Annotated in this window: 54 protein-coding genes (1 of these 54 running past the window's edge); 34 read left to right on the top strand and 20 right to left on the bottom strand. The window is 72.4% G+C overall.

The features are described 5' to 3' along the window. Positions 1-137 precede the first annotated feature (137 nt). Positions 138-593: a hypothetical protein gene (locus ABD671_RS01650; RefSeq protein WP_344731460.1), complete on the bottom strand. Its 456-nt coding sequence runs from the start codon at positions 591-593 to the stop codon at positions 138-140. A 274-nt stretch (positions 594-867) separates the two neighbouring features. Between ABD671_RS01650 and ABD671_RS01655 the strand changes: the two genes are divergently transcribed. The 5 genes from ABD671_RS01655 to ABD671_RS01675 all read left to right on the top strand — a co-directional run bounded on the left by ABD671_RS01655 (position 868) and on the right by ABD671_RS01675 (position 4357). Beyond that, positions 868-1407 carry a hypothetical protein gene (locus tag ABD671_RS01655; RefSeq protein ID WP_344731461.1) on the top strand — a complete coding sequence of 180 codons (540 nt, stop codon included), beginning with the start codon at positions 868-870 and terminating at the stop codon, positions 1405-1407. Between the two features lie 169 nt (positions 1408-1576). After that, on the top strand, positions 1577-2008 hold the full coding sequence (locus ABD671_RS01660; RefSeq protein ID WP_344731462.1) for a hypothetical protein: 432 nt from the start codon (positions 1577-1579) through the stop codon (positions 2006-2008). Positions 2009-2064: 56 nt separating this feature from the next. After that, a complete protein-coding gene (locus tag ABD671_RS01665) occupies positions 2065-3321 on the top strand; it encodes a TetR/AcrR family transcriptional regulator (RefSeq protein ID WP_344731463.1) in 1257 nt (418 codons plus the stop codon). Positions 3322-3377: 56 nt separating this feature from the next. After that, on the top strand, positions 3378-3557 hold the full coding sequence (locus ABD671_RS01670) for a hypothetical protein (RefSeq protein ID WP_344731464.1): 180 nt from the start codon (positions 3378-3380) through the stop codon (positions 3555-3557). Between the two features lie 20 nt (positions 3558-3577). After that, positions 3578-4357, top strand: coding sequence for a GNAT family N-acetyltransferase (locus tag ABD671_RS01675; RefSeq protein ID WP_344731465.1), 780 nt, complete (start codon positions 3578-3580; stop codon positions 4355-4357). A gap of 21 nt (positions 4358-4378) precedes the next feature. Here the strand turns inward: ABD671_RS01675 and ABD671_RS01680 are convergent, their stop codons facing one another. Continuing rightward, complete coding sequence (locus ABD671_RS01680; RefSeq protein ID WP_344731466.1) at positions 4379-6154, bottom strand: TIGR03767 family metallophosphoesterase; 1776 nt, start codon at positions 6152-6154, stop codon at positions 4379-4381. A 118-nt stretch (positions 6155-6272) separates the two neighbouring features. Here ABD671_RS01680 and ABD671_RS01685 point away from each other — a divergent pair, with 118 nt between their 5' ends. Together ABD671_RS01685 and ABD671_RS01690 are read left to right on the top strand one after the other, a co-directional pair. Next, on the top strand, positions 6273-7454 hold the full coding sequence (locus ABD671_RS01685) for a glycosyltransferase family 4 protein (RefSeq protein ID WP_344731467.1): 1182 nt from the start codon (positions 6273-6275) through the stop codon (positions 7452-7454). A 35-nt stretch (positions 7455-7489) separates the two neighbouring features. Then, positions 7490-8776 (top strand): hypothetical protein, encoded by a 1287-nt coding sequence (locus ABD671_RS01690; RefSeq protein WP_344731468.1) that lies wholly within the window; start codon positions 7490-7492, stop codon positions 8774-8776. Here ABD671_RS01690 and ABD671_RS01695 read toward each other — a convergent pair. From ABD671_RS01695 to ABD671_RS01705, 3 genes are all read right to left on the bottom strand, one after another. Next, positions 8773-9717, bottom strand: coding sequence for an LOG family protein (locus ABD671_RS01695; protein ID WP_344731469.1), 945 nt, complete (start codon positions 9715-9717; stop codon positions 8773-8775). The two genes, ABD671_RS01690 and ABD671_RS01695, sit on opposite strands and share 4 nt — an antisense overlap. A gap of 49 nt (positions 9718-9766) precedes the next feature. After that, positions 9767-10672 (bottom strand): serine protein kinase RIO, encoded by a 906-nt coding sequence (locus ABD671_RS01700; protein ID WP_344731470.1) that lies wholly within the window; start codon positions 10670-10672, stop codon positions 9767-9769. 175 nt (positions 10673-10847) lie between these two features. Then, positions 10848-12254, bottom strand: coding sequence for a rhodanese-like domain-containing protein (locus ABD671_RS01705; RefSeq protein WP_344731471.1), 1407 nt, complete (start codon positions 12252-12254; stop codon positions 10848-10850). Between the two features lie 80 nt (positions 12255-12334). On the opposite strand from ABD671_RS01705, the gene ABD671_RS01710 reads away from it, so the two are divergent. After that, positions 12335-13771, top strand: a complete 1437-nt coding sequence (locus tag ABD671_RS01710) for a M1 family metallopeptidase (RefSeq protein ID WP_344731472.1) — start codon at positions 12335-12337, stop codon at positions 13769-13771. Here the strand turns inward: ABD671_RS01710 and ABD671_RS01715 are convergent. Together ABD671_RS01715 and ABD671_RS01720 are read right to left on the bottom strand one after the other, a co-directional pair. Then, positions 13733-15115 (bottom strand): NAD(P)/FAD-dependent oxidoreductase, encoded by a 1383-nt coding sequence (locus ABD671_RS01715; protein ID WP_344731473.1) that lies wholly within the window; start codon positions 15113-15115, stop codon positions 13733-13735. The genes ABD671_RS01710 and ABD671_RS01715 overlap by 39 nt on opposite strands. A gap of 1 nt (position 15116) precedes the next feature. After that, positions 15117-15593, bottom strand: a complete 477-nt coding sequence (locus ABD671_RS01720) for an Lrp/AsnC family transcriptional regulator (protein ID WP_344731474.1) — start codon at positions 15591-15593, stop codon at positions 15117-15119. Between the two features lie 159 nt (positions 15594-15752). Here ABD671_RS01720 and ABD671_RS01725 point away from each other — a divergent pair, with 159 nt between their 5' ends. The 10 genes from ABD671_RS01725 (at position 15753) to ABD671_RS01770 (ending at position 25151) form a co-directional block, all read left to right on the top strand. Beyond that, positions 15753-16946, top strand: a complete 1194-nt coding sequence (locus tag ABD671_RS01725) for a polyamine ABC transporter substrate-binding protein (protein ID WP_344731475.1) — start codon at positions 15753-15755, stop codon at positions 16944-16946. After that, positions 16930-18066: an ABC transporter ATP-binding protein gene (locus ABD671_RS01730; protein WP_344731476.1), complete on the top strand. Its 1137-nt coding sequence runs from the start codon at positions 16930-16932 to the stop codon at positions 18064-18066. The genes ABD671_RS01725 and ABD671_RS01730 overlap by 17 nt, the downstream gene beginning before the upstream one ends. A 12-nt stretch (positions 18067-18078) precedes the next feature. After that, positions 18079-18939, top strand: a complete 861-nt coding sequence (locus ABD671_RS01735) for an ABC transporter permease (RefSeq protein WP_344731477.1) — start codon at positions 18079-18081, stop codon at positions 18937-18939. Next, positions 18936-19739 carry an ABC transporter permease gene (locus ABD671_RS01740; protein ID WP_344731478.1) on the top strand — a complete coding sequence of 268 codons (804 nt, stop codon included), beginning with the start codon at positions 18936-18938 and terminating at the stop codon, positions 19737-19739. Before ABD671_RS01735 ends, ABD671_RS01740 begins: the two co-directional genes overlap by 4 nt. A 49-nt stretch (positions 19740-19788) precedes the next feature. Further along, positions 19789-21123, top strand: coding sequence for a serpin family protein (locus ABD671_RS01745; RefSeq protein WP_344731479.1), 1335 nt, complete (start codon positions 19789-19791; stop codon positions 21121-21123). A gap of 10 nt (positions 21124-21133) precedes the next feature. Further along, positions 21134-21781 (top strand): tRNA (adenosine(37)-N6)-threonylcarbamoyltransferase complex dimerization subunit type 1 TsaB, encoded by a 648-nt coding sequence (gene tsaB, locus ABD671_RS01750; RefSeq protein ID WP_344731480.1) that lies wholly within the window; start codon positions 21134-21136, stop codon positions 21779-21781. Beyond that, a complete protein-coding gene (gene rimI / locus ABD671_RS01755; RefSeq protein ID WP_344731481.1) occupies positions 21778-22239 on the top strand; it encodes a ribosomal protein S18-alanine N-acetyltransferase in 462 nt (153 codons plus the stop codon). The genes tsaB and rimI overlap by 4 nt, the downstream gene beginning before the upstream one ends. A 17-nt stretch (positions 22240-22256) precedes the next feature. Beyond that, the gene (tsaD, locus tag ABD671_RS01760) at positions 22257-23312 is read left to right on the top strand and encodes a tRNA (adenosine(37)-N6)-threonylcarbamoyltransferase complex transferase subunit TsaD (RefSeq protein WP_344731482.1); all 1056 of its coding nucleotides are present in this window, start codon (positions 22257-22259) and stop codon (positions 23310-23312) included. A 97-nt stretch (positions 23313-23409) separates the two neighbouring features. After that, complete coding sequence (locus ABD671_RS01765) at positions 23410-24507, top strand: S-(hydroxymethyl)mycothiol dehydrogenase (RefSeq protein ID WP_344731483.1); 1098 nt, start codon at positions 23410-23412, stop codon at positions 24505-24507. Beyond that, the gene (locus tag ABD671_RS01770) at positions 24507-25151 is read left to right on the top strand and encodes an MBL fold metallo-hydrolase (RefSeq protein ID WP_344731484.1); all 645 of its coding nucleotides are present in this window, start codon (positions 24507-24509) and stop codon (positions 25149-25151) included. Before ABD671_RS01765 ends, ABD671_RS01770 begins: the two co-directional genes overlap by 1 nt. A gap of 134 nt (positions 25152-25285) precedes the next feature. Here ABD671_RS01770 and ABD671_RS01775 read toward each other — a convergent pair whose 3' ends face one another. Further along, entirely contained in the window at positions 25286-25615 is a 330-nt protein-coding gene (locus tag ABD671_RS01775; RefSeq protein ID WP_344731485.1) for a hypothetical protein, read from the bottom strand. A 118-nt stretch (positions 25616-25733) separates the two neighbouring features. After that, a complete protein-coding gene (locus ABD671_RS01780) occupies positions 25734-26894 on the bottom strand; it encodes a class I SAM-dependent methyltransferase (protein WP_344731486.1) in 1161 nt (386 codons plus the stop codon). A gap of 189 nt (positions 26895-27083) precedes the next feature. Here ABD671_RS01780 and groES point away from each other — a divergent pair, with 189 nt between their 5' ends. From groES to guaB, 5 genes are all read left to right on the top strand, one after another. Continuing rightward, on the top strand, positions 27084-27377 hold the full coding sequence (groES, locus tag ABD671_RS01785; protein ID WP_344731487.1) for a co-chaperone GroES: 294 nt from the start codon (positions 27084-27086) through the stop codon (positions 27375-27377). Between the two features lie 83 nt (positions 27378-27460). Continuing rightward, complete coding sequence (gene groL / locus ABD671_RS01790) at positions 27461-29080, top strand: chaperonin GroEL (RefSeq protein WP_344731488.1); 1620 nt, start codon at positions 27461-27463, stop codon at positions 29078-29080. A gap of 100 nt (positions 29081-29180) precedes the next feature. Further along, a complete protein-coding gene (locus ABD671_RS01795; protein ID WP_344731489.1) occupies positions 29181-30587 on the top strand; it encodes an FAD-dependent oxidoreductase in 1407 nt (468 codons plus the stop codon). Between the two features lie 82 nt (positions 30588-30669). Continuing rightward, positions 30670-31578, top strand: a complete 909-nt coding sequence (locus tag ABD671_RS01800) for a GNAT family N-acetyltransferase (protein WP_344731490.1) — start codon at positions 30670-30672, stop codon at positions 31576-31578. 25 nt (positions 31579-31603) lie between these two features. Further along, the gene (gene guaB / locus ABD671_RS01805) at positions 31604-33106 is read left to right on the top strand and encodes an IMP dehydrogenase (RefSeq protein WP_344731491.1); all 1503 of its coding nucleotides are present in this window, start codon (positions 31604-31606) and stop codon (positions 33104-33106) included. Positions 33107-33121: 15 nt separating this feature from the next. Here the strand turns inward: guaB and ABD671_RS01810 are convergent, their stop codons facing one another. The 3 genes from ABD671_RS01810 to ABD671_RS01820 all read right to left on the bottom strand — a co-directional run bounded on the left by ABD671_RS01810 (position 33122) and on the right by ABD671_RS01820 (position 35757). Beyond that, positions 33122-33808: a hypothetical protein gene (locus tag ABD671_RS01810; RefSeq protein WP_344731492.1), complete on the bottom strand. Its 687-nt coding sequence runs from the start codon at positions 33806-33808 to the stop codon at positions 33122-33124. 93 nt (positions 33809-33901) lie between these two features. Next, the gene (locus ABD671_RS01815) at positions 33902-35191 is read right to left on the bottom strand and encodes a hypothetical protein (protein ID WP_344731493.1); all 1290 of its coding nucleotides are present in this window, start codon (positions 35189-35191) and stop codon (positions 33902-33904) included. After that, the gene (locus tag ABD671_RS01820) at positions 35188-35757 is read right to left on the bottom strand and encodes a SigE family RNA polymerase sigma factor (RefSeq protein WP_344731495.1); all 570 of its coding nucleotides are present in this window, start codon (positions 35755-35757) and stop codon (positions 35188-35190) included. The genes ABD671_RS01815 and ABD671_RS01820 overlap by 4 nt, the downstream gene beginning before the upstream one ends. A gap of 70 nt (positions 35758-35827) precedes the next feature. Between ABD671_RS01820 and ABD671_RS01825 the strand changes: the two genes are divergently transcribed. Together ABD671_RS01825 and rnhA are read left to right on the top strand one after the other, a co-directional pair. After that, positions 35828-36934 carry a GuaB3 family IMP dehydrogenase-related protein gene (locus ABD671_RS01825; protein ID WP_344731496.1) on the top strand — a complete coding sequence of 369 codons (1107 nt, stop codon included), beginning with the start codon at positions 35828-35830 and terminating at the stop codon, positions 36932-36934. Then, positions 36931-37431: a ribonuclease HI gene (rnhA, locus tag ABD671_RS01830; protein ID WP_344731497.1), complete on the top strand. Its 501-nt coding sequence runs from the start codon at positions 36931-36933 to the stop codon at positions 37429-37431. Before ABD671_RS01825 ends, rnhA begins: the two co-directional genes overlap by 4 nt. A 48-nt stretch (positions 37432-37479) precedes the next feature. Here rnhA and ABD671_RS01835 read toward each other — a convergent pair whose 3' ends face one another. From ABD671_RS01835 to ABD671_RS01850, 4 genes are all read right to left on the bottom strand, one after another. Continuing rightward, positions 37480-38808, bottom strand: a complete 1329-nt coding sequence (locus ABD671_RS01835; protein WP_344731498.1) for an HNH endonuclease signature motif containing protein — start codon at positions 38806-38808, stop codon at positions 37480-37482. Positions 38809-39552: 744 nt separating this feature from the next. After that, entirely contained in the window at positions 39553-41061 is a 1509-nt protein-coding gene (locus ABD671_RS01840) for a calcium-binding protein (RefSeq protein WP_344731499.1), read from the bottom strand. An 86-nt stretch (positions 41062-41147) separates the two neighbouring features. Beyond that, a complete protein-coding gene (locus ABD671_RS01845) occupies positions 41148-42410 on the bottom strand; it encodes an RNA polymerase sigma factor (protein ID WP_344731500.1) in 1263 nt (420 codons plus the stop codon). After that, a complete protein-coding gene (locus ABD671_RS01850; protein WP_344731501.1) occupies positions 42407-42760 on the bottom strand; it encodes a YciI family protein in 354 nt (117 codons plus the stop codon). Before ABD671_RS01850 ends, ABD671_RS01845 begins: the two co-directional genes overlap by 4 nt. 249 nt (positions 42761-43009) lie before the next feature. On the opposite strand from ABD671_RS01850, the gene ABD671_RS01855 reads away from it, so the two are divergent. The 9 genes from ABD671_RS01855 (at position 43010) to ABD671_RS01895 (ending at position 54677) form a co-directional block, all read left to right on the top strand. Next, a complete protein-coding gene (locus ABD671_RS01855) occupies positions 43010-44152 on the top strand; it encodes a phosphotransferase family protein (protein WP_344731502.1) in 1143 nt (380 codons plus the stop codon). Continuing rightward, positions 44149-45261: an Rv3169 family protein gene (locus ABD671_RS01860; RefSeq protein WP_344731503.1), complete on the top strand. Its 1113-nt coding sequence runs from the start codon at positions 44149-44151 to the stop codon at positions 45259-45261. Before ABD671_RS01855 ends, ABD671_RS01860 begins: the two co-directional genes overlap by 4 nt. A gap of 86 nt (positions 45262-45347) precedes the next feature. Further along, positions 45348-46802 (top strand): aldehyde dehydrogenase, encoded by a 1455-nt coding sequence (locus ABD671_RS01865; protein ID WP_344731504.1) that lies wholly within the window; start codon positions 45348-45350, stop codon positions 46800-46802. Positions 46803-47093: 291 nt separating this feature from the next. Next, on the top strand, positions 47094-48716 hold the full coding sequence (locus ABD671_RS01870) for a succinic semialdehyde dehydrogenase (RefSeq protein ID WP_344731505.1): 1623 nt from the start codon (positions 47094-47096) through the stop codon (positions 48714-48716). Positions 48717-48720: 4 nt separating this feature from the next. Beyond that, the gene (locus tag ABD671_RS01875; protein WP_344731506.1) at positions 48721-50442 is read left to right on the top strand and encodes a GMC family oxidoreductase N-terminal domain-containing protein; all 1722 of its coding nucleotides are present in this window, start codon (positions 48721-48723) and stop codon (positions 50440-50442) included. A gap of 324 nt (positions 50443-50766) precedes the next feature. Beyond that, positions 50767-52389 (top strand): glutamine-hydrolyzing GMP synthase, encoded by a 1623-nt coding sequence (gene guaA / locus ABD671_RS01880; protein ID WP_344731507.1) that lies wholly within the window; start codon positions 50767-50769, stop codon positions 52387-52389. Continuing rightward, a complete protein-coding gene (locus ABD671_RS01885; RefSeq protein WP_344731508.1) occupies positions 52386-52958 on the top strand; it encodes a lysophospholipid acyltransferase family protein in 573 nt (190 codons plus the stop codon). Before guaA ends, ABD671_RS01885 begins: the two co-directional genes overlap by 4 nt. Then, positions 52955-53503: a GNAT family N-acetyltransferase gene (locus ABD671_RS01890; protein ID WP_344731509.1), complete on the top strand. Its 549-nt coding sequence runs from the start codon at positions 52955-52957 to the stop codon at positions 53501-53503. Before ABD671_RS01885 ends, ABD671_RS01890 begins: the two co-directional genes overlap by 4 nt. A gap of 34 nt (positions 53504-53537) precedes the next feature. Next, positions 53538-54677 (top strand): MalY/PatB family protein, encoded by a 1140-nt coding sequence (locus tag ABD671_RS01895; RefSeq protein ID WP_344731510.1) that lies wholly within the window; start codon positions 53538-53540, stop codon positions 54675-54677. Between the two features lie 51 nt (positions 54678-54728). Here ABD671_RS01895 and ABD671_RS01900 read toward each other — a convergent pair whose 3' ends face one another. The 4 genes from ABD671_RS01900 to ABD671_RS01915 all read right to left on the bottom strand — a co-directional run. Beyond that, on the bottom strand, positions 54729-55151 hold the full coding sequence (locus ABD671_RS01900) for a lipopolysaccharide assembly protein LapA domain-containing protein (protein ID WP_344731511.1): 423 nt from the start codon (positions 55149-55151) through the stop codon (positions 54729-54731). Positions 55152-55437: 286 nt separating this feature from the next. Further along, positions 55438-56319, bottom strand: a complete 882-nt coding sequence (locus ABD671_RS01905; RefSeq protein WP_344731512.1) for a TIGR03619 family F420-dependent LLM class oxidoreductase — start codon at positions 56317-56319, stop codon at positions 55438-55440. A gap of 33 nt (positions 56320-56352) precedes the next feature. Further along, positions 56353-56793, bottom strand: coding sequence for a DUF5709 domain-containing protein (locus ABD671_RS01910; protein WP_344731513.1), 441 nt, complete (start codon positions 56791-56793; stop codon positions 56353-56355). Positions 56794-56829: 36 nt separating this feature from the next. Then, positions 56830-57671, bottom strand: partial view of a bifunctional FO biosynthesis protein CofGH gene (locus ABD671_RS01915; RefSeq protein ID WP_344731514.1) — the 3' portion only. The gene runs 1708 nt beyond the window's last position; only the last 842 of its 2550 coding nucleotides appear in the window; its start codon lies off the right edge, out of view; the stop codon is at positions 56830-56832.

The following is a 57671-nucleotide window of genomic DNA, read 5'->3' on the forward strand; positions in this document are numbered from 1 at the left end:
CTCAGAGGTCATCACCGACCTCCTGTTGCACTGACCGCCCGAAAGCGCCCCGGTCAGCCGGGGAAACCTGATGTTGTGGGCCGAAACTTCGCCCGACAACATGAGGTTTCGCCCCTCAAGTGGCGCGCCGCGCGTCCTCAGCTGAGCGTGGCGATAACGAGCAGGTCGACGGCGATGACGCCGACCAGGACGCCGAGCATGAGGCCGACCTGGGCGCGCACCGGACGGCCTGAACGCGCCACCGTGTGGTTGAGCTGGATCCCGAGGATGGCCACGACGGCGCCGAGCGCACCCTGGACCAGCACGAGGGCGAGCAACGGGGTGAAGGTGAGGGCGAGGAGTGCCCGCCGCTGCGGCGGCCCGGTCGGGATGTCGACCCCGCCCGCCGTCACGAGAGGGTAGGGGTTGAACACGCGGGTGCGCACGCGTGCCTCGATCGGACCGTCGGTGCCGGGCAGCGTCACGCGGTTGCGCAGTAACCCGTGCGGGGTGATGGGCCGGCCGTCGAGGGTCAGGCGCGGACCCTTCCAGGCGAAGAACTCGACGGCGGTCTCGCCGACCACACCGGGAATCGAGACCGGAAGGGCGCCCATGCGCTCAGCCTGGCATGGGGTGCCGCTGGTCGCCAGCTGGTGCGGTCGTCCTCCTCCGTTCGCCGCTCGGGCTGCTGGGCCCCGACAACGATCGTTGTCGTCGTCGCTCGTGGTGAGGGTGGAGGGCAGGACGGCGCTGGCGGAGTTCGTCCGCGGACCCGGTTCCGGCGTGACAACCAGTGACGCGATGTCGATGCTCGGGCTCGCCCGGTGCGCGGCGGTGTCGCGAGCCGGGGCAGCGTGAGGTCACGAGACGACGAGGATGGAACGGAACATGGGGACACGCACCTGGATGCGGGTGGTACTGACCGGAGCCGTCGTCTCGCTCACCGCCGCTGCCCTCGGCGGCACCAGCCCGGCCGAGGGCGCCGACGGTCCGACCGTGGCGCAGTACGCCTGCCAGGGAGCGACGGGGTACGCGGCCTCGGTGCCGGTGGCGGTCGACTACCTGGCCTATGAGCCGAATCGCTCGGCGATCGCGACCGTCCGGGTGGGGCTGACCACGCCCATGGGGCCGGTGCCCGCAGACGCCGGCACCATCGAGGCCTGGATCTCAAATGCCTTTACTGGCTTTACCGTCGACACCTACGACCCCGTGGCAGGTGGCTACATTCCCAACGGTTCAGCTGCGCCGAGCGGCAGCGCGCGGACCGCGATCGCGATCCCCAAGGTCGTGACTTCGAACGGCAGTCTGAAGGCTGCCCGGTTTACCCCTGGCGCCGACTCGGTGTATTGCGGCGTGTACGCGCGGATCCTCAACGCCGCCAACGGCTCCGGGCCCGTGGACCAGATCGCCGGCCCCACCCAGCCCTGACCCCCGATCCGCCTGGCACGCGTCCGGTGCGGGTGCCGACACGATGAGGAACGAACCGACCATGGGACGACGTAGGACCCTGCGAGGCGGGCTGGCTGCCGCTGCCCTCTCGCTCACCGCCGCGGCCTTCGGTGGCACCAGCCCGGCCGAGGGTGCCGACGGGCCGACCGTGGCGCAGTACGCCTGCCAGGGGGCGACGGGGTACGCGGCCTCGGTGCCGGTGGCGGTCGACTACCTGGCCTATGAGCCGAATCGCTCGGCGATCGCGACCGTCCGGGTGGGGCTGACCACGCCCATGGGGCCGGTGCCCGCAGACGCCGGCACCATCGAAGCCTGGATATCGCGTGGCGGTTCCCAGGACGACTTCACGACGTACGACCCCGTCGCAAGGGGATACACGCCCAACGGTTCAGCTGCGCCCAGCGGTAGCGCTCGAACCGCGATCACGATTCCCAAGATTGACACTCCACTCGGAACTTTGAAGGCTGCCCGCTTCACGCCCGGCGCCGACTCGGTGTACTGCGGCGTTTACGCGAGGATCCGGAACAACTTCAATGCGTCCGGGGCCGTGGACCAGATCGCCGGCCCCACCCAGCCCTGAGTACCACCGCCGGGCACCCCGTCGTCCGGACGGCGCCCGCCCGCTACGGTCGGCGGATGGAGGAAGCCGTGACGGATGCGACGGGCGGGCCCGCCGCTGGGCTGGTGGCCGACGCGCCCACCAAGCCGGTCGCCGAGCGGCTGGTCGAGGCTGCGATCGAGGCGCTCGGCGAGCTCGACGTCGCTGCACTGCTCACCGCGGTCGGGGTGCGCGAGATCGCCCGGCGAGCGGGAGCCAGCACCACCGGCGTCTACACCCACTTCGGCTCCCTCGCCGGGCTCGCGGACGCCGTCGTGGCACGGGTCTTCGACCCCGGTCAGGGCCCGGCGGAGGACATCAGCGGCCTGCTGGGCGTGATCGCCGACTCGCACTTCCCGCTGGAGACCGGCTACGCCTACCACTCGGCCGAGTTCCAGCGCCTGACGAGCGACCCCGCGTTCCGCATCCGCATGGGGCTGTGGGCGCTCGGCGGCCCCGCGGTCACCAGCGCGTACCACCACTACCTGCGCAGCATCGACGACCGCCTGATGGTCGCGGCCGGCGCGCTGTTCGCCCGGTGGGGCCGGGAGGTGCGCCCGCCGTTCGACGTCGCCTCCTTCGTCGCCGCCCAGGTGGCCCTCCTCAACGGCACGACGGTGCGGCACCTGGTCGAGCCGGAGACCTTCGGCATCGATCACTTCAAGCGGGCCGCCAGCACCCTGACCTACTTCCTGCTGCGCGTTCCCGGCGACCGTCATGACGTCGACGACCGGCTGACCGAGGTGAACTACTACCCGCTGGACGCCGCGGCGACCCGCGAGCTCACCGACCGCACCCGCGCGATGCGGGCCCGGGTGCTGCACGCCGCCGCCGAGCTCTTCCACCACGTCGGTTTCGAGCGCACGACGATCGCCCAGATCGCCTCCCACGCCGACACCAGCACGACCTCCGTCTACGACCACTTCACCACCAAGGCCGGGATCGCGGCAGCCCTGTTCCGGCACCAGGCGGCCCTCCATCTGCCGGGTCCGGACGCGGTCGACCACGGGTCGGTCGACCTCGTCGACCATCTGACCGCCCTCGCCGAGTTCGTCCGGGAGCGCGCCGGCTACGCGGGCCCCTACCTCTACCACGTCACCGCGGGCACGACCGAGATCGAGGACCCCGTGCAGTCGACGCTCGAGGAGCTCCTGCGCCGCGCGGGCCACTCCGACCCGCGGACGGCCGCCGAGGTCGTGCTGATCGCCCTGATCCGCCGCGTGCTCACCCACCCCGGCCGCCCGGCGCGCGAGCATGCCGAGGCCGTCGTCGCCCTGCTCGCCCTGCCCCGCTGAGCCCGCACCGCGCGGCCAAGGGGACGCCGTCCGACGTCACGCCATCGGCGATCTCCGTGCCCCTGGTCGAGGTCGTCGAGCTGGGCGAGGGCCACGCGTGGAGCCTGTGCCGGCGCCGGGGGAGCACCGTCGGCGACGTGACGGGCACGCTCGAGCGGGCACTCGGCGTCCCGGTCACCACGCGCGCCTTGGGCACCGTCGAGCGGGTGCTCGCCCGCGCGGCCGCGCTCTTGTGAGGCTGCCTACGCTGATCGGCATGACCGCTCCCGACCCTGAGCGCGTCCACGCCGCCAGTGCGGCCTGGATCTACGTGCCCTCCGACGCCGTCGAGGTGAGCACCCCGGAGTACCGCTTGGTGCGCTACCCGAGCTGGATGGAGGCCGGCGTCGAGCTGGTCTGGCTCGGTCCGCTGCGACGCACCGTGCGGCTGGTGGTCGAGGAGGTCGTCGAGATCGCCACCGGCTGGGACGTCGACCACCTGACCTGGTGGGTGCGCGGCGGCCACCCCGGGGAGTTCGAGCGGGAGGTCCTGCGCCGCGGCGCGACGCTGAAGGAGGAGGTGCAGGTGCTCGCCGCCCCGATCGCGACCGCGCTCGACCTCCTCGATCCGCCGGACGACGTCGTCGTCACCGAGGTTGCCGGGCTCGCCGACCTGCGTGCCGCCACCGACGTCGGCGCCGCGGCCTTCGGCACCGCGCCCCTCGACGACGATCAGCTCACCGACGCGCTGCGGGCGATGACCGAGATGCCCGAAGCGCCCTGGTTCCTGGCCACGCGCGGCGGCGCGCCGGTAGGAATGGCCGGTGCCACCCTGGCCGGCGACGTCGTCCGCCTCTGGGGCGGCGGCGTGGCGCCGGAGGCCCGGGGCCACGGCGTCTACCGGGCCATGCTCGCGGAGCGCCTGCGATGGGCGCGCGAGCGCGGCGCCGACCTGGCCCTGGTGAAGGGACGGGTCGCCACCAGCGCACCGATCCTGCGGCGAGCCGGCTTCACCGCCTACGGCACCGAGCGTGGGCTGCGGATGCCGCTGCGCTGACTGGCAGCCGGATGAAGCCCGTCAGCCGACCGCCACCTGCTCGCGTCGGCGTCCGACCCGACGCGCGGCCGACCGCGCGGCCACGTATCCCGCGGGCGCCTTCACCAGCAGCTCGAGGTTGCGGGCGGCGACGTCGCCGCGCAGGTCCTCGGTCTGCGCCTGCCAGTCGTTGGCGGCCAGGTCGCGGGAGAGCCCGGCGAGCGCCAGCACCGAGTCGGTGCGGTTCGCGCCGTCGATGAGGCCCGCGTGGTCGAGCATCGTGGTGAAGATCGACAGCGTGCCGTCGGCGTTGTCGGCCACCTCGATGATGCGCGACTGCTGCGGCCAGTCGATGTGCGAGGCGGTGTTGATCTCCCACAGGCCGGTGCCGTCGGCCCGGGTACGCGCCCACACCTGGTTGGTGTGGGTGTGCCCGTTGACCCAGGCGATCACGCAGTCGTGGGCGAGCAGCTCGGCGAGCACCGCCGGCCCGAGCACGCGCTGTCCGAGCTGGCCGCCGGTCGCGATGAGCGGGTTGCCCATCGTGTCGGAGGTGTGGTGGCTGAAGACCATGACCAGCCGGTCGGCCGAGTCGGCGAGCACGCGCTTGAGCCAGGCGAACTGGGTGGCGTCGATCGAGCCGTCGGCGTAGCCGTTCGGGTTCACGGTGTCGAGGACGACGCCGCGGACGCCGTCGCGGTCGAAGGTGTAGTACGCCGTCCCCTTCGCGCGGTTCTCGGCGGTGAAGCCGTGCCCGACGGGCAGTCCGGACGTCGTGAAGTGCTCCTCGACGACCTGCTTGCGGCTGAGCAGACGGCGATCGCGGTCGGGGGTGACCAGGCGGACGCCGACCGACAGGGCGAGCAACCCCTGGAGCGAGGCGACGTCGCCGCGCAGCAGCTGCAGCAGATCGGCCTGCGAGACGCCGGGCGGCAGGGTGGTGATCTTGAGCGGACCGGTGGCCAGGGCGGTGAGGTGCAGGGTGGAGTCGGGGAAGTTGCCCTGCATCAGCCCGTCGTGGTTGCCGAAGGCCGTGAACCACTCCATCTCCAGACCCTGCGCGGTGAACGTGCGGCGGCAGGCGTCGAGCAGTCCGCGCACGAGCGGGAAGCCGAAGCGCTTGCGGGCGATGTCGCGCGCACCGAGCAGCGGCTGCCCGTCGGGGTGCCAGTACCGCGTGTCGTAGTAGAGCGGGTGGGTGTCGCTGACGCCCTCGTAGCGCTGACGGCTGCCGGAGTCGGGGGTGACGTCGCCGCCGTCGAGGAGATCGATGTTCCAGCGGATCTCGTTGTACTGCGAGTTGTCGGAGTTGTCGCCGGTCTGGATGGCGAACGCCAGCGGGCGTCCGGTCACCGGCCCGACCCGCTGCGCGTTGACCGCCTGCACCATGGCCTCCGCGACGTGCGCGCTGAGCATCTCCTGCGGTCGGTAGCAGGAGGTCAGCAGGCCGGGCACGGGATCGCCGGGGCGCGACTGGTCCTCGAACCGGTCGAGGAACTCCAGTCGCGCGGGCGACTGGGTGTCGATGATGTGGATGTCGGTGAGCTGCACGAACGCCGAGACGCTGCGCCGCACCGTGGCGCGGTCGACGGCCGCCGCGGCCCCGAGCTCGGTGCGGACGACGTGCGGCTCGCCCGGGGCGACGAGCACCGGGCGCCAGCCGGAGGAGGAGGGCGTACCGCGCACCAAGGTGCGCCCCAGCGTGGCCGGGCCGTCGTCCCGGCGGCGCGCGAAGGCCGCGGTGAACCACTGGGGGAGGAAGGACAGGAGGGGGAGGGAGGCGCCGGTACCCAGCAGCCCGCGACGGGAGATACCCATAGGGGCACCTTAGGGCACATGTGACGGCCGTCACGCCACGTGCCATTCACGAGGCCCACACGGGACGGCCACCTCGGGGCCCTCGCATGTTGCTGCGCCGCTCCTAGCGTGACGGTACGTGGAGACGAACCTGACGAACCTGCGTGAGCTGCCCCGCACCGGCGATCGCCTCCGGGTGCTCGTGGTCGCCGAGTCCTTCCTGCCTCAGATCAACGGGGTCACGAACTCCGTGCGCCGGGTGCTCGAGCACCTGGCGGAGGAGGGCCACGACGCCCTCCTCGTCGCGCCGACCGGCCCCGAGACCTACGCCGGCTTCCCCGTGCTGCGGGCCCGCGGGGCGTGCCTGCCGTTCTACCGCGACTTCCGCCTCGGCCTGGAGACCCGTCGGCGTCTGCGCGTCGTGATGGCCCGCTACCGGCCCGACGTCGTCCACGTCGCCTCGCCGGCGACCCTCGGCTACCAGGCCGTCCGCGCCGCGGAGGACCTCGGCATCCCGACGGTTGCGATCTACCAGACCGACCTCGTCGGCTTCGCCGAGCGCTACGGCATCGCCGGCGGCGCGCGGGCGATGTCGACGCTCACCCGCCGCATCCACGCGCGGGTCGACCGCACGCTCGCGCCCTCGACGGCCAGCCTCACCCAGCTCGCCGGCCTCGGCGTCCCGAACACCGCCCTGTGGCCGCGCGGTGTCGACCTCGTCGGCTTCGATCCGGCGCGCCGGGACGACGCCGTCCGCGCGTCGTTGCTCGGCGATCGTCCCGACCGGCTGCTCGTCGGCTACGTCGGTCGCCTGGCACCGGAGAAGGAGCTCGAGCTGCTGCGGGTGATCGACGCCGACGACCGCTACCAGCTCGTGCTCGTCGGGGGCGGACCGGAGGAGCAGCGGCTGCGCGAGGAGCTGCCCGGCGCGGTGTTCCCCGGCGTCCTGCACGGCGAGGAGCTCGGCGCCGTCTACGCCTCCCTCGACGTCTTCGTGCACACCGGTCGCCACGAGACCTACTGCCAGTCGGCCCAGGAGGCGTTGGCCTCCGGCGTCCCGGTGGTCGCGCCGCGGGCCGGCGGGCCGATCGACGTCGTCACCGACACCGTCACCGGGTTCCTCTACGAGCCGGGGGACGCCGAGGAGCTCGCCGAGCACGTCGACCGGCTCGCCCGCGACCCGCTGCTGCGCCGTCGCATGGGGCTCGCGGCGCGGCGCAGCGTGCGCAGCCGCTCCTGGTACGCGGTCAACTCCTCGCTGGTGGCCCACTACCGCGAGGTCTGCGGCCGACCTGCCGAGGCGCTGCCCGCCGCCGGCTGACGCCGCCCCGAGCGGCCCCGGCCTACCATCGCCGGATGCGTCGTTCTCGGGTCCTGGTCCTCGTGCTGCTCCTCGCCGGAGTGATGGCGGCGTCGGCCGTGCTGGCCGCCCGGCTGTGGCCAGAGGGTGAGTACGGCCACGACCTGCGTCGCTACGGCGACGCCGACGGCGTGGCCACCCGGTTCGGTGATCTCGGGTCCGGCCACGTGCTCGCGATCGGCTCGCCCGACAGTCACCGGATCCTCGTGCAGTGGCGCGATCCGGACGGGTCCGGGTGGACCGCGCCGCAGCTCGTGTGGAACGAGCGCGCCGTCGCCTTCGACAACACCCTGCGCACCGGCGACGGCGTCGCGGTGATCCAGCAGGCGTTCACCACCGACACCTCGGACGACACCGAGGCCAGCGCCCACTGGGTCGCGATCGTCTGCCGGGCCTCAGCGCTCTCGTGCTCCGCCTCGCGACTCGCCGGCTCCGCCCGGCCGGCCCAGGTGGCACCCGACGGCAGGCACGCGCTGCTCGCGTCCGGCGAAGGAGGCGTATGGGTGTGGGAGCCGGACGCGGGGATCCACCGCGTCCCGTGGCAGGGTGGACGGGACGCCGCTGCCCTCGCCGGTCCGGCGCTCGCCCCCGACGGAGGCCTCCGGTTGGTGACCTCCAGCCCGGCGCGGGGAGCCTGCACCTTCCGCCTCTGGTCGGCTGAACCGGGTACCGCGGCCTTCCGGCCGGTGGCCCTTCAGCGAGGGCGACTGCGAGGCGCGGCGCGATCGGAGTGCCGCACCTACCTCGACTCCGATCCCGGGCTCTGGAGTCCGGCCTGGATCGCCGTGCACCCGAGTGACCATCGGGCCCCCGACTTCTGGTTCGAGCGCACCGCGGCCGGGTGGCGCGCCACCGCCGTCGACCCCTCCGGTCTCGACGCCGTCGACGTCCCCCGCGGCTGCTGCGACACGGTCGTCGGGGCCTTCATCCACGGAGCCGACGTCGCGGTCGGCTCGCCCGACGGCCGCTCGCTGCGCCTCCAGGTGCATCGGCGCGGTGAGGATCGGTGGGGCCCTCCGGTCACGGTGGGCACGGCGCCGCGCCGGGTGGCGTGCGATCTGCCCGACGTCTCCGAGGTCGGCGACGGTGCCGCCGTCGTGCTCGGGTGCCGGGAGGCCGGCGATGCCCGCGGCGTGCTGGTCGCCGTCAGCGCCGATCTGGAGTCGTGGCGGGCCCGCTACGTTCCCGACGTGACGAACGAGGTGCTCACCGACGACGAGGGTCGGTTGGTGGTCGACGACCTCAGGTGGTCGCCCGAGGACGGCTGGAGCGACGGCGCCTAGCCGATGACGGCCGCCGCCTCGGTCACGTCGTCGACCAGGTGGATCTCGCGCGCCATCGGCCGGTCGCGGGCCAGGGCGTGCAGCAGCGGCCACGCCGGCACCTCCTGCGTCCAGTAGCGGTGACCGACGAGCACCATCGGCGCCACGGCCTCCCCGGTGGCGTAGTAGTTCTCGCAGGCGTCCTGGAAGACCTCCTGCACCGTGCCGGCGGCGCCCGGCAGGAAGACGATGCCGCCGTCGCACATCTCCAGCAGGATCGCCTCGCGGATCGCGTTGCGCAGGTACTTCGCGATCGCGCTCGCGAACAGGTTCGGCGGCTCGTGGCCGTAATGCCAGGTCGGGATGCCGAGACTGTCGCCGCCGTCGGGCCACCGCTCGAGGACGGCGCGCGCACCGGCGACCCACGCGTCGATCGAGGGCCGGAAGGACGGCGTCTCCGCCAGCAGCGGGAGCGCCTCGGTGACGGCGTCCAGCCCGTGTGCTGCCAGCCGGCCACCGAGGTTGGCGGCCTCCATCGCGCCCGGCCCGCCACCGGTGGCCACGACGTGCCGCGCACCGAGCAGCGCGCCGAGCCGGGCGGCGTCCGCGTAGTCGCGGCTGTCACGGGCGAGGCCGTGACCGCCCATCACGCCGACGACGCGGCGTCCGCTCGCGCGCACGTCGGCGATCCACGCCTCGAGTGCCTGGTCGATGGCGTGGTCGTGCAGCGCGCCCGTGAGGGCGGCCGCCGGGGTGCGCGGCCTCGACGCCCACGCGTAGGCGCGGGCATCGAGGCTCTCGGCGTAGACCGGGGTGTCGTACAGCTCGTCGGCCGTGTAGAGCCGGGTACGCAGGACGTCGAGCGGTTCGGCGGCGATGCTGCCGTCGAGCAGGTCGGCGGCATCGGCCCGGCACAGGCCCGACGACGGTTCGACATGGGTGACGCGGCCTCGGGTACGCACGCGCCCACTCTGCCCGATCGTGGGCCCGATCGCCGGTGTGGCGAGGGTGTCACCAGGCCGCGCCCAGCACCTCCCCGTACAGCGCCTCGCCGTCGACGTCGAGACCCTTGCCGGCGAACCAGCGCGCCATCGTCAGGCAGTCGCGATGCAGCAGGTCGGCCCCGTGCGGGTTGGCGATCAGGTCGACGATCTGCGGCAGATCGATGATCACCAGCCGCTCGCCGGCCGCGAGCACGTTGTAGGGCGAGAGGTCGCCGTGCACGAGCCCGGCCTCGGCCATCACCAGCATCGCGTCGCGCAACTGCTCCCACCATCTGGCGAGCAGGGCGGGTGTCGGCCGGGTCTGGGCCAGCCGCGGGGCGGTGACCGGTCCGTCGTCGCCCTCGAGGTGGATCCACTCCATCAGCAACTCGGTGCCGTCGATCTGCACCGGATAGGGCACCGGGACGCCGAGCTGCCAGAGCCGTCCGAGCGCCTGCCATTCGGCCCAGGCCCACTGGCCGGCGGCGACCTCCCGGCCGTAGCGGCTGCCGCGTTCGATCGCGCGAGCGTCGCGGCTGCGGCGCACCCGACGGCCGTCGGTGTAGACCGCCGAGCGGTGGAAGTCGCGATGCTCGGGGCTGCGGTAGCGCTTGGCCACCATCGTGACGGCGAGTCCGGGCACCTCGTCGGCGTCCGGGAGACCGCGATGCAGCAGGTGGGCGTCGGCCTCCTTGCCGGTCTTGAGGACGCCGAGTTCGGTGTCGACCGCGCCCTGGGAGGTCACCACCCAGTCGGGGCGGGGCTCGGGTCCGCGGCACAGCGGTTGGACGGCGAGCCAGGTCGACCAGCGCTGGTCGGGACCGAGGTCGTCGAGGGCCTCGAAGTCGAAGCGGAAGGAGGGCCGCAGGTCGTCGGGGTCAGCGGCGTCGGCGTCAGAGGGGTCGGGGTCGTGCGGGGTCGGATCGGAGATCACGCGGGGTTCGCTTTCGGGAGAGTGCGGATGCGGACGTGGTGCAGCGGACCGTCATGGCTCTGCTCCTCTCCTCGGTGGCGCGTGCCCCTCACGTGCCGACGCCGCCCAGCCTGCAGGAGGCGGGGCGGCGTCGGCGAACGATTTTCGGCCGTCGGGCCGGTTCGGGCGTGTCCGGTCAGGCGGCGACCGTGGTGGTGATCGGCAGCTGGAGCTCGGCGACGCGCTCCCAGGCGTCGTCGATGTGCACCACCGCACGGCCGTGGCGGTGCAGCAGGGAGCTGGCGATGCCGGCCCGGTAGCCCGAGCGGCAGTGCACCCACAGCTCGCCGTCGGGCAGCTCGTCGGCGCGCACCTCGACGTCCTGCACCGGCAGGTGGATCGCACCGGGCAGGTGTCCGGCCTCCCACTCGTCGCGCTGGCGGACGTCCACGACGACGCGCGGGTGCGCGGTGGCGTCGGCGGTGTCGGACTCGACGGCGAAGGCGGTCCAGTCGGCGCGGCGGTAGCTGGCGGTCAGGGCGCGGGCGGCGGTGCCGGGGGAGACGACGTGGGTGGCGACGTCGTCGATGCCGATGTCGGCGAGGTCGCGCAGGGCCGCGTCGAGCAGGTCGGGGGTGTCGGAGAGGACGACGATGTCGTCGTTCCACGGCACCAGCCAGCCGACGTAGGTGGCGAACTGGGTGCCGTACTCGACGCTCACCGAGCCGGCGAGGTGTCCGTCGGCGAACGCGCTGCGGGAGCGCAGGTCGATGATCCACGAGCCGCCGAGGACGGCGTCGGTGACCTGCGCGGCGGTGACGGGACGCGCGGCGCGCGGGGTGGCGCGGCCGGCGCCGGCGCGGTTCAGGGGTGCCATGTGGCGGTAGTAGCGGGGGATGGGGCCGAAGCCGGCGAGGAGTTCGCTCACGAAGGTCTCCCGGTCGAGGATGAGGGCGGGGTTGGCCGAGTGCTGGTCGGCGAGCGTGACGATCTCGCCGACCCGCGTACACGTGGACGTCGAGGCGCAGAAGCTGCCGAAGCCGTGGGTCGGCAGCAGCCGGGTGGCGGGGTCGAGGCCGGCGAGCACCTGGGCGCTGGCCCACTGCATGCCGGCCAGGTCGGCGGCGAGGCGGGGATCGACGAGGTCGGTGCGACCGACGGTGCCCTGGAGGAGGCTGCCGCCGCTCAGCAGGGCGCCGGGGGCGTCGTGCGGGCCCGGTTGCTGGGGGCGCACCAGGAACGACTGGTGGTGCCGGGTGTGCCCCGGCGTGGCGATGACCTCGACCTCGAGGCCGCCCACCGGGACGACGTCGCCGTCGCGCACGCCGACCCGCTCGAAGTCGACCTGCTCGCCCGCGGAGAGGAGGTAGTCGGCGCCGTGGCGGCGGGCGAGCCCGAGGGCGCCGGAGACGTAGTCGTTGTGGATGTGGGTGTCGGCGACGGCGGTGATCTCGACCTGGGCACGCTCGGCGGCGGCCTCGACCGCCCGGGTGTCGCGCGGGGGATCGACGACGATCGCGCGACGGCCGTCGTGGACGAGGTGGCAGCGGTTCCCGAGGTGCGGGACCTCGACGGCGACGATCTCCACGCGGAACTCCCTCAAGTCGATCTGATTAGTGGCTTTAAGGTAACACCGGGTGGCGCGCGACGGCAGCCGCCGCGCGTGGCACTACCGTGCGGCTCGTGGCGATCCGGTCCGTGCTCGCGGCGCTGCTCGCCGTCCCGTTGCTCCTCACCCCCGCCTCCGGGCGAGCTGCCGCCACCACGACCCCGGTCGACCCCTACTTCCCCGATGACGGCCAGCGCGGGCTCGATGTCGTCCACTACGACATCGCGGTGCGTCACGACCCCCGCGTCGGCCGCCTCGCCGGCCGCGCGACCCTTGCCGTGACCGCTCGGACGACGCTGCGCACCGTGCACCTCGACCTGTGGCTGCCGGTGCACCGTGTGCGCGTCGACGGCCGCGAGGTGTCGTGGCGCCAGGAGGCCGGCGACCTCGCGATCCGCCCACCGCGGGCCTGGCAGTGCGGCTCCTCGCATCGGGTCGAGGTCGCCTACGCGGGCCGTCCCGGACGCGTGGGCCCATCCTCTGAACGCCCCTTCGTCACCGACGGCGTCGAGAGCGTCGTGGCCGGCGAACCCCATGCCGCCGCGTGGTGGTTCCCCGCCGACGACCGGCCGACCGACCGGGCGCGGGTCGATCTGCGCATCACCGTGCCCGCCCGCGGCCGGCTCACCTCGATCAGCGGCGGTCGGCTGCTCGCGCAGACCCGTGCCGGCGACTGGCGGACCCGGCACTGGCGCTTCGTCGACCCGGTCGCCCCCTACCTGGTGCTCCTCGCCGTCGGGCCCTACCGCGAGCGGGTCACGCGGGCGCTGGGGCGGCCGATGCGGATCGCCGTCAGCGGCACTCTGCCGGCGGCGCGGAGGCGCAGCGCCCTCGACCTGCTCGGCCGCACACCGGAGGCCGTGCGGTGGCTCCAGCAGGTGCTGCGGACGCCGTACCCGTTCGCCGACCTCGGCGGCGTCGTCACCGGCCTCGACCTCGGCTTCGCCCTGGAGACCCAGACCCGGCCGATCCATCCGGCCGTCGTCCCCGATCCGCTGCCGACGCTGGTGCACGAGCTCGCGCACCAGTGGTTCGGGGACGCCGTGCCGGTGCGCCGCTGGCGCGACATCTGGCTCAACGAGGGCCTGGCCACCTACCTCGAGACCCGCTGGGGCGCGGCCCGCGGCGGTGCGTCGATGACCCGCTGGCTGCGGGCGCGGTACGAGGAGCACAGCTCGGCGGGCGACCCGTTCTGGGAGCTGCGGCTCGACGACCCCGGCCCCGATGCCCTCTTCGCCTGGCCGGTCTACCTGCGGGGCGCGATGGCGGTGCAGGCCCTGCGCACGCGGATCGGAGCCGAGCCCTTCCAGCGGCTGCTGCGGGTCTGGGCGCACCGCACCCGCCCGGCCAGCACGCCGGCCTTCGAGGAGACGGCCGAGCGGATCTCGGGCCAGGACCTCGCGACCTTCTTCGACGCGTGGCTGCGGGCCGACCACGCGCCCTCCCCGACGGCGGAGTTCGGGCTCGGCCCCTCAGCCGAGCAGCGGCGCGACGGCCTTCGCGAGCAGTGAGGGCGAGCGGGTCACCGACTCCTCGGCGTCGGCCCAGGTCATCGCCCGCAGGCCGAGGTTGATGCCCAACCAGCGCAGCGGTTCGCGCTCCCACTCCGGCGAGCGGTGTCCGACCCACGGGAGCCGGGTGAGCTCGGACTCGCGTCGCAGCACGAGGTCGCACAGGGTGCGGCCGGCGAGGTTGGTGGTGCTCACGCCGTCGCCGACGTAGCCCCCGGCCCACGCCAGTCCGGTGGTGCGGTCGAGCCCGACCGAGGCCTGCCAGTCGCGGGCGATGCCCAGCGCGCCGCCCCAGGCGTGGGTGACCGCGGTGCCCGCGAGCACCGGGAACATCTCGACGAGGGTGGCGTAGAGGCCGGCGAAGACGTCGGTGTCGCGGTCGAACTCCGGCCGGACCCGTGAGCGCCAGTGGTAGGGCGCACCGCGACCGCCGAACACCAGGCGGTCGTCGGCGGTGCGCTGTCCGTAGACGATGAGGTGGCGGTGGTCGGAGAAGGTCTCCCGCTCGCGCAGGCCGATGCGCTCCCACGTCGCCGCGCTGAGCGGCTCGGTGGCGATGATGAGGGAGTAGACCGGCACGATGGCGCGCTCGAGGCCCGCCAGCCCCGGCGTGTAGCCCTCCGTGGCCCGGACGACGACCTCGGCCCGCACATCGCCGTGCTCGGTGATCGCGACTCCCGGCTCGATGCGCCGCACCCGGGTGTTCTCGTACAGCCGCACCCCGCGGGCCTCGACCGCACGCGCGAGGCCGCGCACCAGGCGGGCGGGATGGATCGCCGCGCAGTCGGGGGTGAAGGTCGCGCCACGCGTGTCGGCGGCATCGAGGCGGGCGCGGGCGGTCGCGGCGTCGAGCAGGACGACGTCGTCCTCGCCGCGACCCCAGGAGCGGGCGTGGGCGACCTCGCGCCGGGCGCGCTGCCACTGCGGACGCGAGCGGGCGAGCACCACGGTGCCGCCGTGCGCGGCCTGGGCGTCGATGCCCTCGGCGTCGGCCACCCGCAGCACCTCGGCGACGCTGTCGCGCATCGCCGCGTGCTGGGCGAGGGCCCCGGAGCGCCCGGCCGTGGCGGCCAGGGTGTCGAGGGAGGCCGGGAACAGCGCCGAGCACCAGCCGCCGTTGCGGCCCGAGGCCCCGAAGCCGGCGACCTCGGCCTCCAGGACGGCGATGCGCAGGGTGGGATCGGCCTCGGCGAGGTAGTAGGCGGTCCACAGGCCGGTGTACCCGGCGCCGACGATCGCGACGTCGACGTCGGTGCTGCCGGGCAGGGACGGGCGCGGCGTCCAGTCGTCACCGGCCGTCTCGTGCCACAGCGAGAGGCGGTCGGGGCGACCGGTGGCGCTCATCTCAGCGCACGCCCCACGAGTAGGTCTGCTTGCGCAGGTGGAGGTACATGAAGGTCTCCGAGGACACCACGCCGGGGATGCTGCGGATGCGCGAGCTGAGGATCTCCAGCAGGTGGTCGTCGTCCTCGCAGACGATCTCGAGCAGCAGGTCGAAGGAGCCCGCGGTGATGACGACGTAGTCGACCTCCGGCAGGTCGGCCACGGCGTCGGCGACCGGCTCCAGGGGTCCGCTGACCTTCAGACCGATCATCGCCTGGCGGGAGAACCCGAGCTGGAGGGGATCGGTGACGGCGACGACCTGGATGACGCCGGAGTCGGTGAGGCGTTGCACGCGCTGGCGCACGGCGGCCTCGGAGAGACCGACCGCCTTGCCGATGGCGGCGTAGGAGCGGCGGCCGTTCTGCTGGAGCTGCTCGATGATGGCCTTGGAGGTCTCGTCGAGCTCCAACCGTGTGCTCGCGTTCTTCGGCGACGGCATGGGGGTGAACCTACCCGCTCGCGTGGTCTCGTCGTCACGGATCGCCCAACCATCGCATTTCGTTGCGATCAGGTTTCGTCCCGACGGTATCCCTTGTCGTACCCCCCGTGGCATGACACGATCCGAGCCTCACGGCCGTCCATCCCGTCGAGGAGTCCGATGCCCGATCCGCTGTCCCCCCGCACCCGAGGGCTCACCCGCCGACATCTGCTCGCCGGGGCCGGCGCCGCGGCGTTCGCCGGGGCCAGCGCGGGCGCGCTCAAGCTGCCGTTCTTCGGGGTCGCCGGCGCGGCCCAGGACCCCGCGACCTGCCGTGCGGTCGACGTGTCGGCCACCGACAAGCGGATGATCATCTCCAACTGGCCGGCCTACATCGACTCGAAGAAGAAGCCGGACGGCACCTTCCAGACCTTCCAGCGCGAGACCGGCATCACCGTCAGCTACACCGACGACATCAACGACAACGCCGAGTTCTACGCGAAGGTGCGCAACCAGCTCGGCAGCTGTCAGCCGATCGGCCGCGACATCATCACCATGACCGACTGGATGGCCGCGCGGATGGTGGGCCTGGGCTGGATCCAGCCGATGGACAAGAAGAACATCCCCAACGTCCAGGACAACCTGCTCGACGCACTGCGCAACCGGCCGTGGGACCCCGACCTGATCTACCACGCCCCGTGGCAGACCGGCCTGACCGGCATCGCCTACAACGCCGCGAAGGTCAAGGAGGTGCGCAGCTTCTCCGAGCTGATGACCCGCTCCGACCTCACGGGCCGGGTCACGCTGCTCACCGAGATGCGCGACACGATGGCCTTCATGCTCAAGGTCACCGGTGCCGACCCCACCGACTTCGACGACACCGAGTGGGGCAACGCGATCGAGTACCTGCGCAAGGCCGTCGCCTCGGGGCAGATCCGCGCGTTCACCGGCAACGACTACACCCAGGACCTCGCCGCCGGGAACATCCTGGCCTGCGAGGCCTGGTCGGGCGACGTCATCCAGTTGCAGTACGACAACCCCGACATCAAGTTCGTCACGCCGGAGGAGGGCCTCTCGCTCTGGAGCGACAACATGATCATCCCGAACCAGGCGACCCATCAGGCCAACGCCGAGGCGTGGATGAACTACTACTACGACCCCGCGGTGGCCGCGAAGCTCGCCGCGTACGTCAACTACATCTGCCCGGTGAAGGGGGCGCAGCAGGAGATGGAGAAGATCGATCCGTCCCTGGTCGACAACCCCCTGATCTTCCCCGACGACGACATGCTCGCCGGGACCTTCTCGATGATGCCTCTGACCGACCAGCAGCAGAACGAGTACGAAGGGGACTGGGCCGATGTCTCAGGCGGGTGACGGGTACGACGGGCTGCGGATCACGCAGCTGACCAAGGAGTTCGCGACCTTCACGGCCGTCGACCACCTCGATCTCGACGTGCCGCGCGGCACGTTCTTCGCGCTCCTCGGACCCTCCGGGTGCGGCAAGACGACGACGCTGCGGATGATCGCGGGCCTGGAGACCCCGACGTCCGGTTCGATCACGCTGGCCGGGCAGGACATCACCTACGCCAAGCCCTACCAGCGGCCGGTCAACACCGTCTTCCAGAGCTACGCGCTCTTCCCGCACCTCGACATCTTCGAGAACGTCGCCTTCGGCCTGCGGCGGCGCAAGAGGTCGGACGTCGACGCGCAGGTCACCGAGATGCTCGAACTCGTGGAGCTGAGCTCGCAGGCCCGCAAGAAGCCGGCGCAGCTCTCCGGTGGCCAGCAGCAGCGGGTCGCGCTCGCCCGGGCGCTCATCAACCAGCCCGAGGTGCTCCTGCTCGACGAGCCGCTCGGCGCGCTCGACCTCAAGCTGCGCCGTTCGATGCAGATCGAGATCAAGCGCATCCAGGACGAGGTCGGCCTCACCTTCGTGCACGTCACCCACGACCAGGAGGAGGCCATGACGATGGCCGACACCGTCGCGGTGATGAACAAGGGCATCATCGAGCAGATGGGGGCGCCCGCGGAGCTCTACGAGAACCCGCGCAGCACCTTCGTGGCGAACTTCCTCGGCCAGTCGAACCTCATCGAGGGCGCCGTCCTGAACCGGGCGGCCGACATCGTCACCGTCGACATGCACGGCATCAACGTCTCGATCCCCACCGGACGCAGCCACACCGCGGGCGACAAGGGCTGGGTCGGCATCCGACCGGAGAAGGTGCTCATCGGCGAGGAGGGTGCCGAGCTCGACGCCCCCGGCAACACCATCCCCGGCGGCGTCGTCTCCGACGTCAGCTTCGTCGGCGTCTCCACCCAGTACCTCGTGCGGATGCCGTGGGGCCAGGAACTCCAGGTCTTCCAGCAGAACACCGGCCGGGCTCGGATCTTCGGGGTGGGGGAGCGGGTCGAGCTGTCGTGGCGTCCCGAGTACGCCTTCCTCCTCGACATCTCCCAGGACGCCGATGCCGGTGCCCAGAAGGTCGACGCGTGAGGGGCCGGCGCGATGGCTGAGTTCACCCGACGGCGCGGGCGCACCGGCTACCTGCTGCTGATCCCGACCCTGGCCTGGCTGGCGATCTTCTTCGTCGTCCCGCTCTACTCCCTCGTCGCCACGAGCCTCTTCGACCCCGGTGGGTCGGACTTCCGCGGCTACGACATGACGTACCACGTCTCGAACTACGTCACCGCGATCCAGGAGTACTGGGAGCCCCTGCTGCGGGCGCTCTGGTACGGCGTCCTGGCCACCGCGTTCTGCCTGGTGCTCGGCTACGTGCTCGCCTACGCGATCGCCTTCAAGGCCGGACGCTGGAAGAACCTCCTGCTGGTGCTCGTCGTCGCGCCGTTCTTCACCAGCTTCCTGCTGCGCACGCTCTCCTGGAAGCTGCTGCTCGCCGACGACGGCTTCGTGGTGAACACCCTCCAGACGCTGCACATCCTCGGTTCCGACGGCCGTCTGCTCAACACCTGGGTGGCCGTGGTCGCCGGTCTCACCTACAACTTCCTGCCGTTCATGGTGCTGCCGCTCTACGCGAGCATCGACAAGATCGACCACCGGCTCATCGAGGCCTCGGCCGATCTGTACGCCAACCCGTTCGTCGGGTTCTTCAAGGTCACCTGGCCGCTGTCGCTGCCGGGCGTGGTGTCCGGCACGCTGCTCACCTTCATCCCGGCGGTCGGCGACTACATCAACGCGCGGCTGCTCGGCGGCCCGAACCAGCGGGTCATCGGGTCGGTCATCCAGAGCCAGTTCACCGATGCCGGCGACTACCCCTCGGCGGCCGCGCTCTCGGTGATGCTGATGGTTCTGATCGTCGCGCTGGTGCTCGTCTACGTGCGCCGCGCGGGGACGGAGGAACTGCTGTGAGCTGGATCCGTCGCAACCTCGTGCTCATCGGCGGGCTCGCGGTGCTGCTCTACATGTTCGTGCCGATCTTCGTCGTGGTGCTGATGAGCTTCAACGCTCCGGCGACCCGCAACGTCTACCGCTTCGACGGCTTCACCCTCGACAACTGGACCAACTTCTGCGGCGCCGAGGGCATGTGCGCCGCGCTCGTGCGCAGCATCGAGATCGGCCTGCTCGCCACCTTCGTCGCGACCCTGCTGGGCACGCTGGCCGCCTTCGCGCTGGTGCGTCACGACTTCGCCGGCCGCAGTTCGGCGAACCTGCTGATCTTCCTGCCGATGGCCTCGCCCGAGATCGTCATGGGCTCCTCGCTGCTGGCCCTCTTCGTCGCCGCCGGCTTCGGCGGTCAGCTGGGCTTCTGGACGATCTTCATCGCCCACGTGATGTTCTGCCTCTCCTTCGTCGTCGTCACCGTGCGCTCGCGCCTGGCCGGCATGGACGACGTCCTGGAGCAGGCCGCGATGGACCTCTACGCCACGCCGCAGCAGACGTTCTGGCGGGTCACCTTCCCGCTGGTCTTCCCCGGCATCCTCGGGGCCGCGCTGCTCAGCTTCTCGCTGTCGTTCGACGACTTCATCGTCACCAACCTCAACGCCGGCACCACCACCACCTTCCCCATGTACGTCTGGGGCGTGGCGCAACGAGGCGTGCCGATGCAGGTCAACGCGGTGGGCACCTTGATGTTCGTCATCTCGGTCAGCGTCGTGCTCATCGGCGAGCTCAACAGCCGGCGTCGCGCGAAGGCCCTCGGCGCCGGCTGACCACCGGTCGAGCCGGGAACCGCCGCCGCCGGCCCCGCGTCGCAGGGACATGCGGAGCACGCCGATCCTCGTCCTGACCCGTCGCCGACTCCTGTCGCTGGGCGCCCTCGCCGTCGCGGCCCCGGCCCTCACGTCCTGCGGTGACGGCGGCAGCGGCGGTGACCCCGGCCCGGCCGACGCCGATGCCGGGCCGCTGCGACTGGTGAGCTCGCCGGTCGAGCGTCAGGCCGCCGACCCGGCCGCGCTGCGCACCGGAGCCGAGGCGGTCGCGGCCCTCGTCGCCCCGCTCTGGGCCGGACTCGGCGTCGGGGTCGAGGATCCGGGGGCGAACGGCGCCTTCTCGCCGTTCTCGGTGGCCATGGCGCTCGGCATGGCCACCGCCGGTGCCGCCGGCGCCACCCGCCGCGAGATGCTCGACGTCCTCGGCGCCGACGACGTCCCCGCTCTGGCGGCCGGCTGCAACGCCGCCGCGCTCGACCTGGAGGATCGGGCGGGTCCGGTGCCGGACGACCCCGACGAGCGGTCCATCGAGCTCGCCACGGCCGACCAGGTCTTCGGTCAGCACGACGTCGCCTGGCAGCAGCCGTTTCTCGACATCCTCGCCCGCGACTTCGGCACCGGCGTGCGCACCGTCGACTTCGCCGGCGACCCCGAAGGTGCGCGCGCCGCCGTCAACGAGTGGACGGCGGCGCAGACCCGCGACCGGATCGAGGAGATCATCCCTCCCGGCGCCTTCACCCCCGACACCCGGATGACGCTCGTCAACGCCCTCTACCTCAAGGCGCCGTGGGCGAAGGAGTTCGACAAGACGCTGACCCAGGACGCCGACTTCACCCTCGCCGACGGCGCGGTGGTGCCGGTGCCGATGATGCGTGCGACGGTGGCCCGCAGTGCGGTGACCGGCGACTGGTCGACGGCCCAGGTGCTCTACGCCGGCGGACGCCTGGCCATGACGGTCGTCGTCCCGCGCGGCGAGCCGGACGCCGTCGCCGCGGCCGTGGCCGACGGGCGGCTCACGGAGCTGCTGTCCACCGAACCGGTACCGGCGACGCTGCGGCTGCCGCGCTGGCGCTTCCGCACCCAGCGCAGCCTGTCGAGCGCGCTCGCCGAGGCCGGCATGCCGCTCGCCTTCAGCGACGACGCCGACTTCTCCGGCATGACGACCCAGGAGTCGCTGCGCATCGCCGACGTGCTGCACCAGGTCTTCATCGCCGTCGACGAGTCGGGCACCGAGGCCGCGGCCGCGACGGCGATCGTCATGGAGACCACGACCGCCGAGGTGCCGCCCGAGCGCGAGGTGGCCGCCGACCGGCCGTTCCTCTTCTGCGTGCACACCGACGACGGCGTCCCCCTCTTCGTGGGTTGGTGCGCCGACCCCCGGTAACCTCGCGGGCGTGCTGCTGACCTTCGACACCTCCTCGCCCCAGGTGAGCGTCGCCCTCCACGACGGCGAGGACGTCGTCGCCGAGCTCGTCTCCGAGCAGCCGATGAAGCACGGCGAGCAGCTCGCGCCGCTCATCGAACGCGCCCTGGCCTCGGTCGGCGCCTACCGGCACGACCTCACCGCGCTCGGCGTCGGGGTCGGCCCCGGCCCGTTCACCGGCCTGCGCGTCGGCCTGGTCACCGCACGCACCCTGGCCCACGTGCTGGAGCTGCCGGTCTACGGCGTGTGCTCCCTCGACGTCCTCGCCGTCGAGGCCGTGCGCACCAGCGTCGTCTCGGCGCCCTTCGCCGTGGCCACCGACGCCCGCCGCCGCGAGGTCTACATGGCCACCTACGACGCCGACGGCGTCCGCCTCGACGGGCCGGTCGTCGAGCGGCCCGCCGACCTCGCCGAGCGGGTCGCCGGTCTGCCGATCGTCGGCGAGGGCGCCACCCTGTACCCCGATCTGCTCCCCGGCGGGCTCGGGCCGCAGCGGCCCAGCGCCGGCTGGCTCGCGCGCGCCGTCACCGAGGAGCTCGCCGAGCTGCGCGACCCCGAGCCTCTGTACCTGCGCCGTCCCGACGCCGAGGCACCCGGCGCACGCAAGCAGGTCTCGTGATCGTGCGCGCCGCCACCGAGGACGACATCGAGGCGGTCGTCGCCCTCGAGCAGGCCAACCTCGGCGTCGACGCCTGGTCGCCGACGCTGGTCGCCGACGGCATCCGCGGCGGACTGCCGACGGTGCGCTACCTGGTGGCCGAGGCGGACGGCGCGGTCGTGGGGCACGCGGTCGCCAGCATCGTGGCCGACATCGCCGAGCTGCAACGCATCTCCGTGGCGCCCGAGCACCGGCGCGGCGGCGTCGCCACCGCGCTCCTCGACGCCGTCGTCGAGGCCGGTCGGGCCGAACGCGCCGACCGCCTGCTGCTCGAGGTCCGCGAGGACAACCACGGGGCGCAGGCCTTCTACGCCGCCCGCGGCCTCGTCGAGGTCGACCGGCGGCCCCGCTACTACACCGACGGCTCGACCGCCGTCGTCATGCGCCTGGGCCTGGGCCCTGCGTGCAGCTGGTCGTGAGGGAGAGGATGGAGCAGATGAGCGACGGACCCCTGGTGCTGGGCATCGAGACCTCGTGCGACGAGACCGGTGTCGGCATCGTGCGCGGCCACACCCTGCTCGCGGACGCCGTGGCGAGCAGCGTCGAGGAGCACGCGCGGTTCGGCGGCGTCGTCCCCGAGGTCGCGAGCCGTGCCCACCTCGAGGCGATGGTGCCCACCATCGAGCGGGCGTGCGAGACCGCCGGCGTGCGGCTGGCCGACATCGACGCCGTCGCCGTCACCCACGGCCCCGGCCTCGCCGGTGCGCTGCTCGTGGGCGTCGCGTCGGCCAAGGCCCTGGCCTTCGGGCTCGGAAAGCCGCTGTACGGCGTCAACCACCTCGCCGCGCACGTCGCCGTCGACCAGCTCGAGCACGGCGCCCTGCCCGAGCCGTGCATCGCGATGCTCGTCAGCGGCGGTCACTCCAGCCTGCTGCGGGTCACCGACGTGGCCTCCAACGAGGGCGTCGTGCCGATGGGTTCCACCATCGACGACGCCGCCGGCGAGGCCTTCGACAAGGTCGCCCGCCTGCTCGGGCTGCCGTTCCCGGGCGGCCCGCACATCGACCGCGCCGCCCGCGAGGGCGACACGGTGGCGATCGACTTCCCGCGGGGTTTGACCTCGCGGCGCGACCTAGAGCGGCACCGATTCGACTTCTCCTTCTCCGGGCTCAAGACCGCGGTGGCCCGGTGGGTCGAGGCCTGCGAGCGCAGCGGCGAGCCGGTGCCGGTCAACGACGTGGCGGCCTCTTTCCAGGAGGCCGTCTGCGACGTGCTGGTGCGCAAGGCGCTCGACGCGGCGGCGTCCGAGGGCATCGACGACCTGCTCATCGGCGGTGGCGTCGCGGCCAACTCACGGCTGCGCGGGCTCGCCGAGGAGCGCGCCGCGAAGCTCGGCATCCGGGTGCGGGTGCCGCGTCCGGGGCTGTGCACCGACAACGGCGCGATGGTCGCCGCGCTCGGCGCCGAGATGGTCGCGCGCGGGCGCATGCCGTCGTCCCTCGACCTGCCCGCGGACTCCTCGCTGCCGGTCACCAGCGTGCTGGCCGGCTGACCCGCGTCGATCCCTGTCGGGGGTTTTCGCGGACCCCTAGGGTGAGCGTGAGCGAGGCCACGTTCGTGGCCGCGGAGAACGCTTCCCAGGAGGAACCATGCAGCAGGTCCAGGCGATCGTCGCCCGCGCCAAGGGCGCGCCGGTCGAGATGGTCACCATCAACATCCCCGACCCGGGCCCGGGCGAGGCCGTGGTGAAGATCCAGGCGTGCGGGGTCTGCCACACCGACCTGCACTACCGCGAGGGCGGCATCAACGACGAGTTCCCCTTCCTGCTGGGTCACGAGGCGGCCGGCATCGTCGAGGCGGTCGGCCCCGGCGTCACCGACGTCGCCCCCGGCGACTTCGTCGTCCTGAACTGGCGCGCGGTGTGCGGCAACTGTCGCGCCTGCGACCGCGGCGAGCCCTGGTACTGCTTCGCCACCCACAACGCGACCCAGAAGATGACGCTCGCCGACGGACCGGACGCCGGCACCGAGCTCTCGCCCGCGCTGGGCATCGGCGCGTTCGCCGAGAAGACCCTGGTGGCGGCCGGCCAGTGCACGAAGGTCGACCCCGAGGCCCGTCCGGCCGCCGTCGGCCTGCTCGGCTGCGGCGTGATGGCCGGCCTCGGTGCCGCCATCAACACCGGTGCGGTGGGTCGCGGCAAGTCGGTGGCGGTCATCGGCTGCGGCGGCGTCGGCGTGGCCGCGATCGCCGGCTCCGCGCTCGCCGGCGCCCACACCATCATCGCCGTCGACATCGACCCCAAGAAGCTCAAGAAGGCGAAGGCGATGGGTGCCACCCACACCGTCGACTCCTCGGCCACCGACGCGGTCGCCGCGATCCAGGAGCTCACCGGCGGCAACGGCGCCGACGTCGTCATCGACGCCGTGGGCCGCCCCGAGACCTGGAAGCAGGCGTTCTACGCCCGCGACCTCGCCGGCACCGTGGTGCTCGTCGGCGTCCCGACGCCGGACATGAAGGTGCCCGACATCCCGCTCATCGACGTCTTCGGTCGCGGCGGCTCGCTGAAGTCCTCCTGGTACGGCGACTGCCTGCCCAGCCGCGACTTCCCGATGCTCGTCGACCTCTACCGCCAGGGTCGCCTCGACCTCGACGCGTTCGTCACCGAGGAGATCGCGCTCGGCGACGTCGAGGCCGCCTTCGAGAAGATGCACCACGGCGACGTCCTGCGCTCGGTGGTGGTCCTCTGATGGCCGGTGCCGTCCGCGTCGACCACGGCACCGCCGCCGGCACCTTCAGCCTCGACGGTGAGACCTTCGAGGTCGAGAACAACATCTGGGTCGTGGGTGACGACGACGAGTGCGTCGTCATCGACGCCCCGCACGACGTCGAGGCGATCCTCGGCGTCGTGGGGGCGCGGCGGGTGAAGGCGATCCTGCTGACCCACGCGCACGACGACCACTGCCGCATGGCGCCGGCGCTGCGCGAGCGGGTGACCGCGCCGATCATGCTGCACCCCGACGAGCGCCCGCTGTGGGAGCTCACCCACGGCGACGCCGAGACCGGCGAGCACCTGTGGGACCTCGACCTCGCCGACGGCGTCACCGTCACGGTGGGCTCCGGCGACGACGCCGTCACGCTGACCGCGCTCCACACGCCCGGTCACGCGCCCGGTGCGGTGTGCTTCTCGGCGCCCGCGCTGGGCTGCGTCTTCACCGGCGACACCCTCTTCCACGGCGGTCCCGGCGCCACCGGTCGCTCCTTCTCCGACCGGCCGACCCTGGAGGCCTCGATCCGCGCCAAGCTGTTCGGGCTGCCCGCCGACACCGTCGTCCACACCGGGCACGGGGAGGACACCACGATCGGGGCCGAGGCGGAGTTGCTGGGGGCCTGAGCCGGCGGCAGGTTTCCCCGGCCGGCCGGGGAAACCTGCCGAAATCGGCCGCCCGGAGCCCGATTCCGGGCAGTTTCCCCTGTCCGATGGGGCTGATGATGCTGAAGGGACAGCGGCTCGCCGACGGCGACCCCTCAGCGCGCGGGCACGAAGATCCGCTCGGGCGGGGCCGTCCGCGCGTCGACCGACGTCAGCACGAGCGCCGGGCCGGCCAGGACGCCGCGGGCCAGCCGCACGCGCAGCAGATGGTGCCCGGGCTCGAGCCGCCTCCAATCCCGGACGCCGATCGATTCGCCGTGGCGCAGCACCTCCACCCGCGCGGGCCCGCCCCGACCGGGCACCTCGACGTCGATCAGGATCCGGCGGGACCCGAGTCGGCGCGTGACGCGGATCCGCCGCACGGACGGCGTCGCGTCGTCCCGCGCACCCGGGAGGGCCTTCGGGTCCAGGTGATCGATCGACATGGGTGGCTCACGGTCGGCTCGGGGCGGCGGGCCGCCCGGGTGGAGGTGCTGACGCCTCCGAGCTTGATCGGGCCCGCTGTGCCGGGGCTGTGCGCCCGCTCCGGCCCGCCTGGGAGGCTCAGATCGGCCGCACGAGCAGGCAGGTGCCCTCGCCGGCGACCCGCGTGAGCACGATCGTGGCCTCGGCATCGCCGCTGAGGTCGAGACGGCGCCGCAGCTGCTCGGGCACCACCTCGACGCCGCGCTTCTTGATCGTGAGCCGTCCGATGCCGCGCTCGCGCAGCGCCGCGCGCAGCGCCTTCTCCCGGTAGGGGAGCTCCTCGAGCACCTCGTAGCCGCGCGCGAACGGCGTGGGGGACGGCGTGTCGGTGGTGACGTAGGCGATGTGCTCGTCGAGCAGGCCGCCGTCCAGCCGGGCGGCCACGGCGGTCACCAGGCCCGCTCGGATCACCGCGCCGTCGGGCTCGTAGAGGTGGCTGCCGAGGGCACGCACGCCGGCGCCGGGGTCGTCCTCGTCGGTGAGGGTGGCCAGGCCGCGCTCGCCGATGACGGTCGCCCGCCGCGCGGTGGTGGCCAGGCGCCCCGACCACAGCGCCGCCTCCTTCACCTCGCCCGCGTCGCTCACCCACTCGGCCTCGACGCCGTCGGGCACGAGGTCGTGGGGGATGCCGGGTGCGACCTTCGCGCAGGCGTCGCGGCGCAGCAGCGCCTCCACGAGGGTCCAGGACGGCGTCCAGTCGGCGGGGTCGAAGGAACGGCCGCGGCCGCTGCGACGGGCCGGGTCGACGAACACCACGTCGAAGGGGGTGGGGTCGACGTCGGCGGCGTCGGCCACCATGACGGCGCCTTCCAGGCCGAGGGCGGCGAGGTTGGCGCGGGCGACCTCCACCCGCACGGGGTCGAGGTCGATGCCCGCGCACACGACGCCGGTGGCGGCCGCGGCCATGAGATCGCCGCCGATGCCGCAGCCGAGGTCGAGGAGGCTGCGGGCGCCGAAGGCCCGGAGCCGGGCGGCGCGGTGGGCCGCCACCCGGGCGCGGGTGGCCTGCTCGAGCCCGTCGGGGGTGAAGTAGAGGAGGTGGGCCTGCTCGCCGAACTTCGCCACGGCGCGGGTGCGCAGCTCGACCTGGGTGAGGGCGGCGGCCACGTGGGCGGGATCGGCGCCGCGCCGCAGCACGGTCTGGGCTCGCAGCGGCGGTTCCCCGGCGAGGGCCGCGGCCTGCTCGAGCAACGCCTGCCCGGGCGGGGTGAGCAGCCAGCGGAAGGCGTCGAGGTCCACCCCGCGATCCTGCCAGGCCGACCCGCTCTGGCACTCCACCGAGGTGAGTGCTAGTTTCTGGTTGGCACTCTCCCGTCGAGTGTGCCAGCGCCTGCCGGCTCCGGGACGACCCCCGCGACGGCGTCCCGGCCAGGCGGGCACCGGACATCCATCGCTACCACGTTGTCAGAAGCGAAAGGTCGATCAGAAGTGTCGGTCAACATCAAGCCGCTCGAGGACCGCATCGTCGTCAAGCCCCTCGAGGCCGAGCAGACCACCGCGTCGGGTCTGGTCATCCCGGACACCGCCAAGGAGAAGCCGCAGGAGGGCGAGGTCGTCGCCATCGGTCCCGGCCGCATCGACGACAACGGCAACCGCGTGCCGCTCGACGTCGCCGTGGGCGACAAGGTCATCTACAGCAAGTACGGCGGCACCGAGGTCAAGTACGCCGGCGCCGAGTACCTCATCCTCTCGGCCCGCGACGTCCTGGCGGTCGTCTCCTGAAGTCCCTCCATCCGGGCCGCTGACAGCGGCCCGGATGGTCCCATTTCTCCTCTGCTTTTCCCTCTGCCAAGGAGCAGTCCCAGATGCCCAAGATCCTGGAGTTCGACGAGAACGCCCGCCGTGCCCTCGAGCGCGGCGTCGACGCGCTCGCCAACGCCGTCAAGGTGACCCTCGGCCCCAAGGGCCGCTACGTCGTCCTCGACAAGAAGTGGGGCGCCCCGACCATCACCAACGACGGTGTGACCGTCGCGCGTGAGGTCGAGCTCGACGACCCGTTCGAGAACCTCGGTGCCCAGCTCACCAAGGAGGTCGCCACCAAGACCAACGACGTCGCCGGTGACGGCACCACCACCGCCACCGTGCTCGCGCAGGCGATGGTCCACGAGGGACTGCGGGCGGTCGCCGCCGGCGCGAACCCGATGGGCCTCAAGCGCGGCATGGACGCCGCGGCCACCGCCGTCGGCGAGGCGCTGCGCGAGGCGGCCCGTGAGGTCGAGTCGGTCGAGGACATGGCCTCGGTCGCCACGATCTCCAGCCGCGACGCCCACATCGGCGACCTGCTCTCGCAGGCCTTCGACAAGGTCGGCAAGGACGGTGTCATCACCGTCGAGGAGTCCAACACCATGGGCACCGAGCTCGACTTCACCGAGGGCATGCAGTTCGACAAGGGCTACATCAGCCAGTACTTCGTCACCGACCCCGAGCGCATGGAGGCCGTCCTCGACGACCCCTACATCCTCCTGCACCAGGGCAAGATCTCGGCGATCGCCGAGCTGCTCCCGCTGCTGGAGAAGGTCATCGCGGCCGGCAAGCCCCTCTTCATCCTCGCCGAGGACGTCGAGGGCGAGGCGCTCTCGACCCTGGTGGTCAACAAGATCCGCGGCACCTTCAACGCCGTCGCGGTGAAGAGCCCCGCCTTCGGCGACCGCCGCAAGGCGATGATGCAGGACATCGCGATCCTCACCGGCGGCACCGTGGTGGCGCCCGAGGTCGGTCTCAAGCTCGACCAGGTCGGTCTCGACGTGCTGGGCCAGGCCCGCCGCGTCGTGGTCACCAAGGACAACACCACCATCGTCGACGGCGCGGGCGACGCCGCCGCGGTCGAGGGTCGCGTCGCCCAGATCAAGGCCGAGATCGAGAACACCGACTCCGACTGGGACCGCGAGAAGCTCCAGGAGCGTCTCGCGAAGCTGGCCGGCGGCGTGTGCGTCATCAAGGTCGGCGCCGCCACCGAGGTGGAGCTGAAGGAGAAGAAGCACCGCATCGAGGACGCCGTCTCCGCGACCCGCGCGGCCATCGAGGAGGGCATCGTCCCCGGCGGTGGCTCCGCGATCGTCCACGCCGTCTCGGTGCTCGAGGACGACCTCGGGCTCACCGGCGACGAGGCCGCCGGCGTGCGCATCGTGCGCAAGGCCGCCGACGAGCCGCTGCGCTGGATCGCCGAGAACGGTGGCGAGAACGGCTACGTCGTGGTCTCCAAGGTCCGCGAGGCCGGCGTCGGCAACGGCTACAACGCCGCCACCGGCGAGTACGGCGACCTCGTCGCCCAGGGTGTCCTCGACCCGGTCAAGGTCACCCGCTCGGCGCTCGTCAACGCCACCTCCATCGCGGCGATGCTGCTCACCACCGAGACCCTCGTGGTGGACAAGCCCGAGGAGGAGGAGCCCGCCGCGGCCGGTCACGGCCACGGTCACGGCCACTGAGCCCGCGCCTGCGCAGAAGCACCCGGACGCCGTCGATCCCTTGGGATCGGCGGCGTCCGCCGTTTCCCCCGCCCCTCGGCCCGCCCGCTAGCGTGACGGGGTGAGCGACTCGGCCGACGCCCCGCACGTCCTCGTCATCGGAGCCGACGCGGCCGGTATGAGCGCGGCCCATCAGGCGCTGCGCCGGGCCCGCGACCTCGGCCGCACGCTGCGCATCACCGCGCTCGAGGCGACCGAGCACACCTCGTACTCGGCGTGCGGCCTGCCCTACTGGATCGGGGGTCTGGTCGCCTCGGGCGACGACCTCGTGGCGCGCTTCCCCGCGGAGCATCGCGAGAGCGGCATCGACCTGCGCACCGGAGTGCGGGCGCGGCGGGTCGATCTCGACGCCCGCGAGGTGACCGCCGTCGACGCCGAAGGCCAGTCGCAGCGGTTCTCCTACGACGAGCTCGTGATCGCCACCGGCGCCGCTCCTCGCATCCCCGACTGGGCACGCGACGAGGACGGCGTCCTCGTGCCCGGCATGCTCCCGGTCAAGACCCTGGACGACGGCGCGGCCTGGCGGGCTCTGCTCGACGAGTGGTCGGGGGAGCACCCGCCGCGCGCGGCGATCGTGGGCGCGGGCTACATCGGCGTCGAGATGGCCGAGGCGCTCGCCGATCGCGGCTGCGAGGTCGCACTGTTCGCTGCCGCCGAGGTGCTTCCCGGCTTCGAGACGCCGGTGCGCCAGCGGATGACCGCCACGCTGCGAGCGGCCGGCATCACGGTGCACGAGCACGCCCGGGTCGACGGGATCGAGCGCGGTGCCGACGGCGCGGTCGCGGCGGTGCGCTGCCCCTCGGGCACGACGCAGGCCGACCTCGTCGTCCTGGCGACCGGTGTCGATCCCCGCACCGATCTGGAGATCGTCGGCGGCGACCTGCCCCGCGGCGAGGCCGGAGCGTTCGACCCCGACGATCGGCAGCGGCTGGGTCCGCACGTGTGGGCCGCCGGCGACTGCGCCACCGTGCGGCACCGCATGCTCGGCACCCGCGTCTTCATCCCGCTGGGCACCCACGCGAACAAGCAGGGTCGCGTGCTCGGCGACAACCTGGCCGGCGGCAGCTCCCGGTCGGAGGGTGCGCTGGGCACCGCGATCACCCGCTTCCGGCACGCCGGGCACCTGCTGGAGGTCGCGCGCACCGGCCTCGGCACGAGCGAGGCCGCCGACGCCGGGTTCCGCCCGACCGCGCTGCTGACCGAGGGCTCGGTGATCAGCGGGTACCTGCCCGATGCCGCGACGGCCGCGGTCTGGGTCTGTGCCGATGCGCGCACCCGTCGTCTGCTCGGCGTCCAGATCGCCGGCGGCGAGGGATCGGCCAAACGCATCGACACCGCGGCCGCCGTCCTGTGGGCGGGCGGCAGCGTCGACGACCTCGCGGCGGTCGATCTCGCCTACGCGCCGCCCTTCGCGACCGTGTGGGACCTCGTGCAGATCGCAGCCCGACGCCTCGCCGAACGGATCTGAGCAGCAGTCGTTTTCACGGGTGAAACACGCCGGTCGCGGTCCGGCAACACCCGCCGGGGACCGTGGCGCCATGTTGTGGCGCGTGCGGACCAGCTTGCCCGATCGACCCGGTGGTCTGGCCGCGCTCGCGCGCGAGAGCGCCGAGGCGGGCGTCGACATCAAGGGTCTGCAGATCTTCCCGGGCACCGACGCCGTCACCGACGAGCTCGTGCTCGCGACGCCCGACGACTGGTCGGAATCCGACCTCGCTGCGCTGGTCGAGCGCGCCGGTTGGACCCTGCTCACCGCGCAGCCGTGTGCGGAGGCGGCGCTGCTCGACCAGCCCACCCGCTACGTGCAGGCCGCCCGCGCGATCCTCGCGCAGCCGGCATCCTTCCCCGAGGTGGTGGCCCAGCTCTTCGACGCCGAGGCCGACGCCCTGCCGGGGACGGCGCCCGTGCAGGACGCCATGGAGATGACCGTCGGCGACGTTCAGGTGCAGGTGCGGCGCACCGCCCCCTTCACCGACGTCGAGCGGGCCCGCGGCGCGGCGATGGCCGACCTCGTCAGCGACGTCCTCCAGCGCACCCGCGCGACCTCCGAGGCCGCCGGGCTCTCGGCCATCGCGGCCTCGCCCGCCCGGCGGATGGGCACCGGCGCCGTCCCCGAGCATGTGGTGGACGGCGACTCGGTGGCCGCGATCATCGACGGCGTGGTGGTCGGCCTGGCCACCGTGCAGCCGGCCGAGGACGACGACCCGACGGTGCGGCCGGTCAGCCTGCGGGTCGATCCCGCCTGGCAGCGCCGCGGCATCGGCACCCGGCTGCTCGTCGACGCCGCCCGGCTCGCGAGCGGACTCGGAGCCGAGGAGATCCTGCTCACCACGCGCTCGGACAACCAGGCGGTGCTCCCGATGGTGCTCGCCGCGGGCATGCGCGGGCGGATCCGGATGGCGGCCGACGCCCTCACCGTGCGGGTGCCGGTCAAGGAGCTGCGGCCGTTGGGGGAGTGAGGCCCTCGCCGACTACGATGCAGCGGTGGAGATCCCCGAGAAGTTCGCCGCCCTGGGCCTCACCTACGACGATGTGCTGCTGCTGCCGGGGTACTCCGACCTCGCGCCGGCCGACATCGACACCACCTCGCGGCTGACCCGGGAGATCTCGCTCCAGGTGCCGCTGGTCAGCGCCGCGATGGACACCGTCACCGAGTCGCGCATGGCGATCGCGATGGCCCGCCAGGGCGGCCTCGGCGTCCTGCACCGCAACCTCTCCATCGAGGACCAGGCCTACCAGGTCGACCTCGTCAAGCGCACCCAGACCGGCATCATCACCAACCCGGTGACCATCGGCCCCGACGCCACCCTCGAGGAGCTCGACCGCCGCTGCGGCGAGTACCGCGTCTCCGGCCTGCCGGTCGTCGATGCCGACATGCGGCTGCTGGGCATCATCACCAATCGCGACCTGCGGTTCACCCCCGTCGCGGAGTGGGCCACCACCAAGGTCGACGAGGTCATGACCCAGATGCCGCTCATCACCGGCCCGGCCGGCATCAGCCGCGAGGAGGCCACCGCCCTCCTGCGGGCCCACAAGCGCGAGCGGCTGCCGCTCATCGACGAGCAGGGCCGGCTCACCGGGCTCATCACCGTCAAGGACTTCGTCAAGGGCGAGCAGTTTCCCAAGGCGTCCTACGACGCCCAGGGCCGTCTGCTCGTGGGCGCTGCCATCGGCTACTTCGGCGACGCCTGGCAGCGCGCCACCACCCTCGTCGAGGCCGGGGTCGACGTGCTGGTGGCCGACACCGCGCACGGCAACGTCGCGATGCTGCTGGAGATGGTGCGCCGCCTCAAGACCGACCCCGCGACCCGGCACGTGCAGGTGATCGGCGGCAACGTCGCCACCCGCGAGGGCGCCCAGTCCTTCGTCGACGCCGGCGCCGACGCCGTCAAGGTCGGCGTCGGCCCGGGCTCGATCTGCACCACCCGCATCGTCACCGGCGTCGGCGTCCCGCAGATCACCGCGGTCTACGAGGCCTCGCTGGCCACCAAGCCCGCCGGCGTCCCGCTCATCGCCGACGGCGGCATGAAGCACTCCGGCGAGATCGCCAAGGCGATCGTCGCGGGCGCCGACACCGTCATGCTCGGCTCGCTGCTCGCCGGCTGCGAGGAGTCGCCGGGCGAGCTGGTGTTCGTCAACGGCAAGCAGTACAAGTCCTACCGCGGCATGGGCTCCCTCGGCGCCATGAGCAGCCGCGGCAAGAAGTCCTACTCCAAGGACCGCTACTTCCAGGCCGAGGTCACCTCCGACGACATGATCGTGCCCGAGGGCATCGAGGGTCAGGTCGCCTACCGCGGCGCCCTCTCCGCGGTCGCCCACCAGCTCATCGGCGGCCTCAACCAGTCGATGTTCTACGTGGGCGCCCGCACGATCCCGGAGCTGCAGGAGAAGGGGCGCTTCGTGCGCATCACCTCCGCCTCGCTCAAGGAGAGCCACCCCCACGGCGTCCAGATGACCGTGGAGGCCCCGAACTACTCGGGCTTCTGAGGGCTCACCTGATCGTCACTGGGGTGCGGTCTCGGCGGTGCCGACGAAGGACGCCGAGACGACCCGCACCTTCGTGATGGTCTTCTTGCCGTCCCACACCTTCACCTTCCACACGGGTCCGCGCTGGTCGATGCCGGTGATGGACTTCGCCGGGGCGTAGACGGCGCCGTCGGTGCAGGAGTAGTGGCCGATCCAGTTCGGGTGGTCCTTCGGGGCGCCCCAGGCGCCGCCGATGCGCAGCAGGCAGTCCTGGCCGTCGGCGAGGTGAAGGGCGAGCGGCTCGGGGACGGCGGGCTTGGTCGCGGTGGGGAACGCGCCGTGCACGCGCACGCGGACGAGCTTCTGCTCGGTGCCGGCGTCCTGGAGGCAGAGCGCGTGGTGGGGGCCCGAGGCCCAGCAGGCCCGCAGACCGACGGCGGTGGGGAAGCAGGCGGCGATGCCGCCGTCGACGGCGGGCATCGCGGAGCCGTCGCAGTCGACCTTCACCCCGAGCCGCTCGACGGTCCACCCCTCCGCGGGGGTGCCGTCGGCGGTGACCGGGCGGACGACGCTGGCCGTCGTCTGGGGCGGCGCGGCATCGGCGGTCACGGTCGGGAGGGCGAGGAGCACGGTCGCGAGCGCGCCGAGCAGGGCGACGAGGGCGGCGAGGAGGGCGCTGGGCGACCACCGGGCGATCCGGCGGGAGAGGGGAGTCGGGAGCATCGGTCTGTCCTTCGTCTGTCGGGGATCCGGACGGCGGACGCGGGCGCCCACCGGAGGGTGGACGCCCGCATCGGGGGAGTGGTTGCCGTCGGTTCAGTCGATCGGACGGTAGATGAGGATGACCCCTTCGGCCGGACGTCCCGCGACGTCGCGGACACGCACCTTCGTGCGCTCACCGGACAGGAGGAGCCCGGCCGATGTGGAGCCGCCCGCCACCCCTGAGATGTAGGCGGTGGCACCCCGTTGGGTCGCGCCACGCCACGCGGCCGCGATCGCGTCGTCGCTGCCGCTGTCGCCGATCGACAGGACGCCGATGACGCGGTCACCGTCGGCTCCGCGCGCGGTGTCGACGATCCAGCCGCTCTGTGCCTCGGCGGGCCCGATCGCTCGTTCGAGCACGAAACGGCGGGTGCCGAAGGTGGCGTAGCGCGGCGCCTGCTGACCGAGGACGTCCTCGTACTGCGTCGGGCGCTGGCGGTACACGCCGAGGCTCAGCTCCGCAGCGCTCGGGTCGGTGACCACCGGTCCGCCGCGGCCGTCGGTGACCTCGATCGTGACGGCGGTGGTCGGACCCGTCGCGATGCCGTAACTCCCCGACTCGGGTAGTGCGTCGACCGTCGTCCGGCATCGCTGGGAATAGGTGGTGCCGCCGCTCTCGGTGAAGCGGGCCCAGAGCCCGGTACGGCTGCTCACGCAGACCAGGGACAGGTCGTACTGGCCATTGCGCGGCAGATCGGCCGTCAGCCGAGGCGCCTCGCCCTCGTCGGTGAACGCAGTGTCGACCAGTCGGTCGTCGCCGATGCTGCGGCGGAACGAGACCCCGTTGCCGGTCACCGCCGGTCCGATGTCGTCGGTCGGGGTGTAGACCGCCAAGGCGAAGCGGGCGTCGGGATCGCTCGATCGCACCTGCACGCGCTCGCCGGGGCTCGCCCACGTCGGCGGCGTCACCCCGTTGCTCCACAGGCGTGCACGCGGCTCGGACGACGAGGCGTAGCTCGCGGCGTCGTCGAGGTCGGTCGCGATCAGGGACGTCAGCACGGCCTCCTTGCCCGAGCCGGGGACATCGATCGGCTTGCCCGGAGCCAGGGTGGGGGTGTCGGTGAGGTGGTAGCGCACGCCGTCGATGCGGATGTCGGTCGGGACCTTCTGACCGAGGATCTCCTCGGCGGGTTCGATGCGGCCGCCGTCGCGGTCGAGCACCTGCGTGGTGAGCGCGGTGCCGCCGACGATAAGGGCGGCTGCGACGGCGACGCCGGCCCGACGGCGACGTCGGGCGATGCGCACGCGGCCGTGGACGGCGTCGGTGCGGGCGGCGAGGCCGGTGTCGGTGAGTCCGTCGGCCTCGGCGCGCAGGGTGGAGCGGAGTTCGTCGAGCCCGGTCATCGGGTCGCCTCCTCGTCGGTGGTGGGCCGCTCGCTGGCGAGGGCGGGGTCGATGCGGAGCTTGGCCAGGGCCTTGGAGGTCTGGCTCTTGACGGTGCCGGGGGAGACGCCGAGCAGGTCGGCGGTCTCGCGTTCGCTGAGGTCCTCGACGAACCGCAGCACGATCACGGCGCGTTGGCGGCGAGGCAGGCGTCCCATCGCCTCCCACAGGTCGGCGCGGGTGTCGCTGCCGGCGTAGGCGTCGGGGGCGGCGTCCCCCTCGAGGTCGAGGAGCTCGCCGCCGGCGATCTCGCCGTTCCACTTGCGCCGCCACCAGGAGGCGAAGGTGTTGACGAGCACCTTGCGGACGTAGGGCTCGGGTTCGCCGTCGATGCGCGACCAGGCGAACCAGCTCTTGGTCAGGGCCGTCTGGAGGAGGTCCTCGGCCAGTGCGTGGTCCCGGGTGAGGAGGTAGGCCAGCCGCAGCAGGGCGGTCGACCGGGCGGCGACGAAGCTGTCGAAGTCCGCGCGTTCGCGCGGTCGCGCACCCGAGAGCGCGGTCGACCCTTCGTCGATCATCGTGTTCATGCCCCCTACCACCGTCCGGGACGGCGTCCTGGTTGCCTGCTTCGGGGATTTTCCTCGATAGGCTTCCACGGTGACCGAGATCGAGATCGGCCGGGCCAAGCGCGCACGGCGTGCCTACTCCTTCGATGACATCGCCATCGTGCCCTCGCGGCGCACGCGCGACCCCGAGGAGGTCAGCACGCACTGGCAGATCGACGCCTACCGCTTCGACCTGCCCGTCATCGCCGCCCCCATGGACTCGGTGATGTCGCCGGCCACCGCGATCACCCTCGGACGCCTCGGCGGCCTCGGCGTCCTCAACCTCGAGGGTCTGTGGACCCGTTTCGAGGACCCGACCACGCTGCTGGAGGAGGTCGCCCAGCTCGACGGGCCCGAGGCGACCCGCCGCATGCAGGAGATCTACACCGAGCCGGTCAAGGCCGAGCTCATCACCGAGCGGCTGCGCGAGATCCGTGCCGCCGGTGTCACGGTCGCCGGATCCCTCTCCCCGCAGCGCACCAAGGAGTTCGCGAAGACGGTCGTCGACGCCGGCGTCGACATGTTCGTCATCCGCGGCACCACGGTCAGTGCCGAGCACGTGTCGGGCCAGGCCGAGCCGCTCAACCTCAAGCAGTTCATCTACGAGCTCGACGTGCCGGTGATCGTCGGCGGCTGCGCCACCCACCAGGCCGCCCTCCACCTCATGCGCACCGGCGCCGCCGGCGTCCTCGTCGGCTTCGGCGGCGGCGCCGCCCACACCACCCGCACCGTGCTCGGCATCGCCGTCCCGATGGCCTCGGCCGTCGCTGACGTCGCCGCCGCGCGCCGCGACTACCTCGACGAGTCGGGCGGCCGCTACGTGCACGTCATCGCCGACGGCTCCATCGGCCGCTCGGGCGACATCGCCAAGGCGATCGCCTGTGGCGCCGACGCCGTCATGGTCGGTTCGCCGTTCGCGCGCGCCAGCGACGCCCCCGGTCGCGGCTTCCACTGGGGCACCGAGGCCCACCACCCCGACCTCCCGCGCGGCATGCGGGTGCCGTTCGAGACCGTCGGCACGATGGAGGAGGTGCTCTTCGGTCCCTCGCACGTCGCCGACGGCACCATGAACCTCATCGGCGCCCTCAAGCGCTCGATGGCCACCACCGGCTACACCGACGTCAAGGAGTTCCAGCGGGTGGAGGTCGTCGTCGAGTGAGCTCGGCCGACGGCCCCGACCCCGCGGACGACGTCGTCGACATCTGGACCGACGGCGCCTGCATCCCCAACCCGGGCCCCGGCGGCTGGGGTGCTCTACTGCGGCAGGGGCCGCACGAACTCGAACTCTGCGGCGGCACCGCCGAGACGACCACGAACAACCGCATGGAGCTGATGGCGCCCATCGAGGCGCTCGGCGCGCTCAAGCGCCCGGTCACCGTGCGCATCCACACCGACAGCACCTACGTGCGCAACGGGGTCACCTCGTGGGTGGCCACCTGGCAGCGCAACGGCTGGCGCACCTCGGCCAAGCAGCCGGTGAAGAACGAGGACCTCTGGCGTGCCCTGGTCGCCGCCACCGCACGTCACGACGTCGAGTGGCTCTGGGTGAAGGGGCACGCCGGCATCGAGGGCAACGAGCGGGCTGACCGGCTCGCCGCCCGCGGTCTCGAGGAGGCCGTCGAGGCTGCCCGGCTCGGCGACGCCGCTGGCTCCTGAGTACCGGTCTCCGGGCAGCACGACAGGCCCGAACCCGGGTGGTGGGGTTCAGGCTGTCGTGGTGAGGGGTCTGCTGAGGGTGGTGGTGCCGGTGGGGGTGCGGAGGTAGTGCTGGCCGTGGGGGCTGGTCCAGAGATAGCTGGAGCCGTCGGTGCCGGGTGGTCCGCTGGTGCTGGTGTAGGTCCAGCCGTGGTGGGTCTTCACACGGTGGTGATGTCGACAGAGCGCGGCGAGGTTGTCTGTGCTGGTGCTTCCGCCTTGATCCCACGGGACGATGTGGTCGATGTCGGCTGATCTGGCGGGCCTGGTGCAGTGGGGGAAGACGCAGGTGACGTCGCGGAGGATCACCTGTTCGCGGAGGAGGGTGGGGATCTCGTAGGACTCGCTGCTGCGGTGTTCGGCGAGGTCGAGGACGGGCCGGACGACGAGTTGGGTGTCGGGGTCGGTGCACCACGAGCGGAGGGTGTCGAGGTCGATCGCGGTGCGGGTGTTCTCGACCCGGGCCACCGACCCGAAGGGGTTCTGGCCGGGTGCGTGGCTGATGTGGACGTAGAGCTGGAGGGTCCGCTTGCTGCGCACCGGCTCGGCCACCGACGCGGCATCTGCCGGGAAGCTGAGGGGTGTTTCGCGTCGTGCGAGTTCGCCGAGGGCCATAGCCCGGCGGGCGTCCAACGACTCCTCGCAACCCAGGTCTTTCAACTGGGAGGCGATGGCGGCGAGGGCGTCCTCGAGGTCCAAGGCGTCGGCGAGGTCGAGGGCTCCTTCGATGTCGACGCGGCCGTGGAAGTCGACGTGCCGGGAGTAGATGGTGACGTGCCGCTTGTCGTCGGCAGCTTCCCGCCTCGCACGCAGGACCTCGGGGTCGGCTTCTGCTTCGGCGGCTTTCACGGTCTGCTCGATGCCGCGTCCGCCGATGGAGTGCGCGAACGACGCCAAGCGTTGGTCGACCAGTGCGACGGCTTCGGGTGAGAGCAGGCGGGTGGCTTGGGCGATCTTCCGGGCCCGCCACACCGTCACCTCACCGGCCTCCACCCGTCGCCAGCACCGCGGCAGCCGAGCGGCGAGCTCGAGGGCGTCGCCGATGTAGTAATGCCCGGCATCGGTCGACAGGCCGATCGCGGCGGCGAACTCATCGATGCAGAACTCCGCCACCAACGGGGCGCCTTGGCCGGCGATCGCCACCTCGCGTTCGGTCCCGGGAACACAGGCGCTGTCCCACTCATCAGCCGCGGGGTGGGCGAGGGCCCAGCGGGCGGCGGCGATGAATACGGAGCGTTCGGCGTCCTCGGCCACCACCCGCGCATCGCGCGCGAGGACCAGGAGGGACCGCGGGTCACGCGGGTCCAGTTCTTCCTGGTGCGGGGTGGTGGAGGCCATGCCTCAGTCTACTCGAACATGTGTTCGAATACAAGGGTTCGACGGTCTGAATCTCGTTGGTTCTGGCGGCTGTCCGGCCTCCTGGGCTTCGAGGCCCTCGCCCGGGGGCTCGGGCACCTCAGCCACCGGTCGGGAGCCGTAGATCGTCCCTGCTGTCGGCGTTCGTCTTGCTGGGTCTCGCGGCTCGGCGCCGGGGCGCCTCGCACCTCGACCACCGGAAGCGGGCTCGGTCGGTGGTCGAGGTGCGAGCGCATGCGAGCCGCGCGACCCCAGCACCCGAGTGGCAGCGGCAAGCACCCACCCGCGTAGCCGGCGCCTTTCACCCGGAGCGAGTGGCGACCCGAACGCCGAGCGCAACCCGGCATCGCCGTAGTGGGCGCCTTTCAACCCAAGCGAGCCCGAAGGCCGGGATGAGGCACCGAGCGACGACGGCGTCCCCATTGTCAGCGTCCACCGCGCCGGGTCTCGCGGCTCGGCGCCGGGGCGCCTCGCACCTCGACCACCGGAAGCGATCGGTGGTCGAGGTGCGAGCCGCGAGACCCCCGCACCCGAGAAGCGGCGGCAACTGCCCACCTGCGTAGCCAGCGCCTTTCAACCGCAGCGAGCGAGGCAGCCGGGAGCAGGCACGGAGCAACGACGACGTCCCCGCCGTCGGCGTCCACCGCGCCGGGTCTCGCGGCTCGGGGCCGGGGCGCCTCGCACCTCGACCGCTCGACCCGGAGGCGGGCTCGACCACCGCAAACCTCAGCAGGACCTCCGCACCTCAGCACGGCAGACATCTCGCCCCGGTCCGCCGTAGGCAATGTCGCGATCCTGGTCGCCGATGAGCCTGTCGGGCCCGCCCCGACCGATGAGGACGTCGTTGCCGAAGCCGCCGATCAGTTCATCGGCTCCGCTGGTGCCGAGCAGCCGGTCGGCCCATTCGTTGCCCCGGGCGACCTCGATGCTCGTCATCCGTCCGCGGCCGTTGCCGTAGAGCACCGAACCCGCTGCGAGATCGATGGTCGCCCTCCCCTTGCCGGTGATGCTGACGGTGTCGCGGCCGTCGCCTCCCGCGACCCGGGTGCGGCACCGTTCGCCTGAAGTGCAGCGGTCCTCCTGGCCATCGCCCCCGGCGTCGTACGCGGATGCCGGGTAGAGGACGTCGTCGCCGGCGCCGCCCCGCTCGACGAAGCTCGCGGCGCCGTCGAAGCGGGTGTACTCCACGCCGGACCAGTTGGCACGGATGGAGTCGTCGCCGGGGCCGCCGATCGCGGTTCCCGACTGGTCGATGGCCAGGGTGTCGTCGCCCTCGCCGCCGCGAGCCGTACCGGCGCGCACCGTGACGGTGTCCGCGCCCGCGCCCGCGTCGATCGTGCCGAAGACGGTGCTGAGCGTGTCGTCGCCGCCCGCGCCGTCGATGACGTCGGCGCCACGGTGGGTGGTCGGGATGTCATGGTCGATCCAGATCTCCGGGTTGTCGGTGCCCCGGAAGATGTCGGCCCCCGTGCCGCCGGAGAAGGCGGTGACCCCGCTGAAGGTGTCGTGGCCGGCGCCGTCGACCACGCCATCGGCGACCTGGAAGTCGAGGGGTTCAGGGCCGCTGTAGCCCAGGATCGCACCCGAGCCCGGGGAGGCGGTGACCGTGTCATCGCCGAGACCGGGAGCGGCCGTGGTGTCGGACCCGGTGCCCTGGACGATCAGCTGGTCGTTCCCGTCGCCGCCGGCTCCCGTGGTGGAGAGGTTGTCGGTCATGGTGATCACGTCGTCGCCGGGCCCACCGTCGGCGGTCGAGAAGCTCGCCGACGTGGGGGGCGCGGCGCCCGGATCGGGCTGACCCAGGTAGAGGTGGTCCGGACCGTCGCCTCCGGAGAGTTGAACCTTCGCGCCGGTGCCGACCAGCGTGTCGGCTCCGGGGCCGCCGGCGGCGCGGATGCTCGCGCTCACGTGGATGGTGTCATCGCCCTCGGAGGCCAGGACCCTCCCGAACTCGCGGTACATGACGAAGCCGGTCAGGTAGTTGCAGACGACGTCGTCCCCGCCGCCCGGATCGATGGTGACCCTTCGGAATCCCGCGGACGAGATGACGTCGGGTCCGTCGGTGCCGACGATGGTCTGATCGTCGGCGGTCGCCACGATCGTGGCCGCGCGGCCGTCGCAGGTGGTGTCGGCCGCGCTGTCCGTCGGTGCGGCCGCAGTGGGGACGGCGGCGCCGGTCCAGGTGGCCCAGCCGAGGGCGAGCGCGAGGATGCTGTTCCCGAGAAGGTGTGGCATCGCGTCACCCCACCTCGATGAGCACGGCGGACGGCACCCCCCTCAGGGTGGGTGTCCCTCCTCTCTTCGGGGCGCTCGATGCCGACTCAAGCCGGATCCAGCAACCCCCGCGTCGCCTCGTTCAGCGGAAGCGCCGCCGCGGTCGCGTCCGCCCGAGCGGCCTCCTCCTCCCGACCCAGCCGTCGCAGCAGGACGGCGCGGGCGGCGTGCCGGTAGGCGTACTCCTCGAGATCGGGGACGGCGTCGATCGCGGCCAGCCCGGCCTCGGCGCCGTCCCGTTCGCCGATCGCGACGGCGCGGTTGAGCGCGGCGACGGGCGAGGGGTCGACGGCGAGCAGGACGTCGTACCAGGAGACGATCGCCGCCCAGTCCGTCGCCTCCCAGTGCGGGGCGAGGGCGTGGCAGGCCGCGATGGCGGCCTGGACGACGAAGCGGTGCGGCCGGTCGCCTGAGCGGTGCAGCGCGTCGCCGAGGAGCGTGACGCCTTCGGTGATCGCCGCGGTGTCCCAGCGGGAGCGGTCCTGCTCGGGCAGCAGCACCGGGACGCCGTCGGCGTCGAGGCGGGCGTCGCGGCGCGAGTGCTGGAGCAGCAGCAGGGCGAGCAGGCCGGCGGCGCCGGTATCGCCCGGCTCCAGACGGTGCAGCAGCCGCGCCAACCGCACGGCCTGCTCGGCGAGCTCGGGACGCAGCAGCGCCTCGCCGCCGCTCGCGGCGTAGCCCTCGTTGAAGAGCAGGTAGACCGTCACCAGGACGGCGTCCCAGCGCTCGGGCAGCTCGTGGTCGGCCGGCACCCGGTAGGGGATGCGCGCCTGGCGGATCTTCTGGCGCGCCCGCACGAGCCGGCGCGCGACGGCGTCCTCGGTGCTGAGCAGCGCGGTGGCGATCTCGGCCTCGGAGAGCCCGCACAGCGTGCGCAGCGAGAGCGCGACCCGGCTGGCCGGAGCGAGGCTGGGGTGGCAGCAGGTGAAGATCAGCCGCAGCAGGTCGTCGTGGAGCACGCTGGGCTCGATCTCGTCGGCCCAGCCGGGGCGGAGGTCGGGGTCGTCGTGCACGGCACGCTCCTCCCGGGCTCCGCGGCTGGTCTCGCTGCGGAGCAGATCGATGGCCCGCCGCTTGGCCACGAGACGCAGCCAGGCGACGGGGTTCGGGGGGACGCCGTCGCGGGGCCAGGTCTCCAGTGCGCGGACGACGGCGTCCTGGACGGCGTCCTCGGCCAGGGCCAGGTCGCCGACGTGCCGGGCGAGGGTGGCCAGCACGTCGCGCCCGGCGTCCCGCACCAGCGCCGCGAGTGCGGCGTCGGGTGCGGGAGCCGGAGCGGACGGCGGGCCCGACGGGTCGTGCGAGGTCATCCCATCGGGATGACGGGGCGCACCTCGACGGCGCCGCCGTTCCAGGCGGCCGGGATCTTCGCTGCGGCGGCGATGGCCTCGTCGAGGTCGGCGCACTCGAGCAGGAAGAAGCCGCTCAGCACCTCCTTGGTCTCCGCGAAGGGGCCGTCGGTGGTGACGACGTCGCCACCCTTGCCGCCGGTGGTGCGGACGGTGGTGGCGGTGGCGGTCGGGAACAGGGCGGCACCGCCGCGGATGATGGCGGCGGCGGCCTGGCCGAACTCGCCGTACTCGGCCATCTCCTCGGCCTGCTCGGGCGCGGTCCAGTCGAGGTCCTCGGCGGAGTAGATGACGGCGGCGTACAGGGGCATGGTCGTTCTCCTCGGTGTCGGGGACGACCGTGCGTCGTCCTCATGAGGATGACGGAGCCGCACCGGGCCGGGAGGACACAGTCGGTCGGATTCATCCCGAATTCGCCGCGACCGGTCTGGACCGGAGCGTGGGGTGCGCGGGTGCCGAACGGGCACCTTGACGAACTAGAACACGTTCCATGAAGCTGACGCGTGTCAGTTTGAGAGCTGGGTCACATCGCACAGTGGCCCGTCAGCGAGGTGAAGAACGTGACCCAGGCCCCGCCGCCCGCCGATCTGAAGATGCAGCGTTCGAGCCGGGACGCCGCCACGGTGCCCGCCGATCTCGCCGCCTGGCTCAGCGGCCTGCTCCCGCCGGGCGCCGACCCGCGCGTCACCCTCCACTCCGGCATCGCGGCCAACGGCATGAGCTCGGAGACCCTCATCCTCGACGTCGACTGGACCGAGGACGGCGAGCCCCGCCACGACGAGTACGTCGCCCGCGTCGCCCCGGCGGCCGGTGACTTCCCGGTCTTCCCGCGCTACGACCTCGGCGACCAGTACGAGGCGATGCGCCTGGTCGGCGAGCTCACCGACGTCCCCGTGCCGACGGTCGGCCACATGGAGGCCACCGGTGCGGTGCTCGGCACCCCGTTCTTCCTCATGGACCGCATCGACGGCGCCGTCCCGCCCGACGTGCTGCCCTACAACTTCGGCGACAACTGGCTCTACGACGCCCTGCCCGAGCAGCAGCAGGCCCTCCAGGAGAACTCGGTCGGCGTGCTCGCCCGGCTGCACGCGATCCCCGACGCCCGCCAACGTTTCGCCTTCCTCGACCCCGGTCAGCACGGGTACGACGGCCCGACGCTGCTCGCCCGCAACCTCGCCCGCACCCGCGCCTGGTACGAGTTCGCCGTCCTCGACCTCGGACGCTCCCCGCTCATCGAGCGGGCGCTGGCCTGGCTCGAGCAGCACCTGCCCGACGCCGCCGACGAGGACGCCGTCCTGTGCTGGGGCGACTCGCGCATCGGCAACATGATGTACCGCGACTTCGCGCCGGTGGCGGTGCTCGACTGGGAGATGGCCGCCATCGGGCCGCGCCAGCTCGACGTCTCCTGGATGCTCTTCGCCCACCAGGTCTTCGAGTCGATCGCCGGCATGCTCGGCCTGCCCGGCATGCCGCACTTCCTGGCCGAGGACGACGTCGTGGCCGCCTACGAGCGGATGACCGGGACGACGCTCGGCGACCTCACCTGGTACCACGTCTACAACGGCCTGCAGTGGTGCATCGTCTTCATGCGCACCGGTGCCCGACAGATCCACTTCGGGGAGATCGAACGCCCCGACGACCTGGAGTCCCTCTTCCACTGCAAGCCGCTCGTGGAGCGCATTTTGACGGAGGCCGGCGCGTGATCTCCCCCCTCGACGAGTTCCCGATCCACCAGTCGCCGGCGCCGGTGCTGTGGCCGGCCACCAGCGACCGCAACTTCTACGACCGCAACTACTTCAACGCCCACGACCGCACCGGCGAGATCTTCGTGATCACCGGTCTGGGCTACTACCCGAACCTCGGCACCAAGGACGCCTACCTGCTCGTGGCCCGCAACGGCCAGCACACCGCCGTCCACCTCTCCGACCTCTGCGACGGCGACCGGATGAACCAGCACGTCGGCGCCTACTCCGTGGAGGTGATCGAGCCGCTGCAGACGATCCGGCTGCGGTTGGAGGAGACCGAGGGCATCAGCGCCGACCTCACCTGGGAGGGCTCCTTCCCGGTGATCCAGGAGGAGCGGCACATCCTGCGCTCGGGGTCGCGGGTCACCCTCGACGCCCAGCGCTTCGCCCAGGTCGGCACCTGGAGCGGCCACCTCGTCATCGACGGCGAGCGGATCGAGATGACCCCCGACCGCTGGGTCGGCTCGCGCGACCGCTCCTGGGGCATCCGCCCGGTCGGCGAGGCCGAGCCCGCCGGGGCACCGGCCGACCCGCCCTTCGACGGCATGTGGTGGCTCTACGTGCCCATGCGCTTCGAGGAGTTCGCCCTCGTGGTGATCCTCCAGGAGGACCCGAACGGCTACCGCACCCTCAACGACTGCCACCGGGTCTGGCCCGACGGTCGCATCGAGCAGATGGGCTGGCCGCAGGTGCGCATCCACTACACCTCGGGCACCCGCACGCCCACCGGTGCGACGCTGCACCTCACCACGCCGTCCGGGACGCCGATCGAGGTCGAGGTCTCCTCGCTGCTCGCCGCTCCGTTGCACGTCGGCGGCGGCTACGGCGGCGACCCCGACTGGACCCACGGCATGTGGAAGGGCGAGAAGTTCGCCGAGCGCCTCACCTACGACCTCGCCGACCCCGCCGTGCAGGGCCGGTTCATGTTCGGCTGCGTCGACCACGTCGGCCGCGCCGTGCTCACCGAGGACGGCCGCACCCACGAGGGCTGGGGTCTCTTCGAGCACTTCGCGATCGGCCGCCACGACCCCACCGGCTTCGGCGACTGGTTCGCCGTCGCGCCCTGAGCATCTCCGCCCGACCGACCCCGCCGACCCTGCCGACCCCGCCGACCCCGCCGACCCCGATCAGCCCCGCCTGTGGAGGAATCCCCATGAGTCTCGACCGCGACACCCTCTTCATCGACGGCGACTGGGCCGCCCCGGCCACCGACGCCGTCCTCGAGGTCGTCAACCCGGCCACCGAGGAGGTGATCGCCCGGGTGCCCGAGGGCTCGACCGCCGACGTCGACGCCGCCGTCGCGGCCGCCCGGCGCGCCTTCGACGAGGGCCCCTGGCCGCGCATGACGCCGGCCGAGCGCATCGCCGTCCTCGAGCGCTTCTCGGGCCTCTACGCCGCGAAGCTGGTGGAGATGGCCGAGCTCATCACCCTCGAGATGGGCTCGCCGACGACGTTCTCCAACCTCGCGCAGAGCCCGGCTCCGTGGATGCAGATCGAGGCGTTCCTCGCGATCGCGCGGGAGTTCCCGTGGGAGGCCGAGCGGCCCGGCGCCCTCGGTGCGCCCGTCGTCGTCCGGCACGAGCCGGTGGGCGTGGTCGCGGCGATCCCGCCGTGGAACGTCCCGCAGTTCACCACCCTCTCCAAGGTCGTGCCCGCGCTGCTCGCGGGATGCACGGTCGTGGTGAAGCCCGCGCCGGAGTCGCCGCTCGACGGCTACCTCATGGCCGAGCTGCTCGCCGAGGCCGGCGTCCCGGCGGGGGTCGTGAACGTGGTGGCCGCCGGCCGCGAGGTGGGGGAGCACCTGGTCGCGCACCCCGGCGTCGACAAGGTCGCCTTCACCGGCTCGACCGCGGCCGGACGCCGCATCGGCGCCGTCTGCGGCGAGCAGCTCAAGCGCTGCTCGCTCGAGCTCGGCGGCAAGTCGGCCGCGATCGTGCTCGAGGACGCCGACCTTGCCGCCACGATCGAGGGCCTGAAGTTCATCGGCCTGATGAACTCCGGCCAGGCCTGCGTGGCGCAGACCCGGGTGCTGGTGCCGCGTCACCTCGAGGCGTCCTTCGCCGATGCGCTCGGCGAGGCGGTGGCCGGCATGCAGGTCGGCGACCCGATGGACCCCGCCACCGAGATCGGCCCGATGGTCGCCCAGCGCCAGCAGGAGCGCGTCGAGAAGTACATCGCGCTCGGCCAGGAGGAGGGGGCGCGGCTGGTCACCGGCGGCGTCGGCATGCCCGCCGGGCTCGACCGCGGCTGGTTCGTGCGGCCCACCGTGTTCGCCGGCGTCGACAACCGCATGCGCATCGCGCAGGAGGAGATCTTCGGCCCCGTGCTCTCGGTGATCGCCTACGACGGGGTCGAGGACGCCGTCCGCATCGCCAACGACTCCGACTACGGCCTGGCCGGCACCGTGTGGACCGCCGACCCCGAGGCCGGCCTCGCGGTGGCCCGCGGCGTGCGCACCGGCACCTACGGCGTCAACACCTACACGATGGACTTCGCGGCCCCCTTCGGCGGCTACAAGGCCTCGGGTCTGGGCCGCGAGTTCGGTCCCGAGGGGTTGGCCCAGTACTGCGAGCTGAAGTCGATCTACACCGCCGCGCCGGCGATGTGAGATCGGGGCGGGTGCCCCGGGAAAGTTTCGGCGGGTACCCGCCGAAGGTTCAGCGGGTACCCGCCGAAACTTTCGGTGCCCGGCTGAAGCTTCGGACGCGAACCGAAAGATCCAGCGCGTACCCGCCGAAACTTTCGGGGCCCGACCGGCCATGTGAGGTCACGCGTCATCACATAGTGAGACGCGGTCTGGACCACTTTCCCGCGGTTGACATGCGGATTCGCTGTGTCAAGCGAACGATTCGTTACCGAGGGGTACATCGCGAGACGTCCCTCACCTACCCTCGCCTGTATGAGCGCCTCCACTCCGAGCCCTGCCGGCGGTCCCCTCGTGGGCGGTCCGGCCGACCCCGAGCACGACCCCACCGCGGCCTACGTGCTCGAGCCCGACTACGTCGCGAGCCTCACCGGTCGCATCGTGTCGACCACGGGGGAGTCCAAGCAGAGCCACTCGCCGATCAACGGCGCTCCGGTCGCGCACATCCCGCAGTCCAGCGAGGACGACGTCGTCGAGGCGTTCGCCCGGGCGCGCCGCGCCCAGCTGGCGTGGGCGCGCACCAGCATCGACCACCGCGCGGCGATCCTCATGCGGCTGCACGACCTCGTGCTCGACCGCCAGGAGGAGATCCTCGACCTCGTCGTGTGGGAGTCGGGCAAGGCCCGACGCCACGCCTACGACGAGGTGCTCCACATCGCGCTCACCGCGCGCTACTACGCCCGCACCGCCCACCAGCACCTCGACACCCAGCGCAAGTCCGGCGTCGTCCCGGTGCTCACGCGGGTCGAGGTCAACCGGGTCCCCAAGGGCGTCGTCGGCATCATCAGCCCCTGGAACTACCCCTTCACCATGGCGCTGTGCGACGGCCTCCCGGCCCTGCTCGCCGGCAACGCCGTGGTCACCAAGCCCGACGCCCAGACGATGCTGACCGCGCTGCTCGGCGCGCAGCTGCTCGAGGAGGCCGGCTTCCCGAAGGACCTCTGGCAGGTCGTGGCCGGCCCGGGCTCGCGGGTGGGCATGTCGATCATCGACAAGGCCGACTACGTCTGCTTCACCGGCTCGACGGCCACCGGCAAGCTCATCGCCAAGGCCTGCGCCGAGCGGCTCATCGGCTGCTCCCTCGAGCTCGGCGGCAAGAACCCGATGCTCGTGCTGCGCGACGCCGACGTCGAGCGCGCCGCCGAGGGCGCCGTCCGCGCGGCCTTCTCCAACGCCGGCCAGCTGTGCGTCTCCATCGAGCGGCTCTTCGTCGCCGACCAGGTCTACGACCGCTTCGTCGAGCGCTTCGCCGCCCGCACCGAGGCGATGGCGCTCGGCGCCACGCTCGAGTGGGGCCCCGAGATGGGCTCGCTCATCTCCCAGGACCAGCTCGACACCGTCGTCGCCCACGTCGAGGACGCCGTCGCCAAGGGCGCCCGCGTGCGTGCCGGCGGCCGTGCCCGTCCCGACCTCGGCCCGTACTTCTACGAGCCCACCATCCTCGAGGGCGTCACCCCCGAGATGACCTGCTTCGGCAACGAGACCTTCGGTCCGGTCGTCTCGGTCTACCGCTTCCACGACGAGGCCGACGCCGTGGCGCGCGCCAACGACGGCGAGTACGGCCTCAACGCCTCGGTCTACAGCCAGGACGGTCCGCGGGCCCGCGAGATCGCGCGCCAGATCAAGTGCGGCACCGTCAACGTCAACGAGGCGTTCGCTGCCACCTTCGCCAGCATCGACTCCCCGATGGGCGGCATGCGCGAGTCCGGCATGGGCCGCCGCCAGGGCAGCGAGGGCATCCACCGCTACACCGAGTCCCAGTCGGTGGCCACCCAGCGCCTGCTGCGGTTCTCGCCGGTGCTCGGGCTCTCCGACAAGTCCTACGCCACCGTCATGAACGCGAACCTGCGACTGCTCAAGAAGCTGGGAAGGGCCTGAACCCATGAGTGACACCTTCGACTACGACGTCCTCGTCATCGGATCCGGCTTCGGCGGCTCCGTCACGGCCCTGCGCCTGACCGAGAAGGGCTACAAGGTCGGCGTCATCGAGGCGGGCGCCCGCTTCGAGGACAAGGACTTCTCCAAGGGCACCTTCGACATCACCCGCTACCTGTGGGCCCCCGCCCTCGGCTGCTACGGCATCCAGCGCATCGACGCTGTCCGCGACACGATGATCGTGGCCGGCGCCGGAGTCGGCGGTGGGTCGCTGGTCTACGCCAACACCCTCTACGAGCCGCTCCCGGCCTTCTACCAGGACCCCCAGTGGCGTCACATCGCCGACTGGAAGACCGAGCTGGCGCCGTACTACGACCAGGCCAAGCGCATGCTCGGCGTCGTCGAGAACCCCGTGCGCACGCCCGCGGACGACGTCATGGAGAAGGTCGCCTCCGACATGGGAGTGGGGGAGACCTTCCACCCCACGCCGGTCGGCGTGTTCTTCGGCGGTCCGGGCGCCGCCCCCGGCGAGCAGGTCGAGGACCCGTTCTTCGGCGGCGAGGGCCCGGCCCGCAACGCCTGCACCAACTGCGGCGAGTGCATGTCGGGCTGTCGGCACAACGCCAAGAACACCCTGGTGAAGAACTACCTCTACCTGGCCGAGAAGAACGGCGCGCGCATCATGCCGCTCACCACCGTCACCCGGCTGCGTCCGCTGGCCGGCGGCGGCTACGAGGTCTCGGTGAAGTACACGAAGGCCAAGCGCGCCACGGCGAAGACCACCCGCGTGCTGACCGCCGAGCACGTCGTCCTCGCGGCGGCCTCGCTCGGCACCCAGAAGCTGCTGCACCGCATGAAGGACGAGGGCCACCTGCCGGCGCTCTCCGACCGGCTGGGCTACCTCTCGCGCACCAACTCCGAGTCGATCCTCGGTGCCATCGCGCCCAAGACCGACCCCACCGACTACACCTACGGCGTGGCCATCACCTCCAGCTGGCACCCCGACGAGAACACCCACATCGAGCCGTGCCGCTACGGCAAGGGCTTCAACACGATGGCGCTCATGCAGACGGTGCTCACCGAGGGCGACACCGGTGAGCCGCGCTGGCGTGCGTGGCTGAAGGAGATGTGGAAGGAGAAGCGCAACCTCACCACGCTCTACGACCTCAAGCACTGGTCCGAGCGCACCGTCATCGCGCTGGTGATGCAGAGCCTCGACAACTCCATCACCACCTACGGCAAGCGCAGCAAGCTCACCGGCCGCTGGCACATGACCTCGCGCCAGGGTCACGGTGCGCCCAACCCGACCTGGATCCCGGTCGCCAACGAGGCGGTCACCCGCATCGCCGGCGTGCTGGGCGGCACGGCCGGCGGCAACATCGGCGAGCCGTTCAACATGCCGCTCACCGCCCACTTCATCGGCGGCTGCGCGATCGGCGACTCCCCGGAGACCGGTGTCATCGACGCCTACCAGCGCGTCTACAACTACCCGGGGCTGCACATCGCCGACGGGTCGGCGATCTCGGCCAACCTCGGCGTGAACCCCTCGCTCACCATCACCGCCCAGGCCGAGCGGGCCATGGCGTTCTGGCCGAACAAGGGAGAGGCCGACAAGCGGCCGCCGCTGGGCGCGACCTACGAGCCCCTGGAGCCGGTGGCGCCGGCGCGTCCCGCCGTCCCGGCCACCGCGCCGGCGGCGCTGCGGCTGCCGATCGTCGGGGTCTCCTGACCCGCCTCGACCGCCCCGACCCCCGGTCCTTCGACGGCCCCCGGCCCGCGTCCGCACGCGGTCGGGTGCCGTCGGCGTCCCGGCCACGAACACGGCCGGTCCAGACCAGTCGAAGAAGTTCCATGACCTCGCGTCACCCCCCGTAACCCCCGCCCCGGAGCGTCGTTGAGGAGCATGGACCCGGCAGTCATGCTCCCTCCCAATCGCCGGGTCGCGGTCCAAGCGCTGTCCAACAGGTGCGTGGACGCTCAGGGCCCGGCCACCCTCCCTCCCCGGCCGGGCCCTGGTGCATTTCCCGGGTGTTTCCCTCAGTAGGGTGAGCTCATGAGCCAGGCCTCGCCGGACGTCGTTCCGGACCGCGACCGTGACCCTGCCGACCCCGCCTCCGAGCACGACCTCGTGCTCGTCGTCGACTTCGGCGCCCAGTACGCCCAGTTGATCGCCCGCCGCGTGCGCGAGGCGCGGGTCTACTCCGAGATCGTGCCCCACACGATGCCGATCGCCGAGATGATCGAGCGCGGGCCGAAGGCGATCATCCTCTCCGGCGGCCCCTCCTCGGTCTACGAGGACGGCGCGCCGACGATCGACCCGGCCGTCTTCGGCACGGGCGCCGCCGTGTTCGGCATGTGCTACGGCTTCCAGCTGATGGCCCAGGGCCTCGGCGGCACCGTCTCGGCCACCGGGGCGCGTGAGTACGGCCGCACCCGCGTGCAGGTCGGCCACGCCGGCACCCTGCTCGGCGGCATCCCCACCGAGCACAACGTCTGGATGTCGCACGGCGACTCCGTCACCGCGGCGCCCGAGGGCTTCGCCGTCCTCGCCTCCACCGAGTCGACGCCCGTGGCCGCCTTCGAGGACGTCGACCGGCGCCTGGCCGGCGTCCAGTGGCACCCCGAGGTGCTGCACTCCGAGCACGGTCAGCGGGTGCTCGAGCACTTCCTGTGGGACATCGCCGGCTGCCGCCAGACCTGGACCATCGGCAACATCGCCGAGGAGCAGATCGAGCGCATCGCTGCGCAGATCGGCCCCGACGGGCGCGCCATCTGCGGCCTGTCGGGCGGCGTCGACTCCGCCGTGGCCGCCGCGATCGTGCAGAAGGCGATCGGCGACCGGCTCACCTGCGTCTACGTCGACCACGGACTGATGCGCAAGGGCGAGACCGAGCAGATCGAGCGCGACTTCGTGGCCTCCACCGGCGCCAAGCTCGTCGTCGTCGACGCCGAGCAGCAGTTCCTCGAGGCCCTGGCCGGGGTCAGCGACCCCGAGACCAAGCGCAAGATCATCGGCCGCGAGTTCATCCGCACCTTCGAGGCCGCCGAGATCGAGGTCATCAAGGACGCCCCGGCCGGCACCAAGGTCGGCTTCCTCGTGCAGGGCACGCTCTACCCGGACGTCGTGGAGTCCGGCGGCGGTGCCGGCACCCACAACATCAAGAGCCACCACAACGTCGGCGGACTGCCCGACGACCTGGAGTTCGAGCTCGTCGAGCCGCTGCGCACCCTGTTCAAGGACGAGGTGCGCCTGGTCGGCGAGCAGCTCGGCCTGCCGCCGGAGATCGTGTGGCGCCACCCGTTCCCCGGCCCCGGCCTGGGCATCCGCATCATCGGCGAGGTCACCCGCGAGCGCCTCGACATCCTGCGCGAGGCCGACGCCATCGCCCGCGAGGAGCTGACCAAGGCCGGCCTCGACCGCGACATCTGGCAGTTCCCGGTGGTGCTGCTCGCCGACGTCCGCTCGGTTGGCGTCCAGGGCGACGGCCGCACCTACGGCCACCCCGTCGTCCTGCGCCCGGTCACCTCCGAGGACGCCATGACCGCCGACTGGGCGCGGCTGCCCTACGACGTCCTGGAGAAGATCTCCACGCGCATCACCAACGAGGTGCGCGAGGTCAACCGGGTCACCGTCGACATCACCTCCAAGCCGCCGGGCACGATCGAATGGGAGTGAGCATCCGCCGCGCGATCGCCCGCGCGCTCCTGCGGCTCTCCCGGTGGCGCACCACCGGCGAGCTGCCGCAGTCGGCGATCCTGGTCGGCGCTCCGCACACCTCCAACTGGGACTGGGTGCTGACGATGCTCCTGGCCTGGGACTACGGCGTGACGATCCGGCTGCTGGTCAAGGACTCCCTCTTCAAGGGGCCGCTGGGCTGGCTGCTGCGCGCCACCGGAGCGGTCTCCCTCGACCGCGACAACCCCAAGGCCACCATCGAGGCGCTCCTGGCCGAACAGGCCGCCTCCGACACCTTCCTGCTCGGGTTGGCGGCCGAGGGCACCCGGTCGCGCGGGGAGTACTGGAAGTCCGGCTTCTACCGCATCTCCCAGCAGACCGGTCTGCCGATCACCCTGGCGTTCCTCGACGCTCCGAGCCGCACCGTCGGCTGGGGGCCGACCTTCCACCCCAGCGGCGACGTGCGGGCCGACATGGACCGCATCCGCGACTTCTACGCGCCGATCACCGGCATCCGGCCCGAGGGCTTCACCACGCCGCGCCTGCGCGAGGAGGACGCCGGAGCGTGAGCGACCTGCGCTGGGCGGTCGTCGCGAGCAGGGAGCTCGGCGACGCCGACCGGTCCGCGCTGCGCGAGCTCTGGGACGACGCGTTCGGGGAGCGATTCTCCGACGACGACGCCGACCACGCCTTCGGCGGCGTCCACGTGATCGCCCGCGACGACGAGGGACGCCCGGTGGCGCACGCCAGCGCGGTGCCGCGGCGGCTGCGGGTGGGGGAGACCTGGTTCGAGGCCGCCTACGTCGAGGCGGTCGCGGTCGCCCGGGCCCGGCGGCGCCAGGGGCTCGGCACGATCGCGATGGAGCTGCTCGCCGACCAGATCGCCGCCGGATGGCCCTTCGCGATGCTCTCCACCGGCAGCCACGGCTTCTACGAACGGCTGGGCTGGCGGCGCTGGGCCGGCCGTTCGCTCACCCGGCGCGCCGACGGCGCCGAGGAGTTCGACGACGAGCACGGCGGGCTCATGGTGCTCGTGCCCGACGGCGTCCCGGTGCCCGGTCTCGACCTCACCCTCGACGTGGTGTGCGAGGACCGCGCCGGCGACGCCTGGTGATCCGCGCGCGGCCGCGCATGGCAGGCTCGCCCTCGTGATCCGCGATCTGAGCGACGACGAGGCACGCGAGGCCCTGGTCTGCAAGTGGGGGCTGGTGGCCCCCGACGTCCTGCCCGCCTGGGTCGCGGAGATGGACTACGCGATCGCGCCGCCCATCACCGAGGCGCTGCACCGCGCTGTCGCCGCGGGCCGCACCGGCTACCCGCAGTTCGCGGCGGGTGGCGCCCTCGGCGCGGCCTACGCCGGCTTCGCGGCCCGGCAGTTCGGCCACGAGGTCGACCCCGAGCGCGTCGTCGCCACCGTCGACGTGACCGCCGGGGTGCGCCTGGCCCTCGACGTCCTCGCGCCGCCCGGACCGTTGCTCATGCCCGTCCCGGCCTACAGCCCCCAGCTCGCGATCGCCGAGATCTGCGGGCGCGAGCGCCGCGACCTGGTCGTCGAGCCGGACGCCGCGCACGCGGGCATCGACCTCGCCGCCCTCGACCGGGCCTTCGCCGACGGCGCCCGGGTGCTGCTGCTCACCCAGCCGCACAACCCGTGGGGTCGGGTCTTCTCCCGGGCCGAGCTCGAGGGCATCCGCGACGTCGTCCGGCGTCACGACGCGTTCGTGATCAGCGACGAGATCCATGCCCCGATCACGCTGGGCGACGCCGTCCACGTGCCGTACCTCGCGGTTACCGGCACGGCCGAGCACGCCGTGGCGGTCGTGGCCGCCTCGAAGGCCTTCAACATCGCCGGTCTCAAGTGCGCGCAGATGGTTACCGCCGACGAGCGTCTGCACCAGCGGCTGGTGACCGCTCCGATGGCCCGCAACGACTCCTGGTCGGTGCTCGGCGTCGAGGCCTCCATCGCCGCCTACGCCGAAGGCGACGCCTGGTTGGCCGCGCTGCGGACGACGTTGACCGCTCGACGCGAGCAGTTCGTCGCCGGGCTCGCCGCCACCCTGCCGCTCGCGCGTATGCGCCCGCTGGAGGCGACCTACCTCGCCTGGGTCGACCTGCGCGCCTACGGGCACGACGACCCTGCGGCGCGCGCGCTCGACCTCGCGCGACTGCAGGTCTCGGCCGGCCACGACTACCACCCGGGACTGGCCGGGCATGTGCGGGTCAACATCGCGACCAGCGAGGCGCGGGTCGAGGAGATCGTGCGTCGCCTCGGGGTCGCGGTCGGCTGACCCGCCGCTCGACCCGCGGCCCGACCCGCGGCCCGACTGGTCGCGGTGCGGTCAGCGAGCGCGCTTGCGCTGGGCCTTCTGGGCCTTCTTCGTGCGGCGACGCAGCTGGAGGATGCGCAGGGTGCCGGCGATCGCCGTCAGCAGGATGCCGGCGGCGGTGGCGGCCAGCAGCGCGACCGCCACCGAGACCTGGCCCTCCCAGACGAGGAAGCGCACGGTCGTCTTGGCGGTGTTCTGGGCGATGAAGATGATGAGCAGCACCAGGATCAGGCCGAGACCCACCGTGCCCACGAACGCGCCGCTCGTGCGCGACCCACGCAGCGGGTCGGCGATCGGCGGGGCCGGGCGCTCCTCGGTGGGCGGCGTGCCGGGAGTCCCCGAGGTCGGCTCGGCGCCGTCGGCGGCTCCGGTCGCCGGGTCGGGCGAGAGGTCGAGCGGACCGGACTCGGGGCTGTCGGACGTAGGCGTGCTCACGTCTCCGACCGTAGCGGAGCAGACACCGTGACACCCACCCGAGCGGGTGCCTGTCATCGTGGTCTCGGACGCGCCTTCGCAGGGCTCTGCCCCGGTCGGGGGTGCGGCGGGATCCGGCCCGTACCCCGGGTGGCATAGACCACTCCCGGGGAACCGTCGTTCCGCGTGACTTCCGGTCCGAACGGACCTAGAGTTTTCAACGAACCGCTGGTGACCCGAGACGCCAGCGGTTCTCTACATTTCCGGGTGTTCCATCCCCGGGCGCGGGCCGTGGATCTGGCCTGGATCAGGCTCCGGCGAGTTCCCGCGCGACCGGCTCGAGGATCTGTTCGGCGAAGCGCTCCATGCCGTCGAGCTTCTGCTCCAGCCCGCAGTCGAGACCGTGGTAGTAGGCCCAGGGCATCGTCATCACGTCGGTGACGCCGCGCTCGCCGGCGCGCAGGAAGTGCTCGGGCAGGAACGCGTCGCTCAGCGCGGTGATGACCGAGAACGGCCGCTCGTTGCCGGCCTGCTCCCGCAGTTCGGCGAGGCGGCGTGCGTGGGCGGCGGCCTCGTCGGTGGTGTAGATGTCGCCGACCCAGCCGTCGTGGCGGGCCGCACGGGCGAAGGCGACCTCGGAGAGTCCGCCGACGTAGATCGGGATCCGTCCCGGCGGGGTCGGCTCCATGACCAGTCGCGGTGCCTCGTAGAACTCGCCGCTGAACGTGCTCCAGCCCGGCGACCACAGCTCGGCGAGCAGGTCGAGGGCCTCGTCGGTACGGCGTCCCCGGGTGCGGAAGTCGGCCTCGAGCAGCTCGAACTCCTCCCGGCACCAGCCGATGCCGACACCGAGGGCGACCCGTCCGCCCGAGAGCACGGCAGCGGTGCCCACCGACTTGGCGACCTGGAAGGGGTTGCGCATCGGCAGCACGTAGATCGAGGTGAAGAACCGCAGCCGGGTCGTCAACGCCCCGAGCGCGCCCACCAGCACCCACGGATCGGGCCACTGCGCATCGGACTGCCAGCGCCGTGCGCCGTCCTTCGTGTACGGGTAGGGCGTCGTCAGCTCTTCGAGGTCGACCACATGGTCGGGCACGGCCAGCGAGTCGTACCCGAGGCGGTCGGCGGCCTGAGCGATCGCCGGCAGGTCGGTGACGGGCAGGTAGGCGGTGCTGATCGAGAAGCGCACCCCCGCAGCGTAGCGGGAGAAATAGAACGCGTTCTAGAAGTCGTCGTCGGCGATGACGTGCATGGCGGCCTCCTCGGCCGACGCGCCCGCCCCGTCGATGCCGACGTCGTCGCCGACGAGGTCCTTCTCGGTGTCCTCGCCCCAGCCTTCGTCGGGGGCGACGAGGCGTCCGGCCCGTCGGTCGCCGACCTCGCCGTCGTCGAGGACCTCCTCCTCGACCTCGTCGCGATCGAGGACGGCGTACGGGTCGGGCTCGGGCGCCTCCTGCGCGATGCGTTGGTCGAGGGTCTCGCCGACCGCCTCCTCGTAGGGGGTGTTGCCGAAGCCCTGGCCGGCCGAGGGCTTCTCGGGCGGGGAGTAGCCGCGGTCGAGCTCGTCGTCGACCTCGCCCTCGACGTCGTCGAGACGATCGGCGTTGACCGGCTGGTCCTCGGCGTCCTCGGGCAGGTCGGGCTCGTACTCCGCGCTCGTCATGGCCTCGACCCTAGGCACCCGTCGAGCGCGGTCGCGTCATCCGCGGGGGTGGTCGTACAGCGTGGTGCGCTCGCGGACCGGCCTGCCGATACCGTCGGCGATCTCGGCCAGCTCGGCGACGGTCTTGGCCGAGCCGTGCTCGGAGCCGGCCATCCGGGAGATGGTCTCCTCCATGAGCGTGCCGCCGAGGTCGTTGGCGCCCGAGCGCAGCATCGCCCGCGTGCCCTCGACGCCGAGTTTCACCCAGGACGTCTGGATGTTGTCGATACGGCCGTGCAGGAGGATGCGCGCCATCGCGTGCACCGCGAGGTTGTCGCGCAGGGTCGGGCCGGGCCGGGCGACGCCCGCGAGGTAGATCGGAGCGCTGGTGTGCACGAAGGGCAGCGGCACGAACTCGGTCAGCGCGGCGTTGCCGTGCTCGCGGGCGGCGTCCTGGACGCCGGCCAGCACCCGCAGGTGGGCCACCCAGTGCCGCGGGTTGTCGACATGGCCGTACATCATCGTCGAGGTGGTCGGGATGCCGACGCGATGCGCGGTGGTGATGATCTCGACCCACGTGCGGGTGGGCAGCTTGCCCTTGGTGAGGATCCAGCGCACCTCGTCGTCGAGGATCTCCGCCGCGGTGCCGGGGATCGAGCCCAGACCCGACTCGCGCACCTTGATGAGGAAGTCCTCGATCGAGAGGCCCGTGCGGGCGGTGCCGTTGACGATCTCCATCGGGGAGAAGGCGTGCACGTGCATGTCGGGCACGCGCTGCTTGACGGCCTCGACCAGCTCGAAGTACGCGGTGGCCGGCAGCTCGGGGTCGATGCCGCCCTGCATGCAGACCTCGGTGGCGCCCAGCCCCCAGGCCTCCTCGGCACGGTCGGCGACCTGGT

The organism is Nocardioides fonticola (genome assembly GCF_039536805.1).
Lineage (GTDB): Bacteria > Actinomycetota > Actinomycetes > Propionibacteriales > Nocardioidaceae > Nocardioides > Nocardioides fonticola.

Bases quoted from the DNA above. Each gene is read 5' to 3' on its own strand.
- ABD671_RS01650 (WP_344731460.1), bottom strand. From the start codon at position 593: ATGGGCGCCCTTCCGGTCTCGATTCCCGGTGTGGTCGGCGAGACCGCC.
- ABD671_RS01655 (WP_344731461.1), top strand. From the start codon at position 868: ATGGGGACACGCACCTGGATGCGGGTGGTACTGACCGGAGCCGTCGTC.
- ABD671_RS01665 (WP_344731463.1), top strand. From the start codon at position 2,065: ATGGAGGAAGCCGTGACGGATGCGACGGGCGGGCCCGCCGCTGGGCTG.
- ABD671_RS01675 (WP_344731465.1), top strand. From the start codon at position 3,578: ATGACCGCTCCCGACCCTGAGCGCGTCCACGCCGCCAGTGCGGCCTGG.
- ABD671_RS01680 (WP_344731466.1), bottom strand. From the start codon at position 6,154: ATGGGTATCTCCCGTCGCGGGCTGCTGGGTACCGGCGCCTCCCTCCCC.
- ABD671_RS01690 (WP_344731468.1), top strand. From the start codon at position 7,490: ATGCGTCGTTCTCGGGTCCTGGTCCTCGTGCTGCTCCTCGCCGGAGTG.
- ABD671_RS01715 (WP_344731473.1), bottom strand. From the start codon at position 15,115: ATGAGCGCCACCGGTCGCCCCGACCGCCTCTCGCTGTGGCACGAGACG.
- ABD671_RS01720 (WP_344731474.1), bottom strand. From the start codon at position 15,593: ATGCCGTCGCCGAAGAACGCGAGCACACGGTTGGAGCTCGACGAGACC.
- ABD671_RS01725 (WP_344731475.1), top strand. From the start codon at position 15,753: ATGCCCGATCCGCTGTCCCCCCGCACCCGAGGGCTCACCCGCCGACAT.
- ABD671_RS01730 (WP_344731476.1), top strand. From the start codon at position 16,930: ATGTCTCAGGCGGGTGACGGGTACGACGGGCTGCGGATCACGCAGCTG.
- ABD671_RS01735 (WP_344731477.1), top strand. From the start codon at position 18,079: ATGGCTGAGTTCACCCGACGGCGCGGGCGCACCGGCTACCTGCTGCTG.
- ABD671_RS01745 (WP_344731479.1), top strand. From the start codon at position 19,789: ATGCGGAGCACGCCGATCCTCGTCCTGACCCGTCGCCGACTCCTGTCG.
- tsaD (WP_344731482.1), top strand. From the start codon at position 22,257: ATGAGCGACGGACCCCTGGTGCTGGGCATCGAGACCTCGTGCGACGAG.
- ABD671_RS01765 (WP_344731483.1), top strand. From the start codon at position 23,410: ATGCAGCAGGTCCAGGCGATCGTCGCCCGCGCCAAGGGCGCGCCGGTC.
- ABD671_RS01770 (WP_344731484.1), top strand. From the start codon at position 24,507: ATGGCCGGTGCCGTCCGCGTCGACCACGGCACCGCCGCCGGCACCTTC.
- ABD671_RS01775 (WP_344731485.1), bottom strand. From the start codon at position 25,615: ATGTCGATCGATCACCTGGACCCGAAGGCCCTCCCGGGTGCGCGGGAC.
- groL (WP_344731488.1), top strand. From the start codon at position 27,461: ATGCCCAAGATCCTGGAGTTCGACGAGAACGCCCGCCGTGCCCTCGAG.
- ABD671_RS01810 (WP_344731492.1), bottom strand. From the start codon at position 33,808: ATGCTCCCGACTCCCCTCTCCCGCCGGATCGCCCGGTGGTCGCCCAGC.
- ABD671_RS01815 (WP_344731493.1), bottom strand. From the start codon at position 35,191: ATGACCGGGCTCGACGAACTCCGCTCCACCCTGCGCGCCGAGGCCGAC.
- ABD671_RS01820 (WP_344731495.1), bottom strand. From the start codon at position 35,757: ATGAACACGATGATCGACGAAGGGTCGACCGCGCTCTCGGGTGCGCGA.
- ABD671_RS01835 (WP_344731498.1), bottom strand. From the start codon at position 38,808: ATGGCCTCCACCACCCCGCACCAGGAAGAACTGGACCCGCGTGACCCG.
- ABD671_RS01840 (WP_344731499.1), bottom strand. From the start codon at position 41,061: ATGCCACACCTTCTCGGGAACAGCATCCTCGCGCTCGCCCTCGGCTGG.
- ABD671_RS01845 (WP_344731500.1), bottom strand. From the start codon at position 42,410: ATGACCTCGCACGACCCGTCGGGCCCGCCGTCCGCTCCGGCTCCCGCA.
- ABD671_RS01850 (WP_344731501.1), bottom strand. From the start codon at position 42,760: ATGCCCCTGTACGCCGCCGTCATCTACTCCGCCGAGGACCTCGACTGG.
- ABD671_RS01865 (WP_344731504.1), top strand. From the start codon at position 45,348: ATGAGTCTCGACCGCGACACCCTCTTCATCGACGGCGACTGGGCCGCC.
- ABD671_RS01870 (WP_344731505.1), top strand. From the start codon at position 47,094: ATGAGCGCCTCCACTCCGAGCCCTGCCGGCGGTCCCCTCGTGGGCGGT.
- ABD671_RS01875 (WP_344731506.1), top strand. From the start codon at position 48,721: ATGAGTGACACCTTCGACTACGACGTCCTCGTCATCGGATCCGGCTTC.
- guaA (WP_344731507.1), top strand. From the start codon at position 50,767: ATGAGCCAGGCCTCGCCGGACGTCGTTCCGGACCGCGACCGTGACCCT.
- ABD671_RS01910 (WP_344731513.1), bottom strand. From the start codon at position 56,793: ATGACGAGCGCGGAGTACGAGCCCGACCTGCCCGAGGACGCCGAGGAC.